Source organism: Fretibacterium sp. OH1220_COT-178 (assembly GCF_003860125.1).
In the GTDB taxonomy this organism is placed as follows: domain Bacteria; phylum Synergistota; class Synergistia; order Synergistales; family Aminobacteriaceae; genus CAJPSE01.
Genome location: NZ_RQYL01000001.1, coordinates 57,672 through 115,342 on the forward strand (window position 1 = coordinate 57,672; position 57,671 = coordinate 115,342).

The window sequence follows — 57,671 nt, forward strand, 5'->3', positions numbered from 1 at the left end:
GATCGACGGTGACGGCAAGGTTCGACGCGGTGCTGGAGACGATAGGAATCCGGGCCTTATCCGCAACCGGCGCGACGGCAAGTTGGATGCCGCTATAGTTGCTGCCTCCGACCGCCACGACGCCGTCCTCGTACATGAGCCTCCGTACGGCGATGACCGCCTCCTCCGGCTTGCCTTTGATGTCGTAGCAAATCAGCTCGATGGGACGCCCCAGCACGCCCCCATCGGCGTTGATCTTCGAGACCGCCAGGCTGGCCCCGTCCCTTTCGTGCTGCCCCCAAGTCGCCCCCTCCCCCGTCAGAGTGGCGATATAGCCGACCTTGATGGGCTCGGCTGCAAACCCCGCAGCCCCGAACAACACAAAGCACCACGCCCACGACACGATTCTCGACAGTCTCACTACGCCCACCTCTTTCGGGCCGGAGGCCCCGGTATTCCCCGAGACGTCAAATCGTGCTCGGAAGTCGCTAAAGTATATTACAGTTCACAAAACAATTCAATCATAAATTTATATTTATCAACATCAAGTATTTTGGGGGTTCTCAAGGTCCTAGGCCGACATCGGAAGAAACTTCATCCGTAATTTTTGCAGAACACAGGCGGGAGTCGAAGAGAACTCGACTCCCGCCTTGTTTGCGACAAAAAACGTTAAGAGCTTTTACGGATAACCGCTACTTGGAGTACAACTCGACCGCCAGAATTTCGTTGACGTCGATGGGGAGCTCCTCACGCATCGGCTCGCGGATCAGCTTGGCGCTGAACTGCTCGGTATTCTTCTCGATATAGGGAACGTTGAAGGCCACCAGGCCCTGGAAATTATCCTGGAAAAGAGCGTTGGTCCGGGACTTCTCCTTGAGGGCGATCACGTCGTTGACCTTCACGCCGTAGGAGGGGATATCCACTTTGCGGCCGTTCACCAGGATGTGACCGTGGTTCACGATCTGACGGGCCTGCCGGATCGAACGGGCAAAACCGATGCGGTACACGAGGTTGTCGAGCCGGCACTCCAGGTTTTTCAGCAGGGCCACGCCGGTCATCTCCGAGCTCTTCTTGGCGATCTCGAAATAACGCGCAAACTGACGCTCCAAAATACCGTAGTAGGCTTTGATCTTCTGCTTTTCAAGCAGCTGCAAACCGTATTCGGAAACCTTCTGCCCGCCCCTCATGGGCTTCTTGGTATCCACTCTCTTCATCGCCTTGGGATGACCGCAGACATTGACGCCCAAGTGGCGGCACAGCTTGAAACGAGGCTCTCTTCGGGTTGCCATAAGGACACTCCTTCTTCAAATTAAATTAGAGGGCCTCAGGGACCCTTCCTTACGCACTCGGAATGATCGAACGATGCGGCCGACAATCCAGACTGCCATACGCCTTCTTCATCAACACGGTACAGCCACATCTTTTTAATTTTAGCACCGGGTTCAACAGGTGTAAATACCAAAACGATAGAAGACGGCATACCTGCATGCCGCGCCGCGTATTCTACTTCATTTTACAGGATGAATCAAGGGGCGATTTCCCCCGTCCGTCACAGGGACTGATCCCTTATGAAGTGCGGCCAGGAATCCTCGATGGCAACCTCGTAGGATTCGAATGTGGTCATGGCGGAAACGTCGTCGATGTGCACGACGTCCTCGAACATTCCGAGGTCCTCGGCCCCCGACCAATTTTCAAAATCGAAAAACTTATTGCGCGCATAAACGACGTTCATCACAGCCTCCTCAAAAACGACTCGAGGAACACCTCATCTCCCGATGTTTCCACTACCCCCCAAGGCGGGATACGGCTTCCTCCCTCCCCAGGGCAAAAAGCACGAGGGGCAGGGCGGCCCCGCGATCCAGGCCCGTCAAAAAAAGCCGCAAGGGATGGAAGAACTCCTTTCCCTTCAAGCCGTGCTCCTTCATGAAGGAGCGGAGCAGGGCATCGAGGGCCTCTCCGTTCCAGGGCTCCAGAGTCTTCAGGACAAGGGCCAGTGCCGACATCCACGGCTCTCGTCCGTTTTCAGGAGGCTCCACCAAAAACGATACGGCCCGCATCAGCTCCCCCGTAAAGGGATGCGCATCGATCAGATCGTCGAGCAGTGCGTCGAGCCGGCCCCCGCAGAAACCGAAACGAGGGTCCGACGCCACGACCTCCCGACGGATGCGCGCCCCGCCCCGCCTTCGCATCGCCTCCCGCTGCCAGTGCAACAGGTGCGTCTCGTCGTGGAGAGGAGAGGAACGCGATATCCGGCCGAGCGAAAAATCGCCGGCAAGGAACTCCAGGGAGAAGGGGGAGACGGACCCGCTCGGGGACCAGCTCAGCGTCGCCAGATAGGCGCCGAGTCCCTCCGGCAGGAAACCCCGTTCCCGATATTCCCTTACGGAGGTCGAGCCGGTACGCTTGCTGAGCTTTTGCCGGTCCATCGAGAGGATCATGGGGATGTGCGCGAAGACGGGACGCGGACAGCCGAGCCGGTCCAGGATCGCCAGCTGGCGCGCCGTGTTGGGGATGTGCTCGTCCCCCCGCAGGACGTGGGTGATCCCCATCAGATGATCGTCCACGGCGGACGCAAAAAGGTAGGTCGGCACCCCGTCGCTCCGCTCCAGGACGAAGTCGCCGATCGTGCCGGCCGGGAAGAACTGCGCCCCACGAACCGCATCCTCGAAGGCGATGTCCCCGTCCCGAAGCGCGAAACGCCAACAGGGCCTTTCCCCGGAGGCGATGCGGCGCTTGACCTCGGCCGGGGAAAGGTTCCGGCAGCATCCGTCGTAGCGCGGCGGCTCCCCCCGCTCCAGCCGCTCCCGCCTCAGGGCATCGAGCCGCCCGTCCGAACAGAAGCAGGGATAGGCCGCCCCCGCATCCCTGAGCCGGAGCAGCCATTCCGAGTAGAGGCCGAGGCGCTCGCTCTGCCGATACGGAACGGCCCCGGAGACGTCCGGTCCCTCGTCCCAATTCAGGCCCAGCCAGCGCAGATCCTCCATCAGACGCACCTCGAAATCCCTTCGCGAGCGCTCGGCATCCGTGTCGTCGATCCTGAGGACGAAACATCCGTCCTTCCCCGCCGAGCGGGCGAACAGGAAATTGAAGAGCGCCGTCCGCGCCCCCCCGATGTGGAGCTCCCCGGTGGGCGAGGGAGCGAAGCGCGTCCGTATCATTCCGTGCCCTCCCCGTAAGCCAGGGTCGCCGCCGCCCAGCAGGTCATGGAACGCCCAAGGCCAGGATCCCCGGTCCCCTCGGCGGACTTCGCCTTGAGGTTGACGCAGTTTGGCCCGCCGGGGTTCAGGAGTGCCGAAAGCCGCATTCGCATCTCGGGCAGATGGGCGTTCAGGCGCGGGACCTGGGCCTGAATGACCGAATCCACCCAAAGGACCCGCCAGCCCTCGCCCCGAATGCGCTCCACGACGCAACGCAGGAGTTCCATACTGTCCGCGCCGCGGTACGCCTCGTCGCTCGCCGGAAAGAGGTTGCCGATATCCGGCAGCCCCGCCGCCCCGAGCAGCGCATCCGACACGGTATGGGCCAGGAGGTCCGCGTCCGAATGCCCCAGAAGCCCGAGGGGGGAGCCCTCGATGCGAACCCCTCCTAAAATCAGCGGGCGCTCCGGCACCAAGCGGTGCACGTCGTATCCCAGGCCGGTGCGAACGCCCAAGGGCCTCGCCGCCCCGCCCTTGAGCGCCCTCGCCATCTGTAGGTCCTCCGGCCACGTAACCTTGAAGTTCAAACGCTCTCCCTCCAGACAGCGGAGCTCCAGCCCCGCGGCAAGCCAGGCCTCGGCCTCGTCCCTGAAGGACGTTCCGTGCCGCTCCAAAACGGACAGCAGTGTGGTGCGGCAGAAGGACTGGGGCGTCTGGGTCGCAAAGAGCTCCTCCCGATCCACCGCCCGGATCCGTCCACTCCCCGCATCGATGCGCTTGAGTGCGTCGGCGATCGGAAGGACGGGCACCGCCCCGACGCCCTCGTCCGTCGCGGCCATCAGCCGTCTCAAAAGCGCTCCGCCCACGAGGGGACGGGCGGCGTCGTGCACCATCACGTAGTCACACGAACAGGCCGCGAGGCCGTTCATGACCGACTCGGCCCGCGTGCTCCCCCCCTCGGCCAAACGCAGCGGGACGACGCTTTCCTCCGGCCAGGCCTGAGACACGACCTCCCCACGGGGAAGGACCAGCACGACCTCCACAATTCCGTCATCACCCATAGAGGCTGCCAGGTCGGCGCTCCAGCGCCACAGCGGACGGCCCTCCAGAAGGCGAAACTGTTTTTTCTCCCCGCCGATCCGACTTCCGCTCCCCCCAGCGACGATCAAAAAAGAAAAGGAATTCATCGCCCTGCCCCCTCAGTCCGGAACGGCCGTTCTGGACTCGAGGGCCGTATGGAGCGTCATGCGGTCGGCAAACTCGATGGAACCCCCGACCGGAAGGCCGAAGGCGAGGCGCGTGACCTTGAGCGGCTCCGAACCGCCGGCCCCCTTCAGGACGTCCAGGAGCGCGTAATACGTGAGGTCCCCCTCCATGCGGGGATTCGTCGCGATGATGACCTCCTCGACCTCCAGCTCCCGTATGTGCTTCAGGAGAAACGCCACGCTCTCCGGGCTCAGGTCCTCGTCGTCGAAGGGGGAGACCCTGCCGCCCAGCACGTGATAGAGCCCGCTGTAGATGCCGGCCTGCTCGAAGGAAACGAGGTCGTCGATATTCTCGACGACGCAGAGCGTCCTTCGGTCCCTCAGGGCGTCGCGGCATATCGGGCAGGGGTCTCCCTCCGAGATGTTCCCGCACTCGCTGCAGGTGTGGAGGTCGTCCTTGAGAGAGGCGATGCTGGCCCCGAGTTCCCTGAGCAGCGCGGCATCCTGTTTGAGGAGATAAAAGACCATCCTGCGGGCGCTCTTGTTCCCCACGCCCGGGAACTTCGTAAAATGGGAGATGAGACGGCCGATCGGGTCCAAGGAAAATGACCTAGAAGCTCAGACCAAGCGAGCCCAGGGCTCCGGTGACGGCGCTCATTCTGGAGTTCGCGAGCTCCTTGCTCTTCAGCAGCCCCTCGTTGACCGCCGCCGTAACCAGGTCCTCCAGCATCTCCTTGTCCTCGGGCTTGATCACCTCGGGATCGATCCGAATCTCCACCAGGGCGCCCTGTCCCGTGAAGACCGCTTTGACCATCCCGCCTCCGACGCTGGCCTCGACGGTCTCCTCGCCCAGCTTCTCCTGGATCTCCATCATCTGGGCCTGCATCCGCTGGGCCTGCTTCATCATGTTGTTCAGTTTCATCCGGAAAACCTCCTAAATATTGAGCACCTGTCGCTGCCGATAAATCGCAAATCCAAGGCCGAAAAAAATCCGAACCCATCATGACATTCCGGCAGCTAATGGTGATACCCGGCCCCCCCAAGGATCGAGAACGCACGGTACAGCTGTTCGGCAAGGAACAGAAAACACATCTCGTGAGGGAACGTCATGCGCGAGAGGGACAGGGATTCGTCGGCCCGGGCCGCGACATCGCAGCTCGTTCCCCAGGGGCCGCCCACGATCAGCAGGACCCGCCCTGCCGTCCGCTCCATCTCCCGGGCAAGGAAGGAAGCCAGCTCCGTGCTGGTCCGCTCCGTCCCATCCTCCCGCAGCAGGACGGCACGGTCCCGAGGACGGATTCGCCTCAGCAGTTCCAGCCCCTCGCGCTCGATCGCCTCCTCGGGGCGAACCGCCGCGACATCGGGCACCCGATCCACCCCGACGATCCCCGTGGGACGAATGCGCGTCAGGTACTCCTGGGCCAAAGAGGCAATCCGCCTGTCCTTCAGCTTACCGACGGCGAGGATGACGATCTTCATCGCGCCCCCTGGCGATCCCTCCACGAGTACAGCCCCAAGCGGGTCGCCAGAACGCGAAGGACGAACGCCATCAGCCTCAGATCCTTCCTCCATCGTCCCGGTTCCTGAAAAAGTCTGTACAGCCACTCCATGCCGATCCTCTGCATCAGGACCGGAGCACGGGAGAGGCGGCCGGAAAACACATCGAAGGCTCCCCCCACGCCCACCGCCAATACATTGCCCAGACGCTCCCGGTGAAGGGCCACCCACTTCTCCTGTCGGGGCTGCCCCATGGCCACAAGGAGAATCTTTGCCCCGCTGGCGACCACGGCATCCGGCACGCCCGCATCCTCGAGGTCAAAATAACCGTCCCGAGCCCCCGCAACGGACAGCCCCGGGTAACGCGAGAGGAGGACCTCGGCACAGGCCGAGGCCGTCTCTCCCTTGGCCCCCAGGAAGTACACGGGCCACCCCTCGACCGCCGCGATGCGGCAGAGCTGTTCTGCGAAATCGATCCCCGCCACCCGTTCCAACATGGGCATCCCCAGGAAACGCATCCCCCAGAGCAGCCCGACCCCATCGGCCAGGACCATGGAGGCATCCTGCAGGATCTGGTGGTAGTCGGCATCCCGAACGGCCTCGTCCATCCCCAGGGCGTTGACGGTCACGACAAGCTGCGCTCCCCCTCCCCCGGGATTCGAGATCAGTCCCCGGGCTCGGGAGATCGCATAGTTCATCGACACGTTGTCGATCCGTACGCCCCAGAGCGAGGGCTTTTCCTGCGCCATCGGCGAGCGGGAGCGGCGCTTCAGGAGAAGGGGCAGGATCACCGCCAGCGCACAGAGCCCAGCAACCAGCCACCAGATCCGGGCCATGTAGGTGACGGGGGACTGAAGCAGTGCCGCGACGATACTCACAAGCGCACAAAGCCCCGCGACGAACCGGACGGCGTCCGGGTGTTCGAGCCCCCGGGCGATCATGTGCCGGTACAGCCGTTCCGTGCCGTAGGGCCGCTCCGAGAACATCATGCTGACCCAGCGCAACGAGACCTCCACCATCGGGATCGCAAAAAGCCCCAGCGAGAGGAAGAGCATCGAACTGAAGACGATGCCCTTGCTGGTGCCGAACATCGCCGTCCCCGCCACAAGAATGCTCCACATCGCGGACATGGAGAGCCCCGCCTGCCTGTAGGCGTTCCCGAAGCGGCTCCAGAAGGCTCCCAGCAGGGCCAGCCCCGAGAAGGCCATGAAGAATGCGTCCGGGGCGCCCCGCTCCATCAGGAGCACCGCCATGAGCATCAGAGAGAACGTGACGGCAAGAATGTGCCCCAGCAGTCCAGGAATCTCGTCCAGATGCCGGAACATCAGGGGAAAGAGGGTGAACCAGAGGGCCGTCGCAACCAGGGAGGCCGTCGGCGTGAGGTAGACGTATTCCCCGTCGGCAAAGCGAAGGAAATCGATCGAGGGACCAAAGAGCGCACAGACAAGGCCGACCAGCAGGTAGCCCAAACGCCATCGGGCATGGGAGAAGAGCCCTTCTCCCATGCCGACGACCCCGGCCAGGAATGCCCCCCCCACGACGACGCGGACGTCGGCGTTGCCGAACCACACCCCCAGCAGCACCCAGGTTCCCGCCAAAAGCAGATCGCGGAGATAGCCGTACTGACGAGGCTCCAGCGCTCGTTTCACCCAATACTGCACCCCGATGCAGACCAGTGCCGCAGCCGAGCACCCCATTACCGTCGCCGCGTAACCGTCCACCGCTCCGGTCCTCCTCCTAGGCCTTCCCGATCTCGGTCATCCCGCCCATATAGGGAACAAGCGCCTGCGGGATGGCGATGCTGCCGTCCTCGCGCTGACAGTTTTCCAAAATAGCGATCAGCGCCCGGCCTATCGCGATGCCGGAGCCGTTGAGGGTGTGGATGAACCGAGGCCGACCTCCGTCCGCCGGACGGTAACGCGCGTTCATCCTGCGGGCCTGAAAATCCTCGCAGTTGCTGCAAGAGCTGATCTCGCGGTACTTGCCCTGAGAGGGAAGCCAGACCTCCAGGTCGTAGGTTTTGGCCGAGCCGAAGCCGATGTCGCCGGAGCAGAGCGCCACGACGCGATAAGGCAGCTCCAGAAGCTGCAGGACCCTCTCCGCATTCCCGGTGAGCTTCTCAAGCTCCTCGTAGCTCGTCTCCGGCGTACAGAGCTTCACCAGCTCGACCTTGTCGAATTGGTGCTGACGCAGCATCCCTCGGACGTCACGACCGGCGGAGCCGGCCTCCCGCCGGAAACAGGGCGTGTAGGCCGTATAGTATCTGGGAAGGTCGGACTCCTCCAGGATCGTCTCACGGTGAAGATTCGTCAGGGGAACCTCGGCGGTCGGAATCATCCAGAGGTCCTCGCCGTCGATTCGATAGAGGTCCTCGGCAAACTTCGGCAGCTGCCCCGTCCCCTCCAAAACGGCGGAACGCACCATAAAGGGCGGGAGCACCTCCGTGTAGCCGTGCTGAAGGGTGTGCAGATCCAGCATGAAGGTGATCAGAGCCCGCTCCATCCGGGCACCCGCCCCCTTCAGGACGGTAAAACGGCTCTGTGCCAGCATGACGCCCTTTTCGAAGTCCATGATTCCCAGCGCCTCGGCCAGGTCCCAATGGGGCTTCGGTTCGAAGTCAAAATCCCGCGGTGTGCCCCAGGTGCGCACCACCGGATTGTCGTTCTCGTCCGCACCGACGGGGGTGCTCTCGTGCAGACGGTTGGGAAGGGTCATCAGGATAGCGTTCAGCTTCCCCTCGACCTCATCCAGGGTCGCATCGAGCGTCTTGATCCCGTCCCCCATAAGGCGTATCTCCTCCATGAGGGCGGAGGCATCCCCCCCCGTCCTCTTGGCCTCTCCGACCTTTCTGGAGCCCTCGTTCCTCCTGGCCTTGAGCTCTTCCGTCTCGGAGATCAGCCTGCGGCGCTCGGCATCCAGCGCCTCCAGAACGCCGAGGTCGAAATCGTGTCCGCGGTTCGCAAGACAACGGGCCGCCTCCTCGCGATTCGCCAATATCCAGCGCAGATCAAGCATCGTACCCCCCCTCCTTTGCCCCGCCCGAGAGGCGGATGTTCCTGAGCAGACTCGCCATTTCAATCGCACTGTACGCGGAATCCGCCCCCTTGTTGCCCGCCTTGCTGCCGGCACGAAGCAGGGCCTGTTCCAGAGTGTCACAGGTCAGGACGCCGAAGATCACCGGAACGCGGTGCTCCAGCCCCACATGGGCCAGCCCCTTCGACATTTCGGCGGAGACGTAGTCGAAGTGCGGGGTGTCGCCCCGAATGACCGCGCCCAGAGCAATGATCGCATCGTACTTCCCGCTCAGGGCAAGCTCCTTGGCGACCAGTGGAAGCTCCCATGCGCCCGGTACGCGAAACACCTCGATGGCGTTATGGGAGACGTCATGACGCAAAAGTGCGTCCTTGGCGCCCTCCAGAAGCTTTCCGGAGATAAGGTCGTTGAACCTGGAGACGACAATCGCCACCGAAAGTCCCGTTCCCAGCAATTTTCCTTCTATCGTCCGCATCGCGAAAAAGCCTCCTTTTAAAAATCACGCCCCCCTCACCAGGAACGAGGGGCTGCATCTGCATTCCCAAAGTCGGTAAACGAGCGATGGAGAGGCGGTGCCGCCCGGCTACAGGCAACGCAGCATGTGCCCCATCCTCAGCTCCTTGGTCCGCATGTACCCCTCGTTGTAAGCGTTCGGCTCGATCAGCAGGGGAACACGATCCACAATCTCCAGGTCGTATCCCGCCAGGCCTATGACCTTCTTCGGATTGTTCGTCAGGAGCCGGATGCGCCGCAGGCCGAGGTCCATGAGGATCTGGGCCCCGGTGCCGTAGTCCCGAAGGTCCGGCGGAAAACCGAGCGCCACGTTGGCATCGACCGTATCCATCCCCTCGTCCTGAAGCCTGTACGCCTTGAGCTTGTTCACCAGCCCGATCCCGCGGCCCTCCTGACGCATGTAGAGCAAAACGCCCGCGCCCTCCCTCTCGATCATCGAAAGGGCCGCATGCAGCTGCGGCCCGCAGTCGCAGCGCAGGGAACCGAAGATATCTCCGGTGAAACACTCGCTGTGCACCCGCACCAAGACGGAGTCCAGCCCGGCGATATCCCCCTTCACCAGGGCGACGTGCGTGTGGGCGTCGTCGTTCTGCAGCTTGCTGCGGTAGGCATGGGCCCGAAAAATGCCGAACTCGGTCGGCAGGCTGACCTCCACCTGCTTCTCAATCAGCTTCTCACGGGCGCAGCGCCAGGCGATAAGGTCCTTGACCGCAATGAATTTCAGCCCATGCCGCTTCGAGAATTCGATCAGATCCGGAAGACGCGCCATGGAGCCGTCGTCGTTCATAACCTCGCAGCAGAGCCCGGCTGCGGGCAACCCCGCCAGACGGACCAGGTCGACCGTGGCCTCCGTGTGTCCGGCCCGCATCAGGACCCCCCCCTCCCGAGCCTCCAGGGGAAAGAGGTGCCCGGGACGCAGAAAGTCCTCGGGACGGGCTGCCGGATCGGCCAACAAACGGGCGGTAAGGGCCCGCTCGGACGCCGAGATGCCCGTCGTGGTCCCCTCCCGGGCGTCCACCGTAACCAGGAAGGCGGTCGACTTCTTGTCCGTGTTGTGCGTTGTCAGGGGGTCAAGCTGGAGCCTGCGGGCAATCTCGCCCGACACGGGGGCGCAGATGAGACCCCGTGCGTATCGGGCCATGAAATTGACGTTCTCGGTCGTGGCGTAGGCCGCGGCCACGATCAGGTCGCCCTCGTTCTCGCGCCCTTCATCGTCCGCGACAAGGACCATGCGCCCCTGACGAAGTTCCTCAATGGCCTCCTCGATCGTATTGAAAACGGCTCCCTTTTCAAGCTCCTGTATTTCAGTAACCAAGATCCTTCAACTCCTCGATCGACAAACGCGTCCCCCGGCCCGATCGGCCGAGGAGACGCTCCACATACTTGCCCAGAATGTCGGTCTCCAGATTCACGACGGACCCCGTCCTCATCCGCCCCAGGGTACAGGACGCGAGTGTGGTCGGGATGAGCCCGACGGAGAAGTCCGAGTCGGAGACGTCGACGACGGTCAAGCTGACGCCGTCGATCGCGACCGATCCCTTGGACACGATACCCCTCAGGAGGTCGGGCACAGCGCCAAAACGCGCCACTCGTGTCCGCTCGCTCCCCTCGAGACGCCTCAGGACGGCGGTACCATCGACGTGCCCCAGCACCAGATGGCCGTCCAGCCGGCTGCCCAGCGTCATGGCCCGTTCCAGGTTCACGGATATCCCCGGCCTCAGGCCGGAGAACCATGTCCGCTCCGCAGTCTCCGGCATCATCTCCACGTCGAAGACGTCTCCGTGCAGGGCGACGACCGAGAGACAGACGCCGCTCACGGCGACGGACTGCCCGAGCACCAGCTCCCGGGCCGTCCCGGGCCACTCTATGGAGAGAAGGTATACGGCATCCGTCCGGTGAAAGGCACGAACCGTACCGACCGCCTCTACAAGTCCGGTGAACATGAAAAACGCGCCTCCAGCAAAAAGTCCTTACCAACCCGACGCGCCCTGGCGTCTTTCAGAAGGACGGAATCGGAGACCGCCTCCAGGCGTAATCCCGTCCCGAGCCCCGGCCCCTCGCCCATGATGCGATGCGAGGAGAAAAGGGCTAGTTCGTCCGCAAGGCCAAGCGCCATGAACGACGTCAAAACCCTCGCCCCCCCCTCGACCATAAGGCTGAGAACCCCCTCCTCCACCAGACAGGAAAGTGCCGCACCGAGGTCCACGAGCCCCCGAGATTCGGGGATCCTGCGGATTCGGGCTCCGGCTTCAGCCAAGGCCTCGGCTTTGGCGGTGTCGCTGCAGCAGGTGAGGATCAGGCACCCGCCAGAGACGACCTTGGCTCCGATTGGAGTGGAAAGCCTGGAATCCAGGACGACACGAAGGGGATGCCGTCCCTCCGTGTGCCGCACGGTCAGCTCGGGGTCATCCCGAAGCACGGTGCCGACGCCCACCAGCACGGCATCGTGGGAAGCACGCATCCGATGCGCCCACTGCCGTGCCTCGGGACCTGTAATCCACCGGCTCTCCCCATTCGTCAGGGCAATACGCCCATCGAGCCCGGCTGCGGCCTTGAGCGTCACCCAGGGACGCCCCAAGGTCTGAACTCGGACAAAGCCCCTATTCAGCCACCGGCACTCCGGCTCCAGGCAGGGTCCGGCCACCTCGACCCCTCCGGTGCGCAGGACCTCCAGCCCCTTGCGATCCACCCTGGGATTTGGGTCCGTCATCCCCGCGACGACGCGCGCTACGCCCTCCTCCACGAGACGGGGTGCGCAGGGCGGCGTCCTGCCGACATGACAGCAGGGCTCGAGGTTGACATAGGCCGTAGCGCCGCGGGCCGTCTCCCCACGGCGGGCAAGGTCCTCGAGGGCCGCGACCTCCGCGTGGTCCGCGCCGCAACGCGCATGGTATCCCTCACCTATCACGCGATCGTCGCGAACGAGGACGCAACCCACCATGGGATTGGGCGACGTCTTCCCCGTTCCCCGGCAGGCCAACGACAGCGCACGACGCATGTAATATTCGTCTATTTTACGATCGGACACGATTTTGTCCATCTCCTTGTACCGAAAACCATAGTCTGACCATCCTTACTATTATACCGGAAGAACGCCTCCGAAAACGAAGATCAGCCCATTCCTGCCCTCGACGGCCCAGTCCGTCCATTCGTCATGCGTGGTTCTTCGCAAGGAAAGTATCCCGTTTCCGCAAACATGGTGTATGATTTGGACTCATTGTACTTTTTATCTTCACCGAAAAAACAGTAGAGGCAGGGTGGACATCCATGGCACGGAACAACTCGGAAAGGACAAACAAACTTCTCATTTTTTGTCTCTTCATCTGCTTCCTCCTCCCGTTACCCGCTCCCTCCGCCCACGCCGAAAGCCCGGCCTCGGACTTCTTACGGCTGGCCGGCAAGCTGACCCCCGGGATGACCTTCACCGCTACCGAGGAGCTTCTCGGCCCCCCTGCGGAGACGCATCCGGTCGGAGGCGACGCCGCTCTCCTCCGCAAATCGTGGCTGCACGGGGAGCTGGGCATCGAAATTTATTTCCTGAAGGAGGCGGCCTACCGGATCGATCTCTCACACCGCTTCGAGGGCAAGCTCGATCTGCTGCGTACCCTGGACGAGCTTACGCGCCAGGGACAAAGGACGTACGGGTCCATGCCGCGCTTCGACACCCAAAAAAACGAATACTACTGGGAATCGGGAGGCCGTCGCCTCTCGTTTTCCCGATACGACTCCCAGACGATACGCGTACGCCACAGCAACGCTCCTTGATGGTGACGATTGCGGCCCGATGCGATGCAAGGGAGGCATCCGCCCCATTTTTACAGGGACCGTGCCGCGACGGACGCTTTTTCCGCGTTTTCGGTTTTCAAGGTGATCCGTTTCTAAGGTAGGAGGGCTTTTTTTGAGAGGAATTTCGCGTTTTTCGGCAGGAACCTTCCTGATGTTCGTCCTCTTTGCACACTTCATGGCAGGCGGCATTGCGGAGGGCAAGGGCATCCCAAGCGTCAGGAAGCAGAGCTACGACGTGGTTGTGGCCGGAGGCGGAATTGGAGGGATCGCGGCCGCCATACAGGCCGCCCGGCTCGGAGCCAGCGTCCTTGTCGTCGAGCCAAGCGCCTGGATCGGAGGACAGGCAACAGCCGCCGGGGTCTCTACCATGGACGACCTCAGCCGTCTCCGCAGTGGGCTTTACCTCGAATTCATCACCAAGCTCCGCGGATACTACGAGCCGTTGGGCAAATCCATGGGGACGTGCTATTGGGACGCCCGAAGCGTGGCCTTCGAACCCTATATCGGTCAGCGCATGCTCTACGAGATGATCGACGAGACCCGCAAGGGAGGCCAGAACACTCTGGACATCCTCCTCTCCTCCACGGTGACGGAGGTGCGGCGCGAGAAGCGGACGGTGCGGGGCCTGACCGTCCACAACGCCGGCGGAGCCCACAAAATCACCTGCCGCGTCCTGATCGACGCGACGGAGTACGGGGATATCCTGCCCCTGGCAAAAACCGCGTATCGAGCCGGAAACTCCATCTCGCCCTTCGTCGATCCCGAAGCCATGATCCAGGACATCACCTGGGTCGCCGTCATTCAAAAGTATCCGGGCGGCATCCCCGGCCATCTGCGCATGACAACGCCCCTGCCCGGCTACGAACTGGCTCGGCGCAACTACGAGAGTTACGTCACCCGGGACGGGATGGACTTCAAGGGGACCTATCCCGTAACGCTGCCGGTCAACTTCGTCAGCCACAACGCCTATCGCGGCCTCCCCGACTCCTCCTCCCATTGGGGCTACGATGCGAACCGGGAGAACTGGCCCCATATCTCCAAGTGCGGCGTCAATTGGGGCAACGACTATCCGGGGAAATACGGCTGGAACGGAAAGCGGGGTCTGCCCGCCGCCTACCTGGAGAACCCCGACCTCCGCAGGAGGGTGGAGCGGGACGCGCTGATCAAGACCCTCCACTTCATTTACTACATGCAAAACGAGCTGGGAGAGAATTGGTCCGTCGCGGACGACGAATATCATCATCCCGTCCTGCCTCAGGCCGCCGAGGGCCTGCCCGACGAGTGGCTGGAGATCGTCCGGCGCATGCCCCCCATCCCCTACGTCCGGGAGTCGCGTCGTATCGTGGGGGATTTCACCCTGACCTCCGCGGAACTGCTGAAAAACTCCCTGAGCTACAGGGACGGCCAGACCAATCAGGAATTCCCGGACGCCATCGCCATCGGAGGCTACATCCTCGATCTGCACGGTGCGGACACGGATTCTGACATGGAATGGATCTTCGACGAGAAGGCGGCTGCGGTACAGCACAACCGGCCGAGAGGCCCGTTTCAGGTCCCCCTGCGCGCACTCGTTCCACAGGACACGGACGGCCTGCTCGCGGCGGAAAAAAATCTGTCCATGTCCCGCCTGGCCGCCGGGGCGCTGCGCCTTCAGCCCATATCCATGATGACTGGCCAGGCCGCAGGCGCCCTTGCCGCCCTGTCCATCCGGGACGGCGTCCAACCCCGAGCGCTTCCCGCCGTCCGCGTCCAGCGCGCCCTGCTGGAGGCCGGGGTGGTGCTGTCGCTCTGCAAATACTCGGACGTTCCTCCGGCACACCCTTACCACAACGCCACGCAAATCGCCAATCTCTACAGGCTGGTCGTTCCGGTCGAACCCCCTCACGCCCCGTCCTACAACATCAGCGACCTCGACGACGCCGTCCTGGCCATGGCCATCATCAAGGGACACGACAAGGGCGTCTTCGGCGTGGACGAGATGCTGACGTGGCGCGAGACCGTCGCCATGATGGAAAAGGCCCGCTCGGCATCCGGAACGGCCCTGGGCAACATTCCTCCTCTCGGGGACAAACCCGACGCCTTCGTGAATCGGGGCCAGTTCGCCAAAGCCCTCTGCGATGCCTTCGGCTTTCTTCAGCCCGGCGTATTCGCCAATGGGGGGGAGAAAGGGCAGTTCTTCTCCCTGCCGGAGCACCCCAACACCCCGGCGGTAGCAGCCCTTGCGCCTCTCGGCATCCTGGATCTCTACAAGTCGGAGCGGGAATTTCGATTCGGCCGTCCGGTGACGCGGGGGGAAGCCGCAGAGATGGTGATGAGGGCGATGACCATCGCAAAGCTGCCCTGATTCTTCTCCCGAAGCACAGGGAGCCCGTGAGGGGCTCCCGTTGCCGAGGGCATCTGTATCCATCTAAACAAACGCTAAAAAGCTGGAAAATAAGATGGACCGTCAATTTTCCGCATCCCCCCGCTCGTTCGAGGAGCATTCCGATCGCTCCCCGAACGGGCGGGGTTTTTCATTCCAGCATCATAGGATAAGCCCCATCTTCTTGACACCCTGGACACTTGTCGCCAGAAGAGCCTGTTCCCGAACCCTACTTCGCTCCCGGCAACGGCAGTAACGACAGCCGTGCACTTCCTTCACGTCGTCGAAGCCTCTCCACTGTCCGCCTCCGACCTCAAGTTCCAGGCGGTGTTTTGCAACTTCCTCACGCCATCCTGCCGCCACCGGCATTCCGGCTGCGGTTGCATTACAAGGGCGAGAGGAGGATAATGGAACGGCTTATCGAGATGTTTTTTAAAATGATACGATAGGCGCGTTCGATCCGATCCTCTTCTTTTCGAATTCCATCTTGCCCCGAACGGAGGGACGCCCATGTGGAGCCTGTACGACGCATTGATCTCGGGGATCCCCAGCGGGCTCACCGTCAGCGCCTACAACCTCGGGTGCCGCTGGACGACGGTTGCTGCGGCAGGGAACGTCGGCATCGCCCATACGACGCACGGAAGGGGTCCGGATCGTCTGCACGACGGGCCCCTGACGGGCATGGCCCTGCGGGATGCGGCCGCCCTGGCCAAATCCTGGGACTTTCCAGAGGCCTCCTTGGGCGTCGCGGCCATCAACGCCTACTACAACACCTGGGACAGGGCCCGGTCGCTCCCGGGCTTCAAGGCAGCGGACGAGCTGAGGGACGACATCGGGAGCCGGACGGAGAAGAACGCCTTTTACGCGTTCCGGGACGAGATTGAGGGGAAAAGAGTCGCCATTGTCGGGCATTTTCCTCATATCGAAGAACGGATTGCGCCGCTGTGCCGGCTCTCCATCCTGGAGCGCACCCCCTCCCGGGGCGACTACCCCGACAGCGCCTGTGAGTACATCCTGCCGGATCAGGACTACGTCTTCATCACCGGCATGACCCTGGTCAACAAGACGCTGCCGCGCCTTCTGCAGATCTGCGGAGACGCCCGGGTGTCGCTGGTGGGCCCGACGGTGCCGCTCGCCCCGATTCTTTTCGCCCACGGGGTCGACAACCTCTCCGGGTTCGTCTGCACGGAGCCGGAGAGGGTGGACGAGACCGTTCGGCGCGGCTGTTCGATGGAGATCTTCACGGGCGGGCGCATGGTCAGCATCGACGCGCTCAGCGCCGGGGGACGTTCGGAATGACCGCCGGGAGCGGACCGGGCATGGACGACGCCCTGGATTACGACTCGATCGCCAGCGAGGTCTTTGCGCCGCTGTATCCCGTGGTCGCGGAGGCAATCCTGAAGCGCACCGGCATCCTCTCCGGCAGGATGCTGGACATCGGATGCGGGGGCGGGCACCTGGGCTATGCCGTCATGGAGAAGGCCGAGTTCGAGGGCTGGCTTCTCGACATCTCTCCCGATGCCGTCGCCCTCTGCCGGAGACGCTCGCTCGAACTGGGACTGGAGGACAGGAGCCGCTGCCTCGTCGGGGATGTTCATGCCCTGCCGTTCGGGGACGCTTTTTTCGACCTCGTCGTCAGTCGGGGTTCTCTCGGGTTCTGGCGCGATTATCCCTTGGCGTTTCGGGAGATCCGCAGAGTGCTGAAGCCCGGCGGAAAGGCCTACGTCGGAGGCGGGCTCGGGAACCGGGAGACGTTCGAGCGGATAAGGGGGCCCGGATGCGGGAGCTCGATCCGGACTGGCCCGCCAGTATCAGGAAAAAACAGCGCAACGCCTCCACCGCGGAGCTCCGCGACATCATAGAACGCCTGGGGCTCGGATGCGAGGTCGTGGAGAGCGAGGACGAAGGCCGATGGTTCGTCCTGTCGCGGCCGGGGCCCTGACATGGGAAGGCTGCGCCCGGAACTTCTTCCGAAAGGGCGGATATGGCCGTTGATGGTGGCCGCCCCCGTCGCCCTGTTCTTCCTGTCCTTCGCCATCGGCAGGTACCCCATCGGGGCCGGGACACAGGTGCTGCTCTCTATGGGGCCGGCGAAGCCGAAGGCGACCGACGCCTCCCTGGCCGACGAACTGCAGGAGCAGCTGGGGATACCGGTGATCGTGGTGGACGCCTCGATGGAAAACGTCGAGGAGACCTATGCGTTCCTGGGGCGTATCCTGGGCCGGGAGGAGCGCGCCGCCGCACTGGCCGCGTACTGCAGGGCGGCGCTCGATGACGTGAGGAGGAAGGTCTCCGCCATTCCCGAGGAGAAGCGCGTCCGCGTGTACTACGCCGAGGGACCCGACGGCCTCTCCACGGAGCCCGAATCGTCCGCCCACGCGGCGGTCCTGAAGTTTGCCGGGGCCAAAAACGTGGCCGACGTGAAGCTCGTTCCGGGAAGCGGCATGTCTCCGGTGTCCCTGGAACAGGTTCTGCACTGGGACCCCGAGGTCATCATCGCTTGGGAGGACCTCCGCGGCGGCGCACACGCCATGATAGGGAACAATCCGGACTGGGCAGGCATCCGCGCCGTGAAGGACGGACGCGTCTACGCCATGCCGAACACCCCCTTCAGCTGGATGGACCGCCCTCCGTCGGTCAACCGCTTTCTGGGCCTCCAGTGGGTGGCTCATCTGTTCTATCCCGAGGTCTATGACGTCGACATCCGGGCGGTGACCCGGGAGTTCTACGACCTGTTCTACTCCGTGAAGCTCACGGACGCCCAGATCGACGACCTCCTGAAGAACGCCGTGAGCGCCCCGGACCGGCCGAAAACGGGCCGGTGACGGGCGGCTTCCGACTCGCATAGCGACAGGGAGGATTTTCATGTCCACGAACGTTCTGAGACTGCCGAGCTTTGAGAACCTGCCCACGCGGGAGGAGGTGCTGGACCGCCTGTTCGCGCTGTGGCGGCCCGAGCTTCCGGCCGAGATTGTCGCGGTGGAGGACGCTCTGGGCCGGGTCACGGCGGAGGACTGCCGCGCCCGGATCAGCCTGCCGGTGGTGCGCGCCTCCGCCGGGGACGGGATCGCCGTCGATTCCCGACGGTTCCGGGACGGGCTCCCGGACACCTCGGACTGGCAGATGGGAAGGGATTTCGTTCGGGCCGACACGGGGGACGATTTCGACGACCGGTTCGACGCCGTCGTCATGATCGAGGACGTCGAGCTGGACGGCGACGGCCAGCTCCGCATCCGCAGCGGGGTGACGGTGCGGAGGGGAAGCAACGTCCACCCCTCCGGGAGCATCGTGACGGAGGGGGAACTGCTGGTGGCCAGGCACATGCCGCTGCGGCCGAGGGACCTGGCCTGCCTCCACCTCGGAGGCGTCTGGGACGTCCCGGTGCTGAAGAGGCCCGCGGTGGCCTTTATCCCCACGGGGAACGAACTCGTCCCCCCGCGCAGCGCGGTACCCCGTGGAAAGAACGTCGACAGCAACAGCGTGCTCGCCCGGACCAGCCTCCAACTCCTGGGCGCGGAGCCGCTTCTCTACCCCATCGTCCCCGACGACAGGACGATGCTGAACGCGGCGCTGGACGACGCCCTGGGGAGGGCGGACATCGTCATCCTCAACGGCGGCTCCTCCAAGGGGGGCGAGGACCACAACGCCCGCCTGCTGCACGAACGGGGAACGGTGCTGTGCCACGGGGCCGCCGCCGCTCCGGGCAAGCCGCTGTGCGCGGCGATGGTGGACGGCAAACCCATCGTGAACCTTCCGGGCCCCTTCATCGCGGCCTATCATGGGTTCGAGTGGTGCATCGGTGCCCTGGTGTCGTACTGCCTGCATCAGCCGAAACCCGAGCACCGTCCCCTGGAGGTGACGCTCTCCGGGGGCCTGCCGAGCTCGGATCAGGTCTCGCTTTTGTGCAATCTCGACGTGCGTCGTGGCGAGGATGGAGGGTACGTCGCCCATCCCATCGACTTCAGGCGCTCGTCGGCCGCACGAACGGCATCCGCCAACGCCCAGTACATGACGCCGCCGGGCGGTCCGGTCCCGAGTGCGGACAGCAAGCTCGTCGTCGAGCTCCTCAGGGAGGCGGGGTCCATCGCACGCGACCCGACGGTCGGGAACGTCTTGGAGAAAGGACGCTCCCCGTTTTCCCGGTGATTTTCCGGCGGAGTTCGCATTTTTGTCATCTTGAGGTGGGGGTAAGATTGCTCGAGGTACGGGTGAGGAAACGCCTGGGAAACTTCTCGACGGAGGCGGATTTCGCACTGGAGGAAGTGGGGATCACGGCCCTCTACGGCCCCTCCGGCGCGGGGAAGACCACGCTGCTCAACATGGTCGCCGGGCTCGTCGTCCCCGATGAGGGGCGCATCGTCTGCGACGGAACGGCCTTCTTCGACTCGGAGCGGAAGATCTTCCTGCCCGTGCAGCAAAGGGGCATCGGTTACGTGTTTCAGGAGCACCGCCTCTTTTCGCACCTCTCGGTTCGGAACAATCTGCTCTTTGCCTCGCGTTTCTGCGGGCGTCCCTTTTCCCGGGACTATTTCGACCGAGTGGCCAAGCTGCTCGAGTTGGGGCCGATGCTCGACCGCACGACCTCATCCCTGTCCGGAGGGGAGAGCCAGCGCGTCGCCATCGGCCGAGCGCTTCTGGCCTGCACGTCCGTCCTTCTGATGGACGAACCCCTGGCCTCGCTCGACTCTCAGCGCAAGGAGGAGTTGATGCGGTACATCGCCACGATCCCCCGCAGGCTCGGCGTCTCCGTCCTGTACGTCACCCACGCCGAGGACAAGATCCCTCGCCTTGCCGACCGGGTGCTCCTGGTCCGGCGTGGGGCGAAGACCCGGCCGGCCCCTGCGGGAAATGGCGTCGGGCGGCCCCGGCATAACGAATTTGCACCATCGCTTGACGATCGCTCTATTGAAAATACCGAAAGGATGGGTGTGAAACGATGAAGGAAAGAAAAGGAACTACAACGTTTTTGGCGGTCCTGTTCTTCTTCGCGGCTGCGGTGTCCTCGGCCTGGGGGCAGGGCGTCTCCGTGACCACGGGGGCGGGTTACAAGCAGATGGTGGAGGAACTGGGCAAGGCGTACCGGGAATCAGGCGCCGAGCTCGAGGAGATGTATGGCGGTCTCATCGGACAAATCCTGGTTCAGATCAAGCAGGGGAGCGGTGCCAACGTGGTGATCTCGGACAAGGGGACGCTGGACGCCGCCTCGCAGGGCGTCGAGTTCGGGCGCTTCGAGGCGCTCGGGGACACGGTGCTGGTGCTCGCCTGGCGAAAGGGGGTGGCCCTGTCGATACCAGGAGATCTTGAAAAGGAGGAGATCGCCCGAGTCGCCATGCCCGACCCCAAGGCGGCCATCTACGGACGCGCCGCGTCCAAGTTCCTGGAATCCTCCGAAATCGGGGCCAGGATCGGGGCCAAACTGTCGGTCGTCTCCTCCGTCCCGCAGGTCTTCTCCTACCTGGTGTCCGGGGAGATGGACGCGGGGTTCGTCAACCGCGTCATGGTGCTCAACGCTGGGGACAAGCTGGGCGGATGGCTGGAGATCGTCGAGGGATATCCGCCCCTGAAGATGGTCGCCGCAGTCGTCCAGGGGCATGAGAAGGATCCGAAGGTCCTGGACTTCCTGGCCTTCCTGACGGGGGAGAAAGGAAGGGGGATCCTGAAACGGCACGGCATCTGGTGATGGAGCCTTCCTGTCCGCCATGTCGGAGTCCGGGTCCCTGAGCTTCCCCGTACTGCTGACGCTGCGGGTGTGCGCGGCCTGCGCCCTGCTCTATCTCGGAGTGGGGCTTCCCTGCGCTTGGTTCTGCCGTCGGCGGCGCAGCCTCGCCGCCCGTGCGCTGTCGTTTCTGGTGACGATTCCCCTGATATTCCCCCCGGTGGCCATGGGTTTTCTCCTGCTGCTCCTTCTGGGGCGTAACGGCCCCGTGGGGGGAGCTCTCGAGCGCTGGGCCGGGCTCCGCATCGTGTTCTCGGAGGCCGGAGTCGTGCTCTCCGCGTTCGTCGCCGGACTGCCGCTGGTCGTCCGGCCCCTTCAAGCCGCGATGGAGCGCCCCGAGCTCTACAAGCTCGAGGAGGCCGCGCAAACCCTGGGGTGCGGCGCGCTCGGGACGTTCTGTTTCGTCACCGTACCGCAGACCTCCCGGGTACTCTTCTCCTGCCTCCTCCTGGGGATCGCCCGGGCCTCGGGGGAGGTGGGCATCACGATGATGCTGGGAGGGAACATCTCGGGTCGAACCAACACCCTGTCCCTGGAGATCTTCAACTGCGTCTCCAGAGGCGATTTCGATGCCGCGCTGCGGCTGTGCGCCGTTCTGGCCGTCCTCGGGGTACTGCTGTACGTTCTTCTGGAGGGCTGCCGCGGCAAGGGGGACGTTCCGTGACCGGAAAAAATTACTTCGCTGCATGAAAGGAGAATATCGACGATGTTTTGGGTATCCGACAGCCGCATAGAGGCGTGGATCGAGGAGGACCTGCATTTGATGGACGCGACGGTGGAGGCCCTGGGGATCGAGGAGCGTCCCGGACGGGTGGAGTGTTTTCCCAAGGAGGACTGCGTGATAGCCGGCGTGGAGGAGGCGGCCCGGATCTTCAGGACCGTGGGAGCGGGAGCGTCGGTGGAGCGTCCGAGCGGCAGCGTCCTGACGGCCGGCACCGTCTGTCTTCGGGCCGAGGGGACGGCGGGTCGGCTCCATGCCGTCTACAAGGCGGCACAGAACGTGATGGAATACGCCTCGGGGATCGCGACGCGATGCGCGCGGCTCGTGAGGAACGCAAAAAACGCGGCCCCATCCGTGGAGGTCGCCGTAACCCGGAAGCACTTCCCCGGGACGAAACCCCTCTCCGTAAAGGCCGCCCTCGCCGGAGGGGCGACCGCACACCGGCTGGGGCTCTCGGAATCCATCCTCGTATTCGATCAGCACCGGGAGTTTATGACGGAGCAGGAGTTTGCGACCGCGATTCCCCGGATGGCCGCGCGATATCCCGAGAAGAGGATCATGGCGGAGGTCGACTCGACGGAGGAGGCCGTCCGTTTTGCCGAGGCGGGCGTCGATGTCGTCCAGTGTGAGCGTTTTTCTCCCCCCGAACTCCGCGAATGCGTCGGGCGGATACGGCGTATCCGGCCCGGGATACGCGTCTCTGCCGCCGGGGGCGTCAACGCGGACAACGCGGCGGAATACGCCGCCACAGGGGTGGACGTCCTCGTCACCTCATGGGTGTACTTCGGCAAGCCTCAAGACGTCAAGATGCGGTTTTCCCGACTTTGAAACCGATGGGAAGAAGCTGACAGATAAACACGACAATCGAAATGCAGAACGGGGGGAATTCCCCCCGTTCTGATGTAGACCTGTGAGCCGCCTACCCTTTCCGCCTCCGGAGGAGGAGCAGTCCAGGGACCAAGAGGGACGCTGTCCCCCAAGCCAGGGCGTTGCAGCTTCCGCCGCCGTTGTCGGCATTTTGTCCTCCTTGATCGGAGGGACGTATAGTCACGCTCATTCTGGGAGTTGCCACTCGATCTATTGTCGTAGATGCCTCCGGATCTTTGCGTTCCTCCTGCGTTCCAAAGAAAATGGTATATTTCAATTCGGCGAACTCCTCATTCAAACGTGAGCCATCATTGCCCGGTTGCTGTCGAGCGTGCGACCTGAGGAGAGACAGCCTACGGGGATAAGAATTCAACACCAATGGATTCTGGACATCGTCATTGACATCCAACAGATCGGCCGTATGCGTTCTTAGACGCAAATAACCGTATTCCGAAAAAAATAAATTATCCAACTCATTATTGAATACAGCCTCGTAATCCGGGGAAACCTCAAGCAGTTCCCCGACCGATCCTATATCCGTGGAAATATCCACGGAGGCCGTTAAGAAAACGGAGCGACGCAAATAATCATCGGCATCCATACGTCCATTTTTGTTGAAGTCCACCACATCGACATAAACCGTCCGAACTTCCGTGCCCTTCATCAGCATCCGCTCAATCTTATTTCCAGCTTCATCGGCAAACTGAATCTGCTTGGGCATAGAATAAAATCGACGCCCGCTAAAAAGAAAAGGCTTTGCCCAACTGGAGGCAGGCAATAAAAGAATGCCTGCCCCAAAAACCACCAATATAAGACCTACAATCAATCTTCTTGTGTTCCGCACGTTCATCCCTCCTAAATTTTATGTCCAAACCAAAAGCCAAATCTTAAAAATTTCCAAATAAAAATCTTTGCTTTTAAGGCCCTCTCTCCCAATTGGCCCCCTTGCGAGCCAGCCTCTGGGGAATCCGGTCCCCCCGAAGCAGGTCGTCGGGAGTCTGGCGCTCCACAATCACCTCGGCCTCTCCTCCCTTCACGAGGACAACGGCCGGACGGCAAAGCCGATTGTAGTTGCTTGCCATCGAGAACGTGTAGGCCCCCGTGTTGAACAGAGCCAGGATATCTCCCCTGCGCGGTGAGGGAAGGCGCACGTCCTCGATCAGAATATCCCCTGTCTCGCAGCACTTTCCCGCAACGGACATCCTTTTCGCCTCCCGAGACAAGGGGGCATCGACGCGATTCGCCAAAGCGGCCTCATAGACCGCCTGATAGAGCGCGGGACGCGGGTTGTCGGCCATCCCGCCGTCCACACCGATATAGTTTACACCAGGAAGCTCCTTGACCGTCTCGACCCGATACAATGTGATGCCAGCCTCCGAGACGATCCAGCGCCCCGTTTCTATGGAGACGTGCGGAAGCTCGAGACCTCCGGCTGCGCAATCACGCACCAGAGCCTGCATCATCGCATCGGTGAACAGGCTCAGAGGCACATGGGGCTCGGACGGGTGCGAACGCGCTCCAAACCCGCCGCCCAAATTCAGCTCCCGGGTGCAAAAACCGAAATCCTCCTTCAGACGCCTCATCGCGGAGACGACCCGAACGACGGACCGGACGTGCGCCTCGGGTTCGAAAATCTGGGAGCCCACGTGAAAATGCAGACCTCGGAGCTCAAGCCACTCCGCCTCCAAGGCCTTGCGAACGGCTTGGGGCAACAGATCGCCGTCCAGGGGCAGACCAAACTTGCTGCCCTCCTGCCCTGTGGTGATGTAGGCATGGGTATTGGGGGCAATCCCCGGGGCGACGCGGAGCAGAATCTCCGACCTGCGCCCCTTACGGGCCGCAAGTTCCGCAAGAACCTCAAGCTCCATCAAGCCATCGACGATGATTCGGCCGATTCCCGCATCGAGGGCCGCGCTCAGTTCCGCCTCGCTTTTTGCGTTCCCGTGCATCTCTATACGGGAGGCCGGAAAACCGGAGGACAGGGCGGTATGCAGCTCGCCCAGGGAGACCACATCCAATCCCAGTTCCTCGTCCTCCACGATGCGGGCCATAGCCTGAGTAAGAAAGGCTTTGCTGGCGTAACTGGCCGACGATTTCGGCCACCGGTCCAGAAAATCCTTTCTGACCTCCGCGCAGCGAGCCCGTATTACGGTTTCGTCCAGAACGTAAAGAGGCGTGCCGAATCGCTCGACCAGCTGCACGCAATCCGCCCCACCCCAAAAAAGATGCGCCACCTTCGAAGTTTCCCCCTTACGATCACGTTTTCCCTATGACTCGGTGAGCCCCCGTGTTCCGAGGAGAAAGGGCCCCCTCTACGATCAGCCCGCCAGACTGTCCGTCGGCCCGGAGGCCAGCAGAGTGGTCAGCTCCTCCGGGATTACAAACTCGCCGAAGCTGTCCGTGACGTTGACCCGCAGGGACAGAAGCGACTGGATCACGGTCAGTTCCTGAAGGACATGACTGCCCTTTCTGTCCAGGGGGGCCGCCGAATTGACGACCCGAAAGGCATCCTCGCCCAGGATATCCATCCACAAAGCAACGCGGCGGATTGCCTTTCCCAGGAGCAAAAGCCAACGGAGCAGCTGCGGAGCGGGAAGTTTCGCCAGAGAAAAGAGCATGTAGACGAAGACGGATTTCGAGAAAACGCCACGCGGATGCACCTCGCGCGGCAGGGGCTGCTCGAGATAGGCATCGACACAGGCAAAGTCGGTTGTGGTGCAAAACGACTCCCCTTTCGTCATGCAGGCCAGGTAGGCCAGCAAAAGAGAGGGGGTGACGAAACGGGCATTCCGCATCCGAAAACGCAGGTGCTGCCATACCGAGATCTCGTTCTCCAATCGAAACGTCAGCGCCCCGGATGAAAATGGGAAAAAACCCTCGTCAAACATGGCATCGACCAAAGCCTGATCGACGATGTTTTGATAAGGAACCATAGGCGGCACCACCGGAACGAGGCACAGAGGATACATGGGGCTGTACGGCGTGCTCTCGCGGCTCAAGATGCAGTCCCTGAAGTTGTCCAGAAGCTTTTGAAACGGAATTTTTTCCGTATTGTAGAGGTAGAAACGCGCCCCCGCAACAAATCCCTTGAGCAGTTTATAGGAAAAATCCGTCTGCCTGTGGGCGTTTACCGCCATAGGATTGGCACCGTAATAGAGGAGCTTCTTCATGATCTCCGGGTCACGGGCGGACATGAGCACGGTCGAGTCGCCATAGCCTTGAGTGTTGTAGTCCGCGTCCGCCCCCATCTCGAGAAGACGCGTCACCGTTCGCGACAAGCCGCGGCGAGCCATCTCCATCAAAAAGGTGTCCCGACGTGCCAGCCCGAACGATGCGGAGTCGCAGTTCCATCCATTCCGGACCAACTCCGCCACGACCCCCGTAAAGACCTGATCCTTCAGGCCGTGGACGTCCTGTGGCGAATATCGGGTCACCCCAAACAAGGTCAGCAATCGCGAATCGCTCATGGCGAGAAGCTCGGCCAGGAGGTCCCGGGTCTCGGACAGCTCCCTGGCCCGAACAATTCGGGCTTGAACATTCTCGAAGTGAAGTGTTACGGCCGACAAGACAGTCCCCCTCCCGGGCGGCTCAAGCCCAATATGACAAACTTCGATCGGCAGCGTCCGCGCTGCCCAAAGCTAACGGATCGCAGGAGCGCCGCAGCCTCTTGAGACCACGGGCGCCTATTTCAGGACCATCGTCTTGGCTCCGCTCTGATAGACATCCGAAAGCCGCGCGTAAATGGCGTGCAGCACCGACAAACGGCGGCGTTCCGGCGCTTCGGGCTCCAGCAGTTCGATCTCCGCGGTCAGGGAGGTCCAGGAAAAATAGGCATTTTTCGGTCTCGGAACATCACAACCGAACAGCTCGCGCACCATCCTCCGGTCGTGAGGAATATTGAAATCCGTCTCCGTGCTCTCGTAATCGAAGAGATAAAGGATCTCTCGAAAACCGGACCAGGCCAGCGCCGAGGCGCACATGCAACAGGGCTGATGCGTGGATAAAAAAAGACAATCGTCAGGGGCCGGATGCTCCTGCAGCTCGTAGAACATCTTGATCGCCCAAACCTCTCCATGCCACAATGGAGACATAGCCTCATGGTTTGTCTCGGCAAGGACCAAGGACAGGTCCTCTTTCCGCAGAACCGCGGCTCCGAAGACCTTGCTGCCGATCGCAACGCCCTTCTCCGTAAGGGGCACGATCTCCTTTTCAATGACATCCAACAAGCGATTCAGGACCTCTCGTCTCAAGAGTCCACCCCCACAAGGCATTCGAACTTCATTATACCAGCATTCGAGCTCCTGAGGCGCTCCGTTTGACGACCGGCAAATGTTATACTCATGCTGACGGCACTCAACGCCTGCAAAACACCTGCCGTCCCAACGGCCCTGCCGCGACGGACGCGTTTGGCGTTCTCGGTCCCGGAAGTTCGTTGCGGCCCCGTGTGGTTCCGCGGGGCGGTCCGAAGCAGTCCGCGCCTTTGGGGAAAAGGGGAGGTCCATGTTCCTTCGAAAACAAGCGAGCTGTGATTCCAATATATTGGGGGTTTCCACACGACCTTCAGGATGCCGTAAGCGGACCGCAGGGACGACGCGTCCCCGCCCATCCCCCTTTTTTTCTGCGCGATGACCACGACTCCCTCTCGCCTGTGGGAGGAATTCATGCGCTTTTCCCCTCTGGCTACCCTCGATGTTCGTTTCCCCTCAGGGGAAATGGAGCTCTCGTCCCGTCTTCTGTCGCTCCTCCGTCTGCCTGACGAATCGAGGCCGACGAACTTCGAGCAATGGCACGAATTGTGCCATCCCAACGACCATAAAGAGGTGCGGACGCTGCTCGAGACCATCCACCACTCGCACCGTACCGCCCTTTCCCTGACTCGGCGTTTTTTTTGCGGCGACGGGATTTACCGCCCCCTTCGCCTGGATGCATGCATTCTGAGAGGCCCGGACGGACGGCCTCTGCGCCTGATGGGAACCGAGACGGACCTGACGCTCCAGCGCCTTCAGGAGCGCCAGACGGCTGCATGGCGAACGCTCAACCAGGAGCTGCAGAAAAGGCTCGGAGAGCTGAAGGAAGGGGAAAAACGTGCCGCAGACAATTGGAGGGCGGCAGAATCCGAACGTTCCCGTCTGGAAGCGGTTGTCTCCCTCATACAACATATCCCTCTTCCCGTCCGTATTCTACGGGAGGGGGATATCTCATTTCAAAGCAAAGCTTTAGAGCTTCTGTCCCTGTCCGATCCCGAGATCGAAACCTGGCTGAGCGCGGTCGAGGACGGCGATATCCGGCAGCTGCATGACGCCCACGGCCGCACGAGAATCCTGCAAAGCTCCGTATCCTCGTTCGCCGGCTTCGTGCTGATCGTTCTCTTCGACATTTCCGAGCGGGTCGAATTGGAGGGGGACAACCTGAACCTGCGCCGTATCCTCCAGCGCCATGCGTTTCGTCCCACCTCGGAAGAAGCGGCCCCCGCCCCCGAGGCTCCCGCTTTCTGGTCCTCGGGGGCCGCCGACGACGGCATTCAAATGGCGGACTCCGCACTGGACGCTCTGACGAACCTCCTCGAATCGGTCTTGCGGATTTTGAGGGCCCCGGAAATCGAACAAGCCTTCTCCTCCCGATCGGAGCAGATCGAGACCTTGCTCGGCTCCGTTGGACGCACGGAGCTTGCGGTGGGCGTCCTGGGGATTACGAGCAGCGGAAAGTCCAGTCTGATCAACGCAATGATGGGAGAGCGCCTCCTCCCCGAGGAAACCCGGGCCACGACCAACATGACGGTCCTCTGCCGCAAGGGGGGTCTGCGGGCCGTCGACATATGCTACGAGGACGGCAAAAGCGAGCGCGTCGTCGGCAGCGACCTCACCCCCAGACGGCTCGAGGAGCTGACCGCGGAGAGACGTAATCCCGGCAACATGCGCGGCATCTCCCGAATCGAATGGACCAGCCCGGCTGCGGCCATCCCTCAAGGATTGGTCCTCATCGACACCCCGGGGATCGATGCCTGCGAGCTTCCCGGTCACAGCGAACTCGTTCTGCGCCGTATTCTTCCGACCCTGGACATCGTCCTCTACGTCTCCTCGATACGCAGCCCCTTCAAGACGGCCGACCTCAGCCTGATGCAGGCCGTCCTGGAGGGCAATCAGAGGATGATTCTCCTGCTCACCCAGATCGACCTCGAGCGGGACGACATCGAGGGGGGAAGGGTGATCCTCTCCCGAGACCAAAAATTGGCGTCCTACGTGCGGGAGCTGCGCCAGAACGTGTCTCGCTCGGCCATCCGGGAATGCGCAATCATACCGGTGTCCTCCAGGTTGGCCCTGAAGCATTTTTACGATCGAGAATCCACCGAATGGAGGGCATCGAACTTCGAGCCGCTCCTGCGGCAGACGGCCTTGTTCCGGGAACATCTGCTCCGTTACGGCGTCACGCTGCGAGGGCGAAGGGCACTGAACCTCCTGCGCCACATCCGCGAGGATATGGAAGCGGCCTTGAAAGACAGGGAGGGAGGAGACGACCGGTCGGCACTCCTTCGCCAAACCGCTCGAATCCGAGAGCTCAGGGATGCCCAGCGGTGGGTCAGCGCCGAGATATCCTCGGTCCGCAACGAATGGAAGCATGCGCTCTCTCCCCTGCCGATCCTCTCTCGTTTTCGCCGCGACGTGGAGACGGTCCGAACCCCCGCGGGGCTCCGCGAGCGTTACCAACGATGGGGACGAGAGTGGACCGAGCTCATGAACCGGATGACCGAGCGCATGGACCGCGCCAAACTATTCTGCGGCACGATGCTGTCTCGGCACGGCCTAGCCCCCCTAGACCGACCGGCTCCCATCCTGGGCCCGGGCGCGGAGCTTCCCGACATCGACCGGTACGTCCGCCATCGCGCCACCGAGATCAGGGTTCGGGGCTGGTTTCAAGGGCTCGGGTTCTGGCCCGAGCATAAAAAATCCGTCCAATTGTCGCTCGACACCGAACGCCTCCTGCAGGATTGCGAAAAATTGCTGAAGGAGCGTCTCGAAGTTTTGGAGGAGCACCTGAATTGGTGGGAAAACATCATGAGGGAGACCACCTGTGATCCACTCTACGAGGAGCTGGCAAGGGAGGAAAAGGTCCTTGACGAGGCCAGAAAGAACGTGGCGGACCGGGCAGCCTCCCGCTCCGCCCTTCGTGGGGCCGCGACCAGGCTTGGGGAGATCGAGCGAGGGCTTCTGCGCCTCGTCGACGAATCGGAATTCCCGACCGAAAAGGGCCAGGCGGACCTCATTCCTCCTCGCGCTTCCGATCCGACGTCGCCCCCTGGAGAGGAGAACTTTTTCACCCCTCTTTTTCAGGCGATTGCGGAACAAAGCATACAGACCCGTTTTCTCTCCCTTCCCGCGGTGCGTAGACGCCGCCGCATCGTCCTGCTGGGGTTGAGGCGGCACGATTCCTTGAGGCTTCTCTCTCGCCTCGCTCACGATGCCGGCCTGACGGATATTCCCAGGACTCCGGAGGGACGAGAGATCGGAGAGGACGAATGGATCTTTTGCGGCCGCATTCCGCCCGCAATCCCCCACTCGTCTCTGAGGGCTCCCTCCTCCATCCTGGACGAACTGGACTTGCTTGTCGCGCCCTCCGATAGCTATCGAGGAGAAGCGATGGACCCTGTGGACTGGCACGACGTATTCGGGGAATGGCTGCCTATCGTGCATCTGGACATCGCCCGAGTCGATTCCGGGCTGTCGGATCTCGCCCGCGCCCCATACGCCTCGGCACTCGCGAACGTTCCCGAGTGGATCGCGGCTTCGGCCCATGGAGGGCTCTTCGACAGCCGTTTGTCCGACCTGGTCCTGGACGTCCCTGAACGCCTGGCCTCCTTCACCCGCCTGCGGGGCTTTCAGGGACGCATGGATTGGTTCGTGTACGAGAATTACGACCCTCGCTACACGGATCTAATCCCACTGGGACGGCAGGTCGACGCGAGCTCCCGAGACGAGGACCTCGAGACGCTGCTTCTCCTGTGGCAGGAGAGCGGCCTGGACTTCGTTCCGCCCCTGACGGAACAGCGACTGCGCCTGTGCCTCATGGAAATCCGGGAAAGATCGAGGGCGGATTCCTCGAGACTCTTGAATGGAGGAGAAGCTTCCCGTTTCTCGGGGGCGGAGCAGGAACGTAAAGAACGGAGGCATCTCGATGCAAAGTAAGGAGACGCATCACCCCCCCCTGGACCACGCCGGGGCCCGCATCGTATCGGAGCTCGCGGACAGGCTGCTGCCTCCCCTCAGAGAGGCGCTTTTTGCAATGGAGCGTCGAGAGGAGGGGGGAATGGACGGGACTTTGGAAGAAGTTCTCGAGAGGGTCGCAAGGATCGAGAAAACCTCCGATGCATTGGCGAGGAAATTGGAGCGCTCCGACGAGCTCTCTCGGCCCCTGACCGACCTGCTTCCCGAGCTCGCCTCCTTCATAAAGAGCTTCGAGGAGAAGCGGGCCACGCCTCCCGCCCCTCCCCAGCCACAACCCCTCGAGGAGAAGAGCAACGGGCGAATGGACTTGGAGGGGGACCGGCTTATCGAGCTCATGGAAAACCGGATCCCGACATGGGAGGGGCTGTTGCGGGCGCACAATCAAGCACAGAGCAGAGAGCTCAACGCGCTTTCGGCAGAGCTTGCGGAAATGCAGAACGAGACGGCAAGCACCCTGCTCCGTGCCTTCAGGGAGACCTTGAGACAGGAGCTGGCCGACCGCGACGCGCTATGGTCCAAACGCCAGGAGAGCCTTCTTGAGGCGGCACAGCAACGTACGAACGCGATGCTAAGGCTCGTCTGGGCCTCGATCGGGATAGGGATGGCCTCCCTGCTGCTTTTGGTCGCCGTTCTCCTTAGGCTGATCGGCTTTTGATCCGCTCCCCGATATCTCCACCGAGACGGGATTGCCCCGCTTTGCGTCGATTTTATCGGCATACATCCTTTGATCCGCAATCCTCATCAGATTGAAGATCGAAGCCGTCTCCATTTCGCAGGACAGGGCCGCACCATACGCAAAGGAGATTTTGAAATTTCCACAGGCCTCATTGTGTCGGTTCACTCCTTCGCAAAGCTCCCCATAGAAACGTCCTGCCTTTTCCCGATCGAAATTTTCAAAGAGCCCCAGAAACTCGTCGCCCCCGTTTCGCCCCACGAAGCCGTAGGGCTCCGCCGCCTCCATCAAGATTCGGGCAAATGATGCGATCAGACGATCTCCCGCCTCATGGCCCAAGGTATCGTTGACGCTCTTCAGGTTGTTCAAATCGACGACGAAGCACATCAGGTCGGGCAGGCGGGCGATCTCTCGATATTTCTTGACCTGGAGGTCACAGGACCAGCGATTGGGAAGCGTGGTCATCTGATCGACCATGGCCTTTTCCGCCAAAAATCGGTTGCGTTTGTAAAGGCGCCTGGCCTCTACCGTGTGCAAAAGGAAAACCACGGCCAGTATTCCGGACACGGCGATAAGCACGACCTTCAGCGAGAGGATTCGATCCGTCCTCTGTCCCGATAGCTGTTCCGCCAAAAAGACGACCGAATTCGCCGTTTCAAAAAAGGTCTCGCTGAGGGCAAAGAGATCGTCAAAGCTCCCCGTACGACGTTCGTCCCCGATGGCGTCCTTGAGCCTATTCCACTGCCCTTGAAGCTCACCCATCCTCTCCCGAAAGGCATCGTCGTCAAAGGGGTCCAGACCATGCGGGCCCCGGCCGCTTATCAATTCGTCGATGATCTCATCGATTTCGGCAAGCAGCCCGTCGTTCCTTCTCCCCATGAGCTCCATCTTGACCAGCCTCTGGGTCGCCCCTCGCACGATTCCGGTGTAGTTCATGACACGGGCATCGCCGCTGACGACGGTAGCCAGGTAAAAAGAAAGAAGGTTGAGGAGAATCAGGATCAGAAAAAGGGTTATGACGATGAATTTTCTTCTGAAGATCTTTATCGCTCTTCCCCCCTGACAGGACACTCCCATCCCGTTACTCGCCGCCCCAAACCACAAATTTTTCGACTAAAGCCACGACATCCGCCCCATTCCTGCAAGTCTCAACCTTATACTCCAACTCCATGGGGCTGTCAAGCAAAACCGGGGCCCGCCGGAGACGTTTGGCGATTGGGAGGACACGTATTATAATGCCGAAGTCGGACAAGGATTCCACGGAATCGACCCTATCCGCGGAGGGCCGCGCTCCGACACTTTCCCCTCCGCCCCGAAGGAAGGAGATGATTCGGATGGCAGCGGAGCTTCGCCCCATCGACATCCCGGAATCGATCTCGAAAGAGCTCGGCCTCAAAAGCGTGCAGGTGCGTTCCGTCCTGGCTCTGTTCGAGGAGGGCTGTACCGTGCCCTTCATCGCCCGCTACCGCAAGGAGGCCACCGGCTCACTGGACGAGACCGTCATCACCGCGATACGCGACCGCAGCGAGAGGATGGCCGAACTGGAGAAACGCCGGACTGCGATCCTGGAGTCTTTGGCCGAGAGGGAGCTCCTGACGGACGAGCTTGAAACCACGATCCGGGAGGCACGAACTTTGACCGCCCTGGAGGACGCCTACCTCCCCTGGCGTCCCAAGCGCAGAACGCGGGCCTCCGTCGCCGTGGAGAAGGGCCTGAACCCCCTGGCGGACCTGCTTTTTGCTCAGGACGAAGACCTGGATCCGGAAAGTTCGGCACAGCGCTTCGTGGACGCGGAGAAGGGCGTGGCCTCGGTCGAGGAGGCCTTGGCCGGGGCACGGGATATTTTGGCCGAACGCTTCAGCGAGGACCCCGAGGCACGGCAGGAGACACGCCGCCTTTTCGCACGAAAAGCCGCAGTCTCCACCACCTGTGCCAAGGGAAAGGAGGAGGAAGGCGCAAATTATCGGGACTACTTCGAATGGAAGGAGCCCGCAGCCTCCATGCCCTCCCATCGCGTGCTGGCGATTCTGAGGGGGGAGCGGGAGGGCTTTTTGTCCCTGACCGCCGTCCCTCCGGAGGAGGAGGCCCTCTCTCTTCTCAAGCGTCGATTCGTCCGTGGAACAGGGCCCGCATCGCGGGCCGTGGCCGACGCTGTGGAGGACGGCTATAAACGGCTTCTGAAAAACTCCATGGAGAACGAGCTGAGGACCGCCCTGAAAAAACGCGCGGATGCGGAGGCGATCCGTATCTTCGCCGCCAACGTTCGGGAGGTCCTCATGGCCGCTCCCATGGGGCAGCGAGCGACTCTGGCCATCGATCCCGGCATCCGCACCGGCTGCAAGGTCGTCTGCCTGGACCCGCAGGGCAACCTGCTGCACGATACCGTAATCTATCTCCACACATCCGACCGCCAGCGCCACGCCGCGGCCGAGACCCTGCGCCGTCTGATCGAGGAATATTCCATCGAGGCGATCGCCATCGGAAACGGGACGGCGGGCCGCGAGACGGAGGCCTTCGTGCGCCGTCTGGGGCTTCCTACCGAGATCGTCGTCGCCTCGGTCAACGAGAGCGGGGCATCCGTCTACTCCGCCTCCGAGGTCGCACGGCGCGAATTTCCCGACCGGGACGTCACGGTACGCGGGGCCGTTTCCATAGGGCGCCGGCTCATGGACCCCATGGCCGAGCTGGTGAAGATCGACCCCAAATCCATCGGAGTGGGGCAATACCAGCACGACGTGGACCAGAAGGACCTCAAGCAGGCCCTGGACGACGTGGTGGTTCACTGCGTCAACGCCGTAGGGGTGAACGTCAACACGGCCAGCCCGGAGATCCTCTCCTACGTCTCCGGGCTGAACAGGCAGGTCGTCGCCCAGATCGTCAAGTACCGCGAGGCCAATGGTCCATTTCCCAACCGGGAGGCCATGAAAAAGGTTCCCCGCCTCGGGCCGAAGACCTACGAACAGTCCATCGGCTTCCTTCGGATCCAGGGTGGAGAGAACCCCCTTGATGCCAGCGCCGTCCATCCCGAGAACTACGAGACCGTCAATCGAATGGCTCAGTCCCTTTCCTGCTCGGTCCGGGACCTGATGGGCTCGGCGGAGCTGAGGGCGCGCATCGAGCCCGAACGTTTCGTCTCCGAGACCGCGGGGCTCCCCACCCTGAAGGACATCCTGCAGGAACTCGAGAAGCCCGGGCGCGATCCGCGGGCCTCCTTCGAGGCATTCGCCTTCGATCCGAACGTTCACGAGCTCTCCGATCTCCGGGTTGGCCAGGTTCTGCCGGGCATCGTCACCAACGTCACGGCCTTCGGAGCATTCGTGGACGTCGGCGTCCATCAGGACGGTCTGGTGCACGTCAGCCGGATCGCCGACACCTTTGTCGAGAACCCGCAGGCCCACCTGAAACCCGGGCAACGGGTTCGCGTCGCGGTCCTCGAGGTGGACGAGCCGCGCAGGCGCATCTCCCTGTCCATGAAGAAAAGCGACCTCGGAAAATCCGCCTTGGACGGCCCCTCTCCCGTTCGCCGTCCAGGTCGGAAGGGGGGCGAAAAACCCGACCTCTCGCTGGGCTCCCTTTTTCGGGAACAACTCGGAGGGACGTCGGGACCAGACCGTTCCCAACCTCGCCAAAGGGGCGACTGACCGTGGAGCGTTTCGACACGATCGTGATCGGGGGAGGGCCCGCCGGCCTTATGGCGGCCGGTCAAGCGGCCGCAGTCGGCGAGCGCGTCCTGTTGGTCGAAAAGAATGCCTCGCTGGGAGAAAAGCTGCTCCTCGCGGGCAAACGGCGATGCAACATCACCAACGCGGAATCGGACACAACAGCCTTTCTTTCGCGTTACGGGGAGAACGGACGTTTCCTGTTTTCGGCCTTCAGCCAGATGGGACCGGCCCAGACCATCGAGTTCTTCAACAGGATCGGGATCCGCACGGTCGTCGAACGGGGGGGGCGCATCTTTCCCGCCGAGGGGGGAGGCCAGCGCGTACTGGATGCCCTTTTGATCCTCTGCAAGAAGGGCGGGGTGCGCATCCTCAGGAATTCTCCCGTGCGAACCCTGAAAATGAGGAACGGGCGCATCGAGCGGATCGTCACCGCAATCGAGGAGCTGGAGGCCGACCGCTATATCGTGGCGACGGGCGGAAAATCCTATCCCAGAACCGGATCCACAGGGGACGGCTATCGGTTTGCCGCCCAGGCGGGGCATACGATCGTGGAGCCGATCCCCGCCCTCGTTCCCGTCAAGACGCAGGAGACCTGGGTCAAGCTGGCGAGGGGCTACAACCTGCGCAACGTCCGCCTCTCCGTTCTGGTGGAGGGACAAAAGGTCGACGAACGGTTCGGGGAGATGGAGTTCACGAACTTCGGCGTCAGCGGCCCCATCGTCATGGACCTCAGCTCACGCATTCCCGAATGGATGGCCCAGGGGTCGGTGCGTTTTTCGCTGGACCTCAAGCCTGCCCTGGACCTGCACACGCTCAGGGACCGCGTGGATCGCGACTTCCGGAAACACGGGGACCGCCTGTTTGCAGGGGCACTGCGCGACCTGGTCCCGGGGCCGCTCATACCGCTTATCCTGGAACTCTCGGATGTCCCCTCGGACAAACCCGCTCCCTACGTCTCCCCGGAGGAAAAAGCGGAACTGGCCAGTCTCCTGAAGAACATCGTCCTGACCGTCAACGGACTCTGGAGCTTCAACCACGCCATCGTCACCCGCGGCGGGGTCTCGCTGAAGGAGATCGATCCCGGCACAATGCGATCCAAGCTCTGTGAAAACCTCCATTTGGCTGGTGAGGTGCTGGATTTGAACGGACCTTCGGGCGGATTCAACCTTCAGGTTTGCTGGAGCACCGGATATGTGGCCGGGCATACGGCATCCCCCAAAGCGGCCCTTCCCGTTTGAGGAAGGGCCGCTCCGTTGACCTACCCTCCCCGGGCAGCCTTCTTCAGCACGTAATTGCCTCCCGGGCCTCACGCGCCTTCTGCACGATCTCCCGGCTGTCGAGCGTCGGGTAGTCCCCGTTCCGGTAGAGCCATTTGCCGTTCACCATCGTCCCGGCAACGTCCGCGGAGCTCCCCGCATAGACGATGAACATCGCCAGGTTCTCCTCGTCCGCTCCGATGTAGTGCGGCCGATCCAGATCCACCAGCACGAGGTCCGCCACCCACCCCTCGCGGATCATGCCCTTGCGCGCGAATCCGAACGCGCGCGCGCCCTCGTAGGTCGCCATGCGCAGGACGTCCAGCGCAGGGACATGGGTGGGGCTTCGGTCCACTCCCTTGTGCAGCAGCGCGGCGGTCCGCATCTCCTCCCAAAGATCCAGACGGTTGTTGCTGGAGGCCCCATCGGTCCCGAGGGCAAGCCCGACGTCGCGGCCAAGCCAGGCCTGAAGGGGCATGACCCCGCTGCCCAGCTTGAGGTTGCTGCCGGGATTGTGCACCAGGGTCACCCGGGACAGGTCCAGACGATCCGCGAGCGCCGGGTCCATCCATACCGCGTGGGCCAGCACGACCCCCGGCGTGGAGAGCAGCCCCGTCTCCTCGAGGTAAAGTTCCGGCTCGGTCTTGAGCTCTTCGCGGATGTAGTTCAGCTCCCACTCCGTCTCCAGAAAATGAAAATGCACCCCAAGCCCCCGGTCCCGCGCCGCCTCGGTGATCGTTCTCATATCCTCAAGAGGGACGGTGTAGGGCGCGTGAGGCCCCAACTGAACGGTCATCAGTCCCTCGCGCCCGTGCCAACGCTCCGCCAGCTCCAGATTTTCCTGCAGGGAACGCTGCAATTTTCCGGGAGCGCCCGCCGTGATTCCGCGGCAGAGCGCCGCTCGGATGCCCGACTGCAGGGCCGCCTCGGCCACGCGCTCCATCCCGAAATACATATCGGCAAAACAGGTCGTGCCGCACGCCAGCATCTCCAAAATGGCCGACAATGTCCCCCAATAGATGTAATCGGACGTCAGTCTCTCCTCGACCGGCCATATCTTCTTCTGCAGCCACTCCATCAGAGGGGCCTCCTCCCCGAGGCCTCGCAGAAGGGTCATCGCCGCATGGGTATGAGCGTTGACGAATCCGGGCAGCACGGCCATCCGCCCGTGCCCGGCCACAACCTTGTCCGCACCCGGCGGAGTCTCGCCAATATCCAGGATCGACGCGATCCGCCCCTTGGACACGAGCAGATGGCCACGCCGTGCCCGTTCTTCCCCGCCATCCAGCATCAACACATCCTTGAACAACGTCGCCATAGCGAACGCCTCCTATACCGACAATCCCACCAAGGGGCAGTTCCTTTCCGACCATGCTACCCGAGGAGCCGCTCCTCAGCTATGGTTCGATGGGGAGCAAGAGATTGTTCCCCATCGAACCAGCCGTTCCGTTCGCGCGTTGCCCTTACTGGCGGCCTGCGCATACGGCTTGCGCACCGGCGCAGCACCCGTAGCCTCCAGGACACATAAGACAAGCAGACGGCCGCCGGACAAAGGCGCATAGTCCCGCGATTGCCCAAGGGCTTCATCAGAGCCGGCCGTCCGCTAGTCTTGCCAGCTCTTCATATATTCGACCTGTTCGGGCGTCATCGTATCGATCGTGATTCCAAGAGCAGCCAGTTTGGATTCCATCACGGCGCGGTCCGTCTCCTCCGGCACGGCGTAGAGCCCGGGGGCCATCTTGTGCGTGTAGACGTGTAGAGCCGCCTCCAGCTGGAGGGAGAAGCTCAAGTCCATGATCTCGATGGGATGGCCGTCCGCACAGGCCAGGTTCGTCAAACGTCCCTCGCCCAACAGGTTCAGCCGGCGGCCATCCTTCATGACGTAGGTGTCGATGTTCTCCCGAAGCTGCTCCACACGATCCGCCAGCCCCGCAAGATCGTCCTTGCTGATCTCGACGTCGAAGTGTCCCGCGTTGCCCAGCACGGCGCCGTTCTTCATGAGCGCGAAATGCTCCTTGCGGATCACGTGGATGTTCCCCGTCAGGGTCAGGAAGATGTCCCCAACCTTCGAAGCCTCCTCCATGCCCATTACATCGAAGCCGTCCATCAGGGCCTCGCAGGCTTTGTGCGGGTCGATCTCCGTCACGATCACCTTTGCCCCCAGCCCGGCGGCCCGCATGGCGACGCCGCGCCCGCACCAGCCGTAACCCACCACGACAACCGTCTTCCCCGCCACCACCATGTTCGTGGTGCGCATAAAGCCGTCCCAGACGGACTGCCCCGTCCCGTACCGGTTGTCGAACAGGTATTTGCTGAGCGCGTCGTTCACTGCGATCATGGGGAACTTCAGAACTCCCTCGTTCGCCATCGCCCTCAGGCGCTTGACTCCCGAGGTCGTCTCCTCCGAGCCGCCCAGAATGCCCGGGATCAGCTCCGGCATCTCCTGATGGATCGTGGCGACCACATCGGCCCCATCGTCGATGATGACGTTCGGCTTGTAGCTCAGAACGGTGCGCACGTATTCGAAGTACTCCTTGGAGGACATGCCCCGATGGCTGTAGACGTGCACCCCCTTGTCCGCCAAAGCCGCACAGATGTCGTCCTGCGTCGACAATGGGTTGCTGCCACAGGCGGCAACGGTGGCCCCCAGGTGCGACAGGGCCAGCAACAGGTTGGCGGTCTTCGCCTCCAGATGAAGGCAGGCCGCGATGGTCGCCCCCTTGAAAGGCTGGACGTCCTTGTACTTTTTGTAGAGAAACTGGAGCGACGGCATGTACTGCCAGGCCCATTCGATCTTCTTCCAGCCGTGCTCCGCCAGTTTGATGTCCGCAACGCAATACTTCTCCAAAACAATCCCTCCAGAATGTATAGCCAAAAAATGCAGTTCTCAAAAAAACTCAAAACGCCTCAAAAAACATCCTGTTTCCGATTATAAATCATTCGCGGATGCCAAGCGGACGAACACGCTCCGGATATGTTTGCCGTCCATCCAGGCCCTCGAACGGCAAAAACTGAGCGCCCTTTGAGGCCAAAGGGGGCAGAGCATCCACGGCCTTTCAGGCTACGGAGAACCGGCCGCCCGCTTAAACGCATAGGGCGGACGGAACACGCCCCCTTCCGTGACGATGGCCGTAACATAGCGGGCCGGGGTGACGTCGAATGCAGGGTTCCAAACTCGCACCGCATCGGGAACGCGCTGGCCGTTGAACAGCACGCGCATCTCGTCCTCGGCACGCTCCTCGATCGGGATACCCGACCCGTCGGGGAGAGAAAGGTCGAACGTGCTCCAGGGGGCGGCCACATAAAAAGGAATACCGTGTGCCGCGGCGAGAACCGCCAGGGAGTAGGTCCCGATCTTGTTGGCCGTATCTCCGTTGGCCGCTATGCGGTCCGCCCCGACGATGACGGCGTCGACACGTCCCATACTCATGAGGGCTCCCGCCATGCCGTCGGCAATCAGGGTGACCTCGAACCCATCGCGCGCCAACTCCCAAGCCGTCAATCGCGCCCCCTGAAGCAGCGGCCGCGTCTCGTCCGCATAGACACGGATATCTTTGCCCTCCTCTCGCGCCGAACGCAGAATACCCAAGGCGGTCCCGTGCCCCCCGGTCGCAATCGCACCGGCATTGCAATGGGTGAGGACCACGGCACTTCGCGGCAGGAGTTTGGCTCCATAGGCCCCCATCCTTCGGTTGGCCTGAATGTCCTCTGCATGAATGCGGGCGGCCTCCTCGGCCAGGGCACAAGCAAGGTTGCCCGCATCCGCCGCTTCGAGACATCTCCGCATCCGATCCAGGGCCAGAAAAAGATTGACCGCCGTGGGCCGAGTGCGGGCCAGGCGATCCAGCGCTTCGACCACCGCGCCGCGTCCGGCGGATGCGGCCATCGCTGCGCCGTAGGCCGCGGCGATACCGATGGCGGGAGCTCCCCGTACCGTCATGTTCTCGATGGCAAGGGCGACCTCCTCGGGGGTCCGACAGGCGACATAGGCCTCCCTGCCCGGCAGGACACGCTGATCCAAGAGCCGTAAAGAATTTTCTTCCGCATTCCACTCGAGCGCGTTCAGCATCCTTCCTCCTTTGTCGAGTCCGCGACGCACACCGCTTTGCCGTCCGAAAACCGGACCTCCAGTTCGTCCCCCGGCACGATTTCTCGCACCGAGAGCAGTCGCCTGCCGTCTCGTTCGCAGGTCACAAACCCCCGCTCCAGGGAGGCCAAGGGAGAAAGGGCGTTCAAGGCGGCGGCCCGAACGGACAGCGCGTTCCCCGCCTCCGCAAGACGCAGCCTCATCCCGGAGGAAAGGCCCCGAAAACGGGCCGAGAGCTCCTCCCCCGCCTCGGACAACCGGCGGGCAAACCGGGAGGACAAGTTGGCACAAATCTCCCTGCTGCGGTTTCGCTCCTCCATGACGCGGCGCTCGATGGCCCGGACCATTCGGGTATGGGCCTGCTCCAAAAGCCCCACGACTCCGTTCCGATCGGGAAAGACCAGCTCCGCCGCAGCGGATGGGGTCGAGGCCCGGAGGTCGGAGGCCAGGTCGCACAAGGTCTCGTCTACCTCATGTCCCAAGCCGGTAACGACGGGGAACGGGCAGCCGCGCACCGCGCGGACCACACGCTCGTCGTCAAAGGGCACCAGATCCTCCCGGCTTCCCCCGCCGCGCACCAGCAGCACGCAATCCACGCCATCCATGGACGCGACTCGAAAGAACGCCCGGACAAGCTCGTCGGGAGCTTCCGCTCCTTGGACCTGCGCGGGAACAATCAGCACCTCGCAAAGGGGGTAACGGCGCGACGAGACGCGCAGAACATCCCTGAGGGCGGCACCGGTGGCGGACGTCACGACCGCTACGCGAGCGGGGTACCCGGGAATGGGGCGTTTCAGCTCGGGACGGAAAATCCCCTCTCGGTTCAGGCGTTCTTTGAGCTCCTGTCGCGCTCGGTCTATTGCGCCGGCCCCGACGGGAACGATGCGACGTGCGTAGAGCTGGTAAACTCCCCGCTGAGAGTAAACTCCAACGCTCCCCTCCACCAGCACGCTGTCCCCGTTCTCCGGCCACTGGGGAAGATACCCCGTATATTGCTTGAAAATAGCACAAGCGACCCTGCTCTCCTTTCCCAGGAGCGTGAAGTAGCAGTGGCCGCTTGTATGTTTTTTGAACTCGGCGATCTCCCCCGCGACGATCAGGGACTTGAGCATGAGGTCCGAGGCAAAAAGCCCGTGAACGTAAAGCGTCAACTCATCGACGGTCAACTGGGCCCGACTGGTCCTTTGAATCGTCACCGCTCCCTTCTCCGCTCTTGCCGACGTCCTTCCCCGCTCGCTCAGCCTCCGGGATCAAGTGACGCACCACCCGCGCCAGCACCCCGTTGACAAAACGCCCAGAATCCTCCGTTCCAAAGGTTTGAGCGATGTCGACGGCCTCCGCGATCGCAACGGCGAAGGGGACCGAACGCTCCAGAAACCCCTCGAAAAGAGCAAGACGCAATACGGCACGATCGACTGCCACCATGCGCTCCGGACGCCAGCCCGTCACCACCCGGAGCAGGATATCGTCCGCCTCTCCCCGACGCCTCCAGGCCCCCAGACCGAGAAAACGCGAGTATTCCTTTACTGCGGGGGATTCCTCCTCCACAAAGCTTCCCTCACCTAAAAACAGATCCCAAGCCGAATCCACATCGTGAATCCGTCGGTTACCCAAGGAATGAAGAAACTGGACCGCCAACTCTCGAGCACGATGACGGGCTTGAGCCTCTTTCTTTTGACTGGACAAAAACTACCTCCGTTCGTTGCTTTTCCCATCAAGGGGCCTTGGCCTGTCCAGAAAAGAGGTCAACCCCTTGACGAGAAACCAAGCAAAAACGCCCCAGAAAGAGGTCCAGAAGAGCCCTTTCGCTCCGGCAATAAAAGCGAGGGCAATCGCCGAGGCCACCATCATCCACACCCAGGGATTTCGATAGAAAACGGCACGCTTCTCCCCCCAGGCTACCGTCGACCCCTCCAGATCGGACCACACGACTGAAGCGGCCATGCCCAATGGCTCCAAAAGGGAGATCAGGCGGCTTTCCGCCTCGCTCTCTTGCGAGGCGTCATCCGAGGTCAAAACTAAAGTCACCGAAGCCGTATCCCCCTCCGCCAACGCAAAGCTGCAGAACTTAAGCTTCGGAGCCAGGAAGCGTCGAATGAAACGCGATAGCCCCTCGTATGAAACCCTGATATTTCCGTACGGCGTTCGCTTCCATAAAAAGTACACGGTCACATCACTCCCGGAAAAAGTTGCCCTCGACAAGAAGAACTCTCTGGAGACGATGGGAGCGCCCTGGAGATGTTTTATAGCGGCATGGGCACCCTTCGTCGCCTGACGCGCCTCTATTCGCCGGCCTTTTTTTCCTCATCCGCATCAGCGCTCTCGATCTCGTTTTCCTGGGCGTCCTCGGCGTCCTCCGACTCCGCAAGCACGACGGGTTCATCCACATAAATACCTTGAACATTGATATTGACCGAGTTGACCGTGTATCCCGTGTAGCGCTCCAGATTGGCCTTGATCTTTTCCTGAACATCCCAGGCAAGATCGGGGATACGCTGTCCGTACTTGACCAAGACATAGGCCTCGACGGATATCGACGGAACCTCTCCATCCTCTACGGTGACGCGCACCCCCTCGCTGGACTTGCGTCCGATGCCGAATTTGGAGGCAATGCCCGTCGTTGCAGTTTGAATGTTGGGGATCCCCTGAATTGTCTTCTTCGTCAGCTCGACGATGACCTCTTCAGAGATATGGATGCTGCCCTCAAAACGCGACCCGCCGGAAACAACGGTATTCTTTCTGTCAACCTCCTGAGCCTGTTCCACTCGAATCCCTCCTAACAAAAATCAAACTGCACGGTCGATCTCCTCGCCGCACCCCGGACAAAGAATTTTTCCCTCCTCCCTATCCTCCTCACAACGATAGTAGAAGGAATAGGCACAGGAGGGACAGGTTACGGAAACGTAGCTCTCCGCCTGTTCGTCCACATCGCCTTCATCACAACCCTGTTCTGAATCCAGCCCTATAGACCGTTCAAGCTCGCAGACCGAATCATGAAGCTCGTACAGCTCGTCCGCAAGCCCCTCGTCATTCTCACGAAGAAGCTCGAAAAGATCGGAATGCCCTTCCAGCTCGCACGCAAGCGCATCCAAGGCTTCCACCACGGCTGCAAAAATCTTTGTATCCCGCTCCTCGAGCGACATGCAGTCCAGAAGTCCACGCAGGTAGGCAATCCGCTCCTTGGCATTCAATCCCTTCGCCTCCTCTTCGCCCATAAGCCCCCCCGTAACGGAAACGCCTCAGGCTTGCCTAAAAAGCCGAGCGCCTTCCCCCGGCAACGGACAAGGAAAAAAGCTTTACTTCTTGGCCCTCTCGAGATAGAGCCCCGAGCGGGTATCGACAACGATCTCCTCTCCCGGCTCCACGAATACGGGAACCGTCACGGTGATGCCGGTTTCCAGAGTCGCCGGCTTGCCCCCCCCGGAGACGGTATCCCCCTTGAAGCTGGGGGGGGTTTCCACCACCTTGAGAACCACGCTCTTGGGCAATTCGATCCCCATGATCTTCCCTTCGAAGACCTCGAGCTTGATCTCCATATCCTCCACCAGGTACTTGGTAGCCTCCCCCAAGACCTCGGGAGAAAGAGTCAGCTGATCATAGGTGGCCAAGTCCATAAACACGTAGTCCTTCCCATCCTTGTAGCTGTACTGGGCGGGCTTGTCCTCGTAAATGATCCGCTCGAACTTCTCCCCAGGCTTGAACGAGTTCTCCACCGTGGACCCCGACTCCACGTTGCGCAGCTTGGTGCGGACGACGGCGCCACCGCGCCCCATTTTGTGATGGTCGTAATCCACGATCTCCCATATGCCGTCCTGCCAGCGAAACTTCAAGCCTACGTAAAAATCGGTGGTGTCCACTACCTGAGCCATAAGGATTCCTCCATTTTTAGCCGCCAAAGGCGGAAAATCCTCTGTATTATACCTCATGAGCTGAAGATATCGAAAAAATGAAGTGCGAGGGAGGCAGAGCCCAAACGGGCGCAACCTCCCTCGCATTCATTTTCTCATTGCTCCAAGAATATCAGCGCTTCGTCAAAATTGTCTCCTGCTCTACCGCAACGTCCGGGGTCTCCAAAATGTAGGGGACAACCAGGAGAACCACCTGACTCTTTTGGTGTTTGTAAGAACGGAAAGTAAAGAACTCGCCCAAGAGAGGCAATTGCCCCAGAATGGGTATCCTGTTGACATCCGTCCCCCTATTTTCACGGAAGAGACCGCCGACGACGAAGGGCTCGCCATTGCGGACCCGAACGTTGGTCGTCACGGACCGGGTCGATGTCTTGGGCATCTGTTCGCCGGTGCTTCCCGTAATCGTGGCCAAAACCTCTCCCGTCTCGATCGCAAGCTTGATGGTGATGATGCCGTCACGCCCGACTTTCGGGGTCAACTTCAGCTTGGGACCGACCGTCTGCGTCGACCAGGTCGGATTGCCCGCCTCGTCCCGATCGGAAATATAGGGGTAGTCCTCCGTCAACCGGACCTCGGCCTCCTCGCCGTCCAAAGTGATCACGGAGGGATTGGCGAGGGTCTTGCCCTTGTTCTTGGTCTCGACGGCACGGAAAGCGGCATCGAACTCCCTCCAGATGCCGTGCATCGGGGTGACTAAACTCGTAATGCCCGGCAAAATGGGGTTCTCTTTGGGTTCCTGGAAGTTGCGTCCCAGCCGATTGTCGTCGATGTACCCCCCACGGCCGCTCCCCCTGGCGTAGCTGAACCACCAATGGTTGTAGACCGCATTCAAGGCCGTTTCGACATCGCGCGTCGCGTCCTCCGTAAATTCCAAGATCTTGGCGTGAAGCATGACCTGCCGTCCGGGCCTATCGAGCTTCTGCAGCAGGGTCGTCACCTCTGCCAGCTTGGCCGGGCTGGACGTCACGTAAAGCATGCGCAGACGCGGATCGACAATCATGCGATCGGCCGGCATCTTCGTCAAGTTGACCAAAAGGGCTTGTAAAGCCGCCGGATCGGCGTAGGCAATGCTGAAGGAACGAGTTTCCTCGTTTCCGGCAATTTTGGAAAGGCCGTCGTTGGTACCGATGACGATGGTGTCCTTCCCCACCATGTGGTAACCGATGTCGTAGGTCTTCATCAGATAGGCGAAGGCCTCGCTCAGGGGGACGTTCCTGAGGGTCATGGTCACCAAAGCCGGGGGGAGGGAGGGGTCGATGATGACGTTCTTCTTGAGGTGACCGCCCAACATTCGAAAGACATCCCGAAGCTCGGTATCCCGAAGGTCCAGAGTGATCGGGGTCGTGCTCGCAAACGGGCCTGTAGGGACAGCGCGTTTCACCACGGAACGCGTCTCCGCGGGCTCCCGCACCATTTTTTCCACCTTTGCAGCCGTGATCAGGCGCAGGGTGTAGGCATCCGCAGGCGCCACGCCACGCATAGCACGCAGCTGCAAAGGACGCTCCGAATTCATGCTGATGATCACGTCGTGAGACACCTGGACCAACTTCACGTTCGACAACATCGGAACGACCACCGAATGATCGGTCATATCGGCGGAAGCCAGGCGAACCTCCGACATAACGATCCGCGTCTGATTCCCGTCAAACTTCAGCTCGGGCAGGGGCAGATCTTTCCCCTTGAGACCGACCACGACCTCCGCATCGCCTATCTGAAACATCTCCAGATGCGTCAAAGCGGGAAGGTTCGCGAGACCGTCCTTACCCGCCTTCGAGTCGGCAGCCCAAACCGGGCCCCCTGCCATCGAAAGCAAGGAGAATAAAAACACCAGGAACATGCTTTTGCCAATCAATCGTTTCATCGGTCTCTCCCATCTCTTCGTCATCAAAAACCGGGGGCGATATCCCAATTTTTATCCGCCCATCGTACGACCACCTTGTCGGCGGCGATGCGCACAACCCGCCCCTTTTTGCCCATGAAAGTATCTCCCTGACGGACGAGCATGCCCGACCCGACCCCAGCGATATCCATCACGGCCGTACGGTCCTTGCCCAGGATCATGATCGCGCGCACGACGATCTCGGGCGGAGGGTCAATGACAACCTCTCCGTAGGTATCGGGCTCCAGGACCACCGCTCCCTTCAGGGGATCGTTGAAGACATACTTCCCCATGTCCTTCATGGACTGCGCCCAAACGAAGCTGTTGGAACGCAGCGTGGACGCAGCACGCACCTGCTCGATCATGGCGTCCAAACGCTTCCTGTCCGCCTCCACGGTCTGAGGCGTCGTAGATACAGTAAAAATCTTATCCTTTAGCAGCAGCTGCATCTGATAGTAACGGTAGCACGCCCCCAGAGTTCCCCCAATGAAGAGGAGAAAAAAGAACAACCGGACGCTGCGGGCCGAGCCTCCACTGTTGACCCCCGTGAGGTTGCCCCACGCAGTACGCCATGCCTCTCGCCACCCCATCTGGTTAGCCATAATCCAACCTCCTACCGTTGAGCGGCGACGATGGCCTCCACCGTCACATCGGCCTGCACCCAACCCTGAAGCGCCGTCGAGGAGCCGATTGGCTTGTCCGCTCCCAAGGTCAAAGCGGAAACCCTCACCGTCGTCGGGAGATTGCGCCAAGCGGCAAGAACCCGCATCAGCGCATAATATTCCCCTCTTGTCGTCATCGCGATGGTGCTGACTCCATCCTTGTTCACGCCCTGCTGGCGCGTCGAGAGGATCTCCACCCCGTTGTTCTGTACGACCTGCTGGACGTCGGAATAGAACGCCAACTCGCTCTCGGCGACGTTGACGTGGTAGCTCTCGAGTTCATTGAAAGCCTTGTTGAACACGGATATCTGATCCATCAGGGCTTGAGTGGCGCTGGTCAGATCGACCTTTCTCTGCTCCAGCTCATCGGCCTGCTCCCTGAGATCGTCCAGACGAATCCCCAGGTAGTAGACCGCCCCGACGAGGGCAACACAAAAGAGAAAAAAAAGCAGTCCCAAGGTCGTTACCTTATTGTCCTTCATGGCTGTCCTCCCATTGCAATCCCCTGCCCGAAGGGGCGTGCGATCAGAGTCAACGTAAAGGATACCCGCCCCGTCTTCTCGTCCTTCTTCGTGGTGGGCATGGTTACGGCACTGAACAGCCCGCTGCCGCTCAGCCCGTCCGTCAGCGCTATGATCTGCTCCTCCGTCGAGGCCGTGGCGTCCACCGTCGCCGTATAGACGACCATATTGTCCTTATCGGCGCTAGGGACGAAACGTATGGAGTTGACCCCCATGCCCTGATCCATATAGGTCTCCAGGGCATTCAGCACTTCAAGCGTCGGGGGCTCGCTCTGCATGATCTCCAGGGTCTTTCGAAACTGGGACTCCTTGGCCTTCAGGCGGGATATCTCTGTGGTCAGCGCTGCCTGATTGTTCTCGAGATTGGCAATCTCCCCCTCCAGCAGCTCTATTTCCGACTGAAGCGCCTGCGTCTCGATAAACGCCTTGACAGTGTAAAAACCGCTGCTGATCAGAAAAGCCAACAAAAGCAGGACGGCAAAAAGTCGCACGATGTTGAAGGAATGACGCTTGCGTTCCCTCTCCAGGAATTCCGCAGGACGGAGATCGAATCGGACCCTCATAGCAGATTCCTCAGCGCGAGCCCGAAGGCCGCATCGTAGCCCGGAACGTTGCCCAGGGGCGACGGAACACCCCACGTCGTCCAGACGTCCGAGAACGTCACGTTGACGGATGCCCCCGCCTCCAAAAGGGACTTCAGCCGGGGATTTTCCCCTATGCTTCCTCCCAGGACCAGGTTTCGGATCTCAATTCCCCTGTACTGGTTCCCCGCAAATATCATGGTGTTCTGGACATCCTTCAGGATTGGGACCAGATCCTCCTCGGAGTTTCGACGGGCGGGATTCGTCAAATCGATCAGGGTGGACCTGAAAAGAATCCCGTTGTCCCTGTACCCCAGAACGATGTGGGTGACCTCCGGCTCGACCCCCACAATAAAATAGGCATCCTCCCGAGGACGCGGCCCCATGGAGGCCCGGAAGAACGCCACGTTCATCGGCTCCACAGCGCCAAGCGGTATCCCCACCCGTTCGCTGGCCTTCAGGAGGTCCCGCATGTAGGACAGACGACAGGTGGCGACAAGCACAGTGGACTTGGCCGCGGCATCCCGTGCCGGGACATCGACCTCGGCGATATCCGAGGCGGACTCCGCCCAAGCATAGGGGAAATATTTGTCGAACTCCAGGGCCAAGGCGTCCCGAACGTCGCCCAGAGGCATCTTGGGATACTCGACCAGCCTCAGAGTGACGTCTCGAGACGGAACCCCCAACACCACGGGGAAGGCAAACTTTCCCAACTGCGATTTCAGATCGTCGAAGGCCTTTTCGACGGTCCCGACTTTCTGCAGCGATTCCTTGACAACCCCTCCCGAGGAAACAGGAATAAATTCCTGTCTCACCACGCGCAGCCCCGATCCGCTTCGCTCCAGTTCGAGGTAGCGCAAAGAGTCCTCATGCAGGGCCAGTCCTGCAACCCCTCCTTTAGCCTTTCTCCTCGAAAACAACGTAACGCCTCCCTCCAGATAGATCAAACTCAAAAGCAAAGACCGGACGGCCAATCCCCACGCCCTTCGATCAATCCTCGGATTCTCTTTGCCCGAAGAGCCCAGGAAGCGCCCGAAACCACTTGCAAAGCGTACAAATCCTTTCGTAACCGGTTTGATTCAACCCAACGGTCCAGGGATTTCAGAAACGACGAGCAGTAATCCTCCAGCTCAGGAAAAGCCAAAGAAAACCTCGATGAGCCTCAATTCCTGGCCCCAAATCGCGTTTTTCCCCGGAATTAAGATCGATCCTCCCGTATTCTACAGTTCTAATCGAGTTTTTACAACAACTCAGACAAGTTTCTTATAAAATTGCACGTCATCGTCCCTTCCGAAACATTCCACAGCTATGCCCCTTCACGACCAGATCTCCCGCCAAATTAAGGGGCGCTCGTCCAGCACGGTCGTGACCGAACCATCGGGGAGCAGCACATCACGCGTCACCAACACGAGCTCGATCGCCAGGTTCGAGGCGGGGCTCCCCGTCTCGGCGCGAATGAGCAGGCCCATCGGACAGGAAGGAAGGGCACTCCCCGGACCGGCGGGGTTCTCGAACGCATGGTTGAGATCCTGAACGACGGCAAGCGCCCCGTCAGCCCCGTGGGTCACAAAAACTTGCAGGGCGTTGGGACCGCCGCTCACCGGGCCCGAGGACAGCCTGGGCGGGCGCCCGGCGGCCAGTTCGCCCCGAATCCAGCGGCGGCAGACCGCGATCAGCGAAGTCAGCTCGGCCCTGTCCCGAAAACGCGCCGCCACTGCCGTCAGCGACTCCTGAGACCAGGAGAGGATCAAGAACAGCCACGAGAAAATCGATGCGGCCGCCAACAGGAGGATCATCACGCCGGCCAAAGAGGCCCCCTGACGCCGCATCACAGGTTTTCGGACCTCCAGGAAGCGCGTGAAACATACAGCTCATGATTCGAGAACTCCGCCCTCCAAGGCGCGTCATCGGGCCACGATGCCGGCTTGGCGGAGGGCCCGAAAACGGCGGGACCTCCCGAGGTCAGCACCCAAAGATCAAGGATCCTCGAGGCCGGACGCCACTCCAGCCAGAGGGCCAGGACCCCGCTCTCACGCGGCTGAAAGTTCGGTGGGTACCAATCGCTCCGCATCTCCTGAAAGTACAGGATGTTATTTTGCACACGAAATCGTTCGCAGCGCAAAAGAAACAGCTCGCTCAGGGGTGGGATCGTGACGGGATCGGGAAGGTCATCCGCCAATTGGAGGGACAAGTCCTTACCATTGCGGGCCCCGAGATGAACGGGATACCCGGCCATGGGCAGGGAGAACCAGCTCCTCAGGTCGCGAGGCCGGCCCGCAAAGGGATCCACGTTCTCAAGGGTTCCCGACAAAACGGTGAGTTTTACGCTCTCTCCGGGAGCGGCGGAGACGACGCCTCCCCCCGGAGCCCTCAACAGCACTCCAGAGGGCAGCGAGAATAGGACGAACAGGCCGCTGCCCCGATAAACCCCTCCCTCGTCCGGGGCGGGTTCCAAAAGGGCACCGGAGTCCCTGTAAACCTGCAGGGGGCGGACGAGCCCGGGCCACCCGGCTATGACCGGCGCGCCAGGCAAACCACGTCCCAAGGCCCGCTGCAACATGCCGCTGATCCTGCACGAGGACAACCCCAACCCCGCGTGCAGGACTCGCGGCTCGAGAAAGGACAGGACGCGCTCCCCGCGCTCCCGGGCCAGGAGCCGCCGCGACACGCGTTCCGAGGAGAGGATGAGCCATCGTCCTCCCGCAAGCAGCGTCGCAGCCAGGACGGCCCCAACCGCCAGGGTCACGAGGAGCTCGACGAGCGACAACCCCCTTCGGACCATTTTCAGAAGGCCCTCACCGTGACGAGGGGGGAGTCCAAGGTTCCCGATCGGGCCTCGAGGGTCACCCAGACCTCCCCGTGGCTCCCGACCCGCGAGGACCATACGAAGGAGACGCCTCCCCCGGGAAGATCCCTGGGCATGGAGGCGAGGGAGGCGACGTTGACCGTGGACCCCAGGCGATTGAACCACCAGTCGGTTCCATACCGACGGGCGTCGGCCCCCTCGATGCGGATGGCGCCCAGCAGACAGCCGCCCAGGGCCGAGAACAGGGACGGCAGAAAAAGGGCAAGGATAAACAAGGCCACCAGGACCTCCATCAATGTGTCCCCCCTGCGGCTCATCTCAAGCCTCTTGAGGCAAGGGCCCACTGCCGTCCCTGAGGGAAAGTCGGGTGCACCTGCAGGAGGGCAGGGCTTCGAGAATCCTCCATTCCCGACGGTCGACGGCCCGGCCGTCCAGAAGGACCACCCGACCGTGGTCGGACGCGCTGCGGATCAAACGTCCCACGGCCTGGCGCAGGAACATCCGGGCATTGGGAAGCGTCACCCGCACAAACCCCTTCCCCTCCTCCAGCTCGTTGCGCGCACGCACCAACGGGTCGTTGGGATGCGGAAACGGAATTCTGTCCACGATCACCTGAGTCAGCCCCTCCCCAGGGATGTCCACCCCTTCACGAAAAGAAACACTTCCGATGAGAACGGATGTCTCGTCCTCCCTGAATCGCGCGAGGAGTTCCCTCTGCGGCAGATCCCCCTGCACCAGCACCGCATAGCCACCGGTGCGCTCCCGCATTTTTTTCGCAAAAGCATGGAGCAGCCTCAGCGAGGAGAGAAGCACGAGCGTCCGCCCCCCGTTCTCGTCACACAGCTTCCTCATGACACGGCACATCGTCGCGTCGTATCCGTCCCCTCCGACGGGAACCCCGACATCCACAACCAGGATCTCCATCTGCCTGGCGAAGTCGAAGGGAGACTCCACCGCGAGGGTTCGATCCGGAAGGATCCCCGATTCCCGTGACCAGAACGAAAAATCGCCCGAGAGGGTCAACGTCGCCGAGAGCAGGACGTTCTTTTGCGGACTCTCGCGCTCCAAGACGTCCCGCACGATGTCGGCCACGGTGACGGGCATGCTCGTCAGGGCCTCTCCGTCCCCCCAATAGGCCCAGCCGGGAAAACGGCCAACCTCAAGGCACCAGAGCAGCGATTTTTTGAAAGAACGGACCTCGTCGATCCAATTCATGAGCTCCGCCCCTTCGGCCAGGACGGCTTTGTCGGAGAAGTCTCCGGCCATGAAACGGTCCTCGATGCCCCTCAGAAGATGAAGCCCTCGGTCCAGCCCGTCCGTGAGAGACCGACCGAGGCGCAGAAGCTCCGGATCGCAGGCGCCAATGCCCCCGTCGCGGGGCATGCGCCATCGAACGGCCTCGAAAAGCTCCTTCAGGGACGACCGACAGCGTTCCCCCTCCTCCCGAACGGACGAAGGGTCGACGGCATGGGAACGCAACAAAGATTCGAACCGTTGCAGGGTGCGCGGACCCAACAGGGCGGCCATCCCCTCCGCTCCGGCGCGAACGGCCGAGGCCCCGCGTGCGACATCCGGCAGGCGATGCGCCTCGTCGCAGATCAGCCAGTCGTAGCGCACGGGAAAAGTTCCGCCTCCCTCGAGGATGTGCGAGAAAAAGAGATGATAGTTGGCGACCACGACATCCCAATCCTGCGCATCCCTGTAGGCACCGATGACGAAACAACGCTCCCGGAAGGGGCAGCTCGTCCCGATGCAGCTCCGTCCCCCCGCCGTCAGCTGAGCCAAAAGAGGGTGCCCGTCGCTCAGGCCCAGCTCGGACAGGTCGCCCGTCGTCGTCTCGGCCAACCACCGAGCGACGTCGACGGACGGGCCGCCGTCGTCCCCGAAGAGCGAGAGAGACTCCCCGGGAGGCAATCCGGCCCCCTTACGGCGACAGGCGTAACGAGAACGCCCCTTCAGAAGGCCGAAACGGAAGTCCCGCCCGACAAGCCGTTGCAGCCTGGGAAGATCCTTGCCGATCAACTGTTCCTGAAGCGCGATGCTCGCCGTCAGGAACAGAATGCTGCGTTCCCCATGCGCCTCCATCAGAGCGGGGACGAGGACCGAGAAGGTCTTGCCCACGCCGGGGGGGGCCTCCGCCGCAAACGTCCTCTCCAAGGGAGACCGGAGAAACGACTGCACGGCCAGGGCCAATTCGAGCTGCTGCGGGCGGAACTCATACCCCGGAAGGCGCGACAACGGCCCGGAGGGAGAATAAAATTCCTGTAAAGTGGGTCCCGTGGTATAATTCACCTCGATCTGAGATAACGGATGCTGATTCCAGTGCTCGGCGAAGGGAGAGGATCGTTCCCGTTTTCTCCCGGGCAACGTTCTAGGGCATACGCAGGTGCAAACGTCTTGCGCACCTATTATACAGAATGTTAAAATGCCCTCCGTTGTGTTTAAGCCGGGAACGGATTGACATTCGAAAGAATTGCAACGAGGAGGTGACTCGAAAGAATGCCCAACAAGCAGTCGGCCAAGAGGCGAGTTCGCATCGCCGAGCGCAATCGTGTTTACAACCGGTACTGGACGACGCGGTGCAGGAACGCCGTAAAGAAGGTTCTGGAGGCCGTGGAGGCCAAGGACGGCGACGCGGCGACCAAGAATTTCGACCTGGCCCAGAGCGTGATCGACAAGGCGGTGGTCAAGGGCGTCATGCATCGCAACACGGCGACGCGGCGCAAGAAGATGATGGCCCTTCGCGTTAAGAGCCTCCGCGAGTCCTAGGCGCTCCGGCCGGGAACGTGGGGTTTCGCGATTCTTCAGAAGAGGGGGTGCCCGTTGGGGCAGCCTCTTTTTTTATTTTACAAGCCCGGATTATCGACTATAATGGACCCGTGTTTTTGTCCGGCATTCCGATTTTTTGGCTTCAAGACTTCCAGCAAAAACGCGGCCTCCCGGAGATGGCGCCCGTTGTGGATTCCTCTTAAATAATGGTCGCGCGCGTTTCAAAAACGAGTGTATTCAGATCGGAAATGAGGGACAAGATCACGGGTCAACGCCCCCTTCGCAATCGTTTTAAGGGATATAAGGGGGGACGCGCCACGGAGGGGAATTCTCGTTTCCCCCCTTTTGAGCTTCTGTTTGACCTTGCGTTTTACGGGGGGAGGTGAACTCGAGTGAAGGAAAATTTGATGGACGAGATCAAGGCCGCCGAGGAAAGGGCGGCTGCGGGCGTCCAGGAGGCGAAGGCCGCTGCGGTCCGGAAGCTGAACCAGGCCCAGGCCGAGGCGGAGAACACCGTCAAGGAGGCACGGCAGTCGGCGGCACGACGTTTTCGCGAGAGGATCCAGGCCGCCGAGCAGGCGGTGGAGGCCGAGGCGAAGGCCATCGTGAGCGCCCGCGAGGCTAAGGCCAAGGCCTTTTACGAGGAGCACAAAGCAAAGGTCGTTGGCGTGTCCTCGTGGATAACGGAAGAGGTGATGGGTAGATATGGGCGTGGCTAAGCTCAAGAAAGCGGAGCTTTACTATCACAAATCCGTTCGCGAAAAAATCGCCGAGATTTTGCAGGACAGCGGAGTCTGTCAGATCATCGAGGATCCCGAGCGGGAGGCCCGGCCAACGGAGATCGAGGCCTGCCTTGCGGAGAGCGAGGAGCGGCTCTCGGACATACGTTATCTCCTGCGTACTCTGTCGGGTCGCTACAGGGATCCGATCCCCTCGATCGATCGTCTGCTGGGAGAGCGTCCGGTCGTCTCCATGGCCAACCTGTCCCGGTTGGCGCGCGAAACGGATTTGGCGGGGGTCTCCGCGGCCGTCCGCCAAAAGGAACACGAGATCAACGAACTGAGGGCCGAGGCATCGCAGCTCAGGACCAACCGGAGCCTGCTCGATTCCCTTGGCTTCTTTCCCCACTCTCTTTCCCTTCTGACTGAGGGAACCCGTACCGTGCGGGGCATCGCGGGTACGGTAAAGGCCGAGCAGTTCGAGGCATTCAGGAGGGCTCTGGCGGAGTTCGCTCAGGATACGGAGCTCATCCTTCCCAAGGACATCCCCGCCGCCAGGGACGTCCCGGTCGTCGTGCTCCTGTCCCGGGACCGGAGCGATAAAATCATTGAGACCTGCACCCGCAACGGGATGTCGATCAGCGACATCCCCCCCTTGTTCAAGGGCACCGTAACTGAGGAGTCCGTGGCCTTGGTGTCGAAACTGGCCGAGCTCGAGCTCAGGGAACGGACCCTGTCGGAGGAGCTCGACGCCCTCGCGGAGAGGTGGACGCCGATCGTCCAGAAGCTCTCCGATTATTGGAACAGCCTCGCCGGGCGTCATCGCGCCCTGGGGGAGAGCGACGAGACCGACCGGACCCTGAGAACCCGTTTTTGGGTTCCGGAGCGGGAGGCGGCCGAACTGCAGAAAAGGATCGAGGCCGTAAGTCCGTCCGTAGCCCTTTTCCTGAGCGACCCCGCAGAGGGCGACGAACCGCCCGCCCTTCTGGAGAACGGCCGGTTCGTCCGTCCGTTCAACGTCCTGACGACGCTCTACTCCCCTCCCGTCTACGGCGGGACGGACCCGACGCCGCTCCTGGCTCCCTTCTTCTTCATCTTCTTCGGGATGTGCCTGGGGGACGCGGGGTATGCCTTGGTGATGCTGGGCCTCATCGCCTGGCTCTTCAAGAAATACCGGCGTATTCCCTCGTCGGTCAAGGACTTTATCGTTCTCTTCGCCTTCTGCGCCGTCTCGACGTTCGTATACGGGATCCTCAGCGGCAGTTTCTTCGGCGACTTCGTAGACGCCTTCCTGCCCTTCCTGATACCGGTCAAGAAGGCCCTCATGGCGGTCGATCCCATGACGAATCCGATGCAGGTCCTGGGCATCTCGCTGATTCTGGGCGTCGTTCACCTGATGTTCGGCCTTGGAATCGCCGCCTACGACAACATCCGAAACGGCCGCTGCATCGACGCGATCGGGGGCAACATCGCCTGGATCTTCTTCATCACGGGGCTGTGTCTGTTCGGATCGGCCGCGGGCGGTTTTCTTCCCTCCTTTTTCAGTCCCCTGGGCAAGATCATGGCCGCAGCGGGGGCGCTCGTCATATTCTGGTACGCGGGGCGCGAGAAGAAAAATGTGCTCTCCAAGGCGCTTTCAGGCTTTCTTGCCCTTTACGGCTCCACCTCCTATCTGGGGGACATCCTCAGCTACAGCAGGCTTCTGGCCCTTGGGTTCGGCTCGGCGGTCATCGGGATGATCATCAACCTCCTGGGGGGAATGTCCGCCGAGATCCCCTACGTCGGGTGGCTTGTCGCCATCGTCGTCCTGGTGGGTGGACATCTCTTCAGCATCCTCATCAATATCCTGGGCGCTTTCGTCCATCCCCTGCGTCTGCAGTACGTCGAGTTCTTCGGGAAGTTCTATCCGGGCGGAGGGCTTTCGTACGCCCCTTTGACCCACTCCGAGGAGTACGTGGAGATCGACAACAGCTGCTCCTCCAAGGTTTAATCCGACACGGACAACACGGATAAAAGCGAGGGAAAAGCCCTCGGGCCTTTCCCACATTTTTGAAGGGAGTGCTTGACATTATGGAATATCTGGGACTCACGCTGGCTTTGTTCGGCGCCGCTCTGGCTGCGGCCCTTTCGGGAATCGGGTCGGCCATCGGCATCGGCATCGCCGGAGGCAGTGCGGCGGGCGTCATGACTGAGGACCCGAACAAGTTCGCCAGCTGCCTCATCCTGCAGGCCCTTCCCGGCACGCAGGGCATCTATGGACTCCTGATCACCTTTTTTGTCCTCAACAAGCTGGGACTTCTCGGCGGCGGCGCAGCCGTGGCCCTGAACTGGAACCAGGGGCTCCAGATTTTCGCCGCCTGCATGCCCATCGCCATCGTCGGCTGGATCTCCGCCATCTACCAGGGCAAGACCTCGGCGGCCTCCATCCAGATGATCTCCAAGAAGCCCGAGGCCATGGGCAAGGCCATCATCCTTCCCGCCATGGTCGAGACCTACGCGGTTCTGGCCCTCCTGACGAGCATCCTGATGCTTATGGGAGTCCAGCTCTAGGGCGGGTGGCTCGCATGTCACTTGCCGACATCAAAGCCAGAATAAGCGCCGAGGCACAGGACCAGATCCGGGCGATCGAGGCCGAGAACGATGCCCGGGTCGCCGAGATCACGGGCAAGGCGGAGGCCGAGGTCAAGGCCATCCGGGATTCCTACGGGGAAAGGCTCTCGAAGGAGGAGCCCGAGGTGGCCAGACGCCGCAAGATCGTGGCCGAGCTCGACGCTGCGAAGGTGGATCTGGGCGTGCGCCAAACCCTCGTCGGCGAGGCCTTCGAGAGTTCCCTCCGCCGACTGGCCGAAATGCCTCGGGACCAATACGTGGCCTTCGCGAACCGTCTGATGGAGCAGGCCGTCCGCACGGGGCACGAGGTCGTCCTCGTCGGAAGGGGAGAAAAGCACCTCGACAAGTCCTGGCTCGACGAGTACAACACGGCCCATCAGACCTCCCTGGTCCTCTCCCCCGACCGCCTGTCCATCTCCGGCGGCTTCGTCCTCCGGGACGGGAGGATCGACGTCAATTGTTCCTGGGACATGCTTCTCGAGGACATTCGTTCGGAGATCGAG

General features: G+C 61.7%; 57 protein-coding genes (2 of these 57 cut by a window edge). 20 read left to right on the forward strand and 37 right to left on the reverse strand.

The window, feature by feature from the left end; all coding sequences use genetic code 11:
• The 14 genes from EII26_RS00285 to ribD form a co-directional block, all read right to left on the reverse strand.
• Positions 1-400 carry the 5' end (the start) of an ABC transporter substrate-binding protein gene (locus EII26_RS00285; RefSeq protein ID WP_124887131.1) on the reverse strand. The gene continues 752 nt to the left of window position 1, outside the view, so 400 of the gene's 1,152 nt are visible here — the first part of the coding sequence; its start codon is at positions 398-400; the stop codon falls past the left edge of the window.
• A 271-nt stretch (positions 401-671) separates the two neighbouring features.
• Entirely contained in the window at positions 672-1,268 is a 597-nt protein-coding gene (gene rpsD / locus EII26_RS00290) for a 30S ribosomal protein S4 (RefSeq protein WP_124887132.1), read from the reverse strand.
• 260 nt (positions 1,269-1,528) lie between these two features.
• Positions 1,529-1,711: a hypothetical protein gene (locus tag EII26_RS00295; protein WP_124887133.1), complete on the reverse strand. Its 183-nt coding sequence runs from the start codon at positions 1,709-1,711 to the stop codon at positions 1,529-1,531.
• Between the two features lie 52 nt (positions 1,712-1,763).
• Complete coding sequence (gene gltX / locus EII26_RS00300) at positions 1,764-3,137, reverse strand: glutamate--tRNA ligase (RefSeq protein ID WP_124887134.1); 1,374 nt, start codon at positions 3,135-3,137, stop codon at positions 1,764-1,766.
• A complete protein-coding gene (ispF, locus tag EII26_RS00305) occupies positions 3,134-4,303 on the reverse strand; it encodes a 2-C-methyl-D-erythritol 2,4-cyclodiphosphate synthase (RefSeq protein ID WP_124887135.1) in 1,170 nt (389 codons plus the stop codon). The genes gltX and ispF overlap by 4 nt, the downstream gene beginning before the upstream one ends.
• Positions 4,304-4,315: 12 nt before the next feature.
• On the reverse strand, positions 4,316-4,921 hold the full coding sequence (gene recR, locus EII26_RS00310; RefSeq protein WP_124887136.1) for a recombination mediator RecR: 606 nt from the start codon (positions 4,919-4,921) through the stop codon (positions 4,316-4,318).
• A 10-nt stretch (positions 4,922-4,931) separates the two neighbouring features.
• Entirely contained in the window at positions 4,932-5,243 is a 312-nt protein-coding gene (locus EII26_RS00315) for a YbaB/EbfC family nucleoid-associated protein (protein WP_124887137.1), read from the reverse strand.
• 95 nt (positions 5,244-5,338) lie between these two features.
• On the reverse strand, positions 5,339-5,800 hold the full coding sequence (locus EII26_RS00320; RefSeq protein ID WP_158612059.1) for a 23S rRNA (pseudouridine(1915)-N(3))-methyltransferase RlmH: 462 nt from the start codon (positions 5,798-5,800) through the stop codon (positions 5,339-5,341).
• Complete coding sequence (locus EII26_RS00325) at positions 5,797-7,539, reverse strand: WecB/TagA/CpsF family glycosyltransferase (RefSeq protein ID WP_124887139.1); 1,743 nt, start codon at positions 7,537-7,539, stop codon at positions 5,797-5,799. Before EII26_RS00325 ends, EII26_RS00320 begins: the two co-directional genes overlap by 4 nt.
• A 16-nt stretch (positions 7,540-7,555) precedes the next feature.
• Positions 7,556-8,833: a serine--tRNA ligase gene (gene serS, locus EII26_RS00330; RefSeq protein WP_124887140.1), complete on the reverse strand. Its 1,278-nt coding sequence runs from the start codon at positions 8,831-8,833 to the stop codon at positions 7,556-7,558.
• Entirely contained in the window at positions 8,826-9,326 is a 501-nt protein-coding gene (gene ribH, locus EII26_RS00335) for a 6,7-dimethyl-8-ribityllumazine synthase (protein WP_124887141.1), read from the reverse strand. Before ribH ends, serS begins: the two co-directional genes overlap by 8 nt.
• Before the next feature lie 108 nt (positions 9,327-9,434).
• Positions 9,435-10,679, reverse strand: coding sequence for a bifunctional 3,4-dihydroxy-2-butanone-4-phosphate synthase/GTP cyclohydrolase II (locus EII26_RS00340; RefSeq protein WP_255415902.1), 1,245 nt, complete (start codon positions 10,677-10,679; stop codon positions 9,435-9,437).
• Positions 10,669-11,307, reverse strand: coding sequence for a riboflavin synthase (locus tag EII26_RS00345; RefSeq protein WP_124887142.1), 639 nt, complete (start codon positions 11,305-11,307; stop codon positions 10,669-10,671). Before EII26_RS00345 ends, EII26_RS00340 begins: the two co-directional genes overlap by 11 nt.
• Positions 11,289-12,392: a bifunctional diaminohydroxyphosphoribosylaminopyrimidine deaminase/5-amino-6-(5-phosphoribosylamino)uracil reductase RibD gene (ribD, locus tag EII26_RS00350; protein ID WP_233572512.1), complete on the reverse strand. Its 1,104-nt coding sequence runs from the start codon at positions 12,390-12,392 to the stop codon at positions 11,289-11,291. The genes EII26_RS00345 and ribD overlap by 19 nt, the downstream gene beginning before the upstream one ends.
• A 239-nt stretch (positions 12,393-12,631) precedes the next feature.
• On the opposite strand from ribD, the gene EII26_RS00355 reads away from it, so the two are divergent.
• From EII26_RS00355 to modD, 10 genes are all read left to right on the forward strand, one after another.
• Positions 12,632-13,129, forward strand: coding sequence for a hypothetical protein (locus EII26_RS00355; protein WP_124887144.1), 498 nt, complete (start codon positions 12,632-12,634; stop codon positions 13,127-13,129).
• 133 nt (positions 13,130-13,262) lie between these two features.
• Positions 13,263-15,494, forward strand: coding sequence for an FAD-dependent oxidoreductase (locus tag EII26_RS00360; protein ID WP_124887145.1), 2,232 nt, complete (start codon positions 13,263-13,265; stop codon positions 15,492-15,494).
• A 528-nt stretch (positions 15,495-16,022) separates the two neighbouring features.
• Positions 16,023-16,811 carry a DUF364 domain-containing protein gene (locus tag EII26_RS00365; protein ID WP_124887146.1) on the forward strand — a complete coding sequence of 263 codons (789 nt, stop codon included), beginning with the start codon at positions 16,023-16,025 and terminating at the stop codon, positions 16,809-16,811.
• Positions 16,808-17,374, forward strand: coding sequence for a class I SAM-dependent methyltransferase (locus EII26_RS00370; RefSeq protein WP_124887147.1), 567 nt, complete (start codon positions 16,808-16,810; stop codon positions 17,372-17,374). Before EII26_RS00365 ends, EII26_RS00370 begins: the two co-directional genes overlap by 4 nt.
• A gap of 81 nt (positions 17,375-17,455) precedes the next feature.
• Positions 17,456-18,337, forward strand: a complete 882-nt coding sequence (locus tag EII26_RS00375) for an ABC transporter substrate-binding protein (RefSeq protein ID WP_124887148.1) — start codon at positions 17,456-17,458, stop codon at positions 18,335-18,337.
• A 40-nt stretch (positions 18,338-18,377) separates the two neighbouring features.
• Positions 18,378-19,658 (forward strand): molybdopterin molybdotransferase MoeA, encoded by a 1,281-nt coding sequence (locus EII26_RS00380; RefSeq protein ID WP_124887149.1) that lies wholly within the window; start codon positions 18,378-18,380, stop codon positions 19,656-19,658.
• Positions 19,659-19,705: 47 nt separating this feature from the next.
• The gene (locus EII26_RS00385; RefSeq protein ID WP_124887150.1) at positions 19,706-20,452 is read left to right on the forward strand and encodes a molybdenum ABC transporter ATP-binding protein; all 747 of its coding nucleotides are present in this window, start codon (positions 19,706-19,708) and stop codon (positions 20,450-20,452) included.
• On the forward strand, positions 20,449-21,192 hold the full coding sequence (gene modA, locus EII26_RS00390; RefSeq protein WP_124887151.1) for a molybdate ABC transporter substrate-binding protein: 744 nt from the start codon (positions 20,449-20,451) through the stop codon (positions 21,190-21,192). The genes EII26_RS00385 and modA overlap by 4 nt, the downstream gene beginning before the upstream one ends.
• Before the next feature lie 19 nt (positions 21,193-21,211).
• On the forward strand, positions 21,212-21,892 hold the full coding sequence (locus EII26_RS00395; protein ID WP_124887152.1) for a molybdate ABC transporter permease subunit: 681 nt from the start codon (positions 21,212-21,214) through the stop codon (positions 21,890-21,892).
• Positions 21,893-21,934: 42 nt separating this feature from the next.
• Positions 21,935-22,777 (forward strand): ModD protein, encoded by an 843-nt coding sequence (modD, locus tag EII26_RS00400; RefSeq protein ID WP_124887153.1) that lies wholly within the window; start codon positions 21,935-21,937, stop codon positions 22,775-22,777.
• A gap of 91 nt (positions 22,778-22,868) precedes the next feature.
• On the opposite strand, the gene EII26_RS00405 is transcribed toward modD, so the two are convergent.
• From EII26_RS00405 to EII26_RS00420, 4 genes are all read right to left on the reverse strand, one after another.
• Positions 22,869-23,666 (reverse strand): hypothetical protein, encoded by a 798-nt coding sequence (locus tag EII26_RS00405; RefSeq protein ID WP_124887154.1) that lies wholly within the window; start codon positions 23,664-23,666, stop codon positions 22,869-22,871.
• 67 nt (positions 23,667-23,733) lie between these two features.
• Positions 23,734-25,050 (reverse strand): diaminopimelate decarboxylase, encoded by a 1,317-nt coding sequence (gene lysA, locus EII26_RS00410; RefSeq protein WP_124887155.1) that lies wholly within the window; start codon positions 25,048-25,050, stop codon positions 23,734-23,736.
• A gap of 84 nt (positions 25,051-25,134) precedes the next feature.
• A complete protein-coding gene (locus EII26_RS00415) occupies positions 25,135-26,382 on the reverse strand; it encodes an ankyrin repeat domain-containing protein (RefSeq protein ID WP_124887156.1) in 1,248 nt (415 codons plus the stop codon).
• 117 nt (positions 26,383-26,499) lie between these two features.
• Entirely contained in the window at positions 26,500-27,039 is a 540-nt protein-coding gene (locus EII26_RS00420; RefSeq protein WP_233572513.1) for a deaminase, read from the reverse strand.
• A 438-nt stretch (positions 27,040-27,477) separates the two neighbouring features.
• On the opposite strand from EII26_RS00420, the gene EII26_RS00425 reads away from it, so the two are divergent.
• Both EII26_RS00425 and EII26_RS00430 read left to right on the forward strand, forming a co-directional pair.
• Complete coding sequence (locus tag EII26_RS00425) at positions 27,478-30,996, forward strand: dynamin family protein (RefSeq protein ID WP_158612060.1); 3,519 nt, start codon at positions 27,478-27,480, stop codon at positions 30,994-30,996.
• Positions 30,986-31,690 carry a hypothetical protein gene (locus tag EII26_RS00430; protein ID WP_124887159.1) on the forward strand — a complete coding sequence of 235 codons (705 nt, stop codon included), beginning with the start codon at positions 30,986-30,988 and terminating at the stop codon, positions 31,688-31,690. Before EII26_RS00425 ends, EII26_RS00430 begins: the two co-directional genes overlap by 11 nt.
• Here the strand turns inward: EII26_RS00430 and EII26_RS00435 are convergent.
• Positions 31,604-32,785: a GGDEF domain-containing protein gene (locus EII26_RS00435; RefSeq protein ID WP_124887160.1), complete on the reverse strand. Its 1,182-nt coding sequence runs from the start codon at positions 32,783-32,785 to the stop codon at positions 31,604-31,606. The genes EII26_RS00430 and EII26_RS00435 overlap by 87 nt on opposite strands.
• Positions 32,786-33,042: 257 nt before the next feature.
• On the opposite strand from EII26_RS00435, the gene EII26_RS00440 reads away from it, so the two are divergent.
• Positions 33,043-35,349 (forward strand): Tex family protein, encoded by a 2,307-nt coding sequence (locus tag EII26_RS00440; RefSeq protein ID WP_124887161.1) that lies wholly within the window; start codon positions 33,043-33,045, stop codon positions 35,347-35,349.
• 2 nt (positions 35,350-35,351) lie between these two features.
• On the forward strand, positions 35,352-36,608 hold the full coding sequence (locus tag EII26_RS00445; protein ID WP_124887162.1) for an NAD(P)/FAD-dependent oxidoreductase: 1,257 nt from the start codon (positions 35,352-35,354) through the stop codon (positions 36,606-36,608).
• Positions 36,609-36,651: 43 nt separating this feature from the next.
• Here the strand turns inward: EII26_RS00445 and EII26_RS00450 are convergent, their stop codons facing one another.
• The 6 genes from EII26_RS00450 to EII26_RS00475 all read right to left on the reverse strand — a co-directional run bounded on the left by EII26_RS00450 (position 36,652) and on the right by EII26_RS00475 (position 42,741).
• Positions 36,652-37,944, reverse strand: coding sequence for an amidohydrolase (locus EII26_RS00450; RefSeq protein ID WP_124887163.1), 1,293 nt, complete (start codon positions 37,942-37,944; stop codon positions 36,652-36,654).
• Positions 37,945-38,229: 285 nt separating this feature from the next.
• Positions 38,230-39,474, reverse strand: a complete 1,245-nt coding sequence (locus EII26_RS00455) for an adenosylhomocysteinase (RefSeq protein WP_124887164.1) — start codon at positions 39,472-39,474, stop codon at positions 38,230-38,232.
• Between the two features lie 213 nt (positions 39,475-39,687).
• Complete coding sequence (mtnA, locus tag EII26_RS00460) at positions 39,688-40,695, reverse strand: S-methyl-5-thioribose-1-phosphate isomerase (RefSeq protein ID WP_124887165.1); 1,008 nt, start codon at positions 40,693-40,695, stop codon at positions 39,688-39,690.
• Positions 40,689-41,879, reverse strand: a complete 1,191-nt coding sequence (xseA, locus tag EII26_RS00465) for an exodeoxyribonuclease VII large subunit (RefSeq protein WP_158612061.1) — start codon at positions 41,877-41,879, stop codon at positions 40,689-40,691. Before xseA ends, mtnA begins: the two co-directional genes overlap by 7 nt.
• Entirely contained in the window at positions 41,866-42,399 is a 534-nt protein-coding gene (nusB, locus tag EII26_RS00470) for a transcription antitermination factor NusB (RefSeq protein ID WP_124887167.1), read from the reverse strand. The genes xseA and nusB overlap by 14 nt, the downstream gene beginning before the upstream one ends.
• A gap of 3 nt (positions 42,400-42,402) precedes the next feature.
• Complete coding sequence (locus EII26_RS00475) at positions 42,403-42,741, reverse strand: hypothetical protein (protein ID WP_124887168.1); 339 nt, start codon at positions 42,739-42,741, stop codon at positions 42,403-42,405.
• Positions 42,742-42,808: 67 nt separating this feature from the next.
• Here EII26_RS00475 and EII26_RS00480 point away from each other — a divergent pair, with 67 nt between their 5' ends.
• The gene (locus tag EII26_RS00480; RefSeq protein ID WP_124887169.1) at positions 42,809-42,988 is read left to right on the forward strand and encodes a hypothetical protein; all 180 of its coding nucleotides are present in this window, start codon (positions 42,809-42,811) and stop codon (positions 42,986-42,988) included.
• Between the two features lie 7 nt (positions 42,989-42,995).
• On the opposite strand, the gene EII26_RS00485 is transcribed toward EII26_RS00480, so the two are convergent.
• The 12 genes from EII26_RS00485 to EII26_RS00540 form a co-directional block, all read right to left on the reverse strand.
• Positions 42,996-43,478, reverse strand: coding sequence for an Asp23/Gls24 family envelope stress response protein (locus EII26_RS00485; protein WP_233572514.1), 483 nt, complete (start codon positions 43,476-43,478; stop codon positions 42,996-42,998).
• 21 nt (positions 43,479-43,499) lie between these two features.
• Positions 43,500-43,904 (reverse strand): CD1247 N-terminal domain-containing protein, encoded by a 405-nt coding sequence (locus EII26_RS00490; RefSeq protein ID WP_124887171.1) that lies wholly within the window; start codon positions 43,902-43,904, stop codon positions 43,500-43,502.
• Positions 43,905-44,009: 105 nt separating this feature from the next.
• Positions 44,010-44,582, reverse strand: a complete 573-nt coding sequence (gene efp, locus EII26_RS00495) for an elongation factor P (RefSeq protein ID WP_124887172.1) — start codon at positions 44,580-44,582, stop codon at positions 44,010-44,012.
• 151 nt (positions 44,583-44,733) lie between these two features.
• Positions 44,734-46,482 (reverse strand): type II secretion system protein GspD, encoded by a 1,749-nt coding sequence (locus EII26_RS00500; RefSeq protein WP_233572515.1) that lies wholly within the window; start codon positions 46,480-46,482, stop codon positions 44,734-44,736.
• A gap of 23 nt (positions 46,483-46,505) precedes the next feature.
• Positions 46,506-47,102 carry a hypothetical protein gene (locus EII26_RS00505; protein ID WP_124887174.1) on the reverse strand — a complete coding sequence of 199 codons (597 nt, stop codon included), beginning with the start codon at positions 47,100-47,102 and terminating at the stop codon, positions 46,506-46,508.
• An 11-nt stretch (positions 47,103-47,113) separates the two neighbouring features.
• Entirely contained in the window at positions 47,114-47,644 is a 531-nt protein-coding gene (locus tag EII26_RS00510) for a hypothetical protein (protein ID WP_124887175.1), read from the reverse strand.
• Positions 47,641-48,246, reverse strand: a complete 606-nt coding sequence (locus tag EII26_RS00515; protein ID WP_124887176.1) for a PilN domain-containing protein — start codon at positions 48,244-48,246, stop codon at positions 47,641-47,643. Before EII26_RS00515 ends, EII26_RS00510 begins: the two co-directional genes overlap by 4 nt.
• Positions 48,243-49,184, reverse strand: a complete 942-nt coding sequence (gene pilM, locus EII26_RS00520) for a type IV pilus biogenesis protein PilM (protein WP_158612063.1) — start codon at positions 49,182-49,184, stop codon at positions 48,243-48,245. The genes EII26_RS00515 and pilM overlap by 4 nt, the downstream gene beginning before the upstream one ends.
• Positions 49,185-49,580: 396 nt before the next feature.
• On the reverse strand, positions 49,581-50,096 hold the full coding sequence (locus EII26_RS00525; RefSeq protein ID WP_124887178.1) for a hypothetical protein: 516 nt from the start codon (positions 50,094-50,096) through the stop codon (positions 49,581-49,583).
• A complete protein-coding gene (locus EII26_RS00530; RefSeq protein WP_158612064.1) occupies positions 50,093-51,046 on the reverse strand; it encodes a PulJ/GspJ family protein in 954 nt (317 codons plus the stop codon). The genes EII26_RS00525 and EII26_RS00530 overlap by 4 nt, the downstream gene beginning before the upstream one ends.
• Before the next feature lie 2 nt (positions 51,047-51,048).
• On the reverse strand, positions 51,049-51,387 hold the full coding sequence (locus tag EII26_RS00535; RefSeq protein WP_124887180.1) for a type II secretion system protein: 339 nt from the start codon (positions 51,385-51,387) through the stop codon (positions 51,049-51,051).
• Position 51,388: 1 nt separating this feature from the next.
• The gene (locus EII26_RS00540; RefSeq protein ID WP_124887181.1) at positions 51,389-53,308 is read right to left on the reverse strand and encodes an ATP-dependent DNA helicase; all 1,920 of its coding nucleotides are present in this window, start codon (positions 53,306-53,308) and stop codon (positions 51,389-51,391) included.
• Positions 53,309-53,569: 261 nt separating this feature from the next.
• On the opposite strand from EII26_RS00540, the gene rpsT reads away from it, so the two are divergent.
• From rpsT to EII26_RS00565, 5 genes are all read left to right on the forward strand, one after another.
• Positions 53,570-53,839 (forward strand): 30S ribosomal protein S20, encoded by a 270-nt coding sequence (gene rpsT / locus EII26_RS00545; protein WP_124887182.1) that lies wholly within the window; start codon positions 53,570-53,572, stop codon positions 53,837-53,839.
• A gap of 392 nt (positions 53,840-54,231) precedes the next feature.
• A complete protein-coding gene (locus tag EII26_RS00550) occupies positions 54,232-54,558 on the forward strand; it encodes a cell envelope biogenesis protein TolA (protein WP_124887183.1) in 327 nt (108 codons plus the stop codon).
• Positions 54,545-56,548, forward strand: coding sequence for a V-type ATP synthase subunit I (locus EII26_RS00555; protein ID WP_124887184.1), 2,004 nt, complete (start codon positions 54,545-54,547; stop codon positions 56,546-56,548). Before EII26_RS00550 ends, EII26_RS00555 begins: the two co-directional genes overlap by 14 nt.
• An 80-nt stretch (positions 56,549-56,628) precedes the next feature.
• Entirely contained in the window at positions 56,629-57,108 is a 480-nt protein-coding gene (locus EII26_RS00560; protein ID WP_124887185.1) for a V-type ATP synthase subunit K, read from the forward strand.
• Positions 57,109-57,122: 14 nt separating this feature from the next.
• On the forward strand, positions 57,123-57,671 hold the 5' portion of the coding sequence (locus EII26_RS00565) for a V-type ATP synthase subunit E (RefSeq protein ID WP_124887186.1). It continues 30 nt past the right edge of the window; 549 of the gene's 579 nt are visible here — the first part of the coding sequence; it begins with the start codon at positions 57,123-57,125; the stop codon falls past the right edge of the window.

Coding starts and splice junctions, on each gene's coding strand:
- rpsD (WP_124887132.1), bottom strand. CDS start 1,268: ATGGCAACCCGAAGAGAGCCTCGTTTCAAGCTGTGCCGCCACTTGGGC.
- EII26_RS00440 (WP_124887161.1), top strand. CDS start 33,043: ATGGCAGCGGAGCTTCGCCCCATCGACATCCCGGAATCGATCTCGAAA.
- EII26_RS00500 (WP_233572515.1), bottom strand. CDS start 46,482: ATGAAACGATTGATTGGCAAAAGCATGTTCCTGGTGTTTTTATTCTCC.
- EII26_RS00515 (WP_124887176.1), bottom strand. CDS start 48,246: ATGAGGGTCCGATTCGATCTCCGTCCTGCGGAATTCCTGGAGAGGGAA.
- EII26_RS00315 (WP_124887137.1), bottom strand. CDS start 5,243: ATGAAACTGAACAACATGATGAAGCAGGCCCAGCGGATGCAGGCCCAG.
- EII26_RS00530 (WP_158612064.1), bottom strand. CDS start 51,046: ATGGTCCGAAGGGGGTTGTCGCTCGTCGAGCTCCTCGTGACCCTGGCG.
- EII26_RS00295 (WP_124887133.1), bottom strand. CDS start 1,711: ATGAACGTCGTTTATGCGCGCAATAAGTTTTTCGATTTTGAAAATTGG.
- EII26_RS00425 (WP_158612060.1), top strand. CDS start 27,478: ATGCGCTTTTCCCCTCTGGCTACCCTCGATGTTCGTTTCCCCTCAGGG.
- EII26_RS00435 (WP_124887160.1), bottom strand. CDS start 32,785: ATGGGAGTGTCCTGTCAGGGGGGAAGAGCGATAAAGATCTTCAGAAGA.
- ispF (WP_124887135.1), bottom strand. CDS start 4,303: ATGAATTCCTTTTCTTTTTTGATCGTCGCTGGGGGGAGCGGAAGTCGG.
- modD (WP_124887153.1), top strand. CDS start 21,935: ATGTTTTGGGTATCCGACAGCCGCATAGAGGCGTGGATCGAGGAGGAC.
- EII26_RS00365 (WP_124887146.1), top strand. CDS start 16,023: ATGTGGAGCCTGTACGACGCATTGATCTCGGGGATCCCCAGCGGGCTC.
- EII26_RS00555 (WP_124887184.1), top strand. CDS start 54,545: ATGGGCGTGGCTAAGCTCAAGAAAGCGGAGCTTTACTATCACAAATCC.
- EII26_RS00375 (WP_124887148.1), top strand. CDS start 17,456: ATGGGAAGGCTGCGCCCGGAACTTCTTCCGAAAGGGCGGATATGGCCG.
- modA (WP_124887151.1), top strand. CDS start 20,449: ATGAAGGAAAGAAAAGGAACTACAACGTTTTTGGCGGTCCTGTTCTTC.
- EII26_RS00320 (WP_158612059.1), bottom strand. CDS start 5,800: ATGAAGATCGTCATCCTCGCCGTCGGTAAGCTGAAGGACAGGCGGATT.
- EII26_RS00355 (WP_124887144.1), top strand. CDS start 12,632: ATGGCACGGAACAACTCGGAAAGGACAAACAAACTTCTCATTTTTTGT.
- EII26_RS00450 (WP_124887163.1), bottom strand. CDS start 37,944: ATGGCGACGTTGTTCAAGGATGTGTTGATGCTGGATGGCGGGGAAGAA.
- rpsT (WP_124887182.1), top strand. CDS start 53,570: ATGCCCAACAAGCAGTCGGCCAAGAGGCGAGTTCGCATCGCCGAGCGC.
- EII26_RS00380 (WP_124887149.1), top strand. CDS start 18,378: ATGTCCACGAACGTTCTGAGACTGCCGAGCTTTGAGAACCTGCCCACG.
- EII26_RS00480 (WP_124887169.1), top strand. CDS start 42,809: ATGAAACGCGATAGCCCCTCGTATGAAACCCTGATATTTCCGTACGGC.
- EII26_RS00395 (WP_124887152.1), top strand. CDS start 21,212: ATGTCGGAGTCCGGGTCCCTGAGCTTCCCCGTACTGCTGACGCTGCGG.
- serS (WP_124887140.1), bottom strand. CDS start 8,833: ATGCTTGATCTGCGCTGGATATTGGCGAATCGCGAGGAGGCGGCCCGT.
- EII26_RS00535 (WP_124887180.1), bottom strand. CDS start 51,387: ATGAGCCGCAGGGGGGACACATTGATGGAGGTCCTGGTGGCCTTGTTT.
- mtnA (WP_124887165.1), bottom strand. CDS start 40,695: ATGCTGAACGCGCTCGAGTGGAATGCGGAAGAAAATTCTTTACGGCTC.
- EII26_RS00405 (WP_124887154.1), bottom strand. CDS start 23,666: ATGAACGTGCGGAACACAAGAAGATTGATTGTAGGTCTTATATTGGTG.
- EII26_RS00560 (WP_124887185.1), top strand. CDS start 56,629: ATGGAATATCTGGGACTCACGCTGGCTTTGTTCGGCGCCGCTCTGGCT.
- EII26_RS00505 (WP_124887174.1), bottom strand. CDS start 47,102: ATGGCTAACCAGATGGGGTGGCGAGAGGCATGGCGTACTGCGTGGGGC.
- ribH (WP_124887141.1), bottom strand. CDS start 9,326: ATGCGGACGATAGAAGGAAAATTGCTGGGAACGGGACTTTCGGTGGCG.
- EII26_RS00370 (WP_124887147.1), top strand. CDS start 16,808: ATGACCGCCGGGAGCGGACCGGGCATGGACGACGCCCTGGATTACGAC.
- EII26_RS00430 (WP_124887159.1), top strand. CDS start 30,986: ATGCAAAGTAAGGAGACGCATCACCCCCCCCTGGACCACGCCGGGGCC.
- EII26_RS00510 (WP_124887175.1), bottom strand. CDS start 47,644: ATGAAGGACAATAAGGTAACGACCTTGGGACTGCTTTTTTTTCTCTTT.
- efp (WP_124887172.1), bottom strand. CDS start 44,582: ATGGCTCAGGTAGTGGACACCACCGATTTTTACGTAGGCTTGAAGTTT.
- gltX (WP_124887134.1), bottom strand. CDS start 3,137: ATGATACGGACGCGCTTCGCTCCCTCGCCCACCGGGGAGCTCCACATC.
- EII26_RS00345 (WP_124887142.1), bottom strand. CDS start 11,307: ATGTTCACCGGACTTGTAGAGGCGGTCGGTACGGTTCGTGCCTTTCAC.